The 57,671-nt window shown below is 44.6% G+C and carries 49 protein-coding genes (2 of these 49 running past the window's edge); 13 read left to right on the top strand and 36 right to left on the bottom strand.

Annotated features, from left to right (window positions below):
* A protein-coding gene (locus tag CS562_RS12745) for a beta-mannosidase (RefSeq protein ID WP_099856109.1) crosses the window boundary here: on the bottom strand, window positions 1-1,080 show its start. 1,386 nt of this gene lie to the left of the window's left edge; only the first 1,080 of its 2,466 coding nucleotides appear in the window; the start codon lies at window positions 1,078-1,080; the stop codon falls past the left edge of the window.
* A gap of 127 nt (window positions 1,081-1,207) precedes the next feature.
* Here CS562_RS12745 and CS562_RS12750 point away from each other — a divergent pair, with 127 nt between their 5' ends.
* Entirely contained in the window at window positions 1,208-2,068 is an 861-nt protein-coding gene (locus CS562_RS12750; protein WP_180287117.1) for an AraC family transcriptional regulator, read from the top strand.
* 237 nt (window positions 2,069-2,305) lie between these two features.
* Here the strand turns inward: CS562_RS12750 and CS562_RS12755 are convergent, their stop codons facing one another.
* Both CS562_RS12755 and CS562_RS12760 read right to left on the bottom strand, forming a co-directional pair.
* Window positions 2,306-3,769, bottom strand: coding sequence for a sensor histidine kinase (locus tag CS562_RS12755; RefSeq protein WP_099856113.1), 1,464 nt, complete (start codon window positions 3,767-3,769; stop codon window positions 2,306-2,308).
* 1 nt (window position 3,770) lies between these two features.
* Complete coding sequence (locus CS562_RS12760; RefSeq protein WP_076289243.1) at window positions 3,771-4,487, bottom strand: response regulator transcription factor; 717 nt, start codon at window positions 4,485-4,487, stop codon at window positions 3,771-3,773.
* Window positions 4,488-4,648: 161 nt separating this feature from the next.
* On the opposite strand from CS562_RS12760, the gene CS562_RS12765 reads away from it, so the two are divergent.
* On the top strand, window positions 4,649-5,413 hold the full coding sequence (locus CS562_RS12765) for a hypothetical protein (RefSeq protein ID WP_099856115.1): 765 nt from the start codon (window positions 4,649-4,651) through the stop codon (window positions 5,411-5,413).
* A gap of 156 nt (window positions 5,414-5,569) precedes the next feature.
* Here CS562_RS12765 and CS562_RS12770 read toward each other — a convergent pair whose 3' ends face one another.
* The 4 genes from CS562_RS12770 to CS562_RS12785 form a co-directional block, all read right to left on the bottom strand.
* Window positions 5,570-8,086: a glycoside hydrolase family 38 N-terminal domain-containing protein gene (locus CS562_RS12770; protein ID WP_099856117.1), complete on the bottom strand. Its 2,517-nt coding sequence runs from the start codon at window positions 8,084-8,086 to the stop codon at window positions 5,570-5,572.
* A gap of 24 nt (window positions 8,087-8,110) precedes the next feature.
* Window positions 8,111-9,079: an ROK family protein gene (locus CS562_RS12775; RefSeq protein WP_099856119.1), complete on the bottom strand. Its 969-nt coding sequence runs from the start codon at window positions 9,077-9,079 to the stop codon at window positions 8,111-8,113.
* Complete coding sequence (locus tag CS562_RS12780; RefSeq protein WP_099856121.1) at window positions 9,076-10,980, bottom strand: class I mannose-6-phosphate isomerase; 1,905 nt, start codon at window positions 10,978-10,980, stop codon at window positions 9,076-9,078. The genes CS562_RS12775 and CS562_RS12780 overlap by 4 nt, the downstream gene beginning before the upstream one ends.
* A 95-nt stretch (window positions 10,981-11,075) precedes the next feature.
* Entirely contained in the window at window positions 11,076-12,002 is a 927-nt protein-coding gene (locus CS562_RS12785; RefSeq protein WP_099856123.1) for an AraC family transcriptional regulator, read from the bottom strand.
* A 219-nt stretch (window positions 12,003-12,221) separates the two neighbouring features.
* On the opposite strand from CS562_RS12785, the gene CS562_RS12790 reads away from it, so the two are divergent.
* Entirely contained in the window at window positions 12,222-13,169 is a 948-nt protein-coding gene (locus CS562_RS12790) for an ABC transporter substrate-binding protein (RefSeq protein ID WP_099856125.1), read from the top strand.
* Window positions 13,170-13,347: 178 nt separating this feature from the next.
* Entirely contained in the window at window positions 13,348-15,027 is a 1,680-nt protein-coding gene (locus CS562_RS12795; RefSeq protein WP_099856127.1) for a helix-turn-helix domain-containing protein, read from the top strand.
* 72 nt (window positions 15,028-15,099) lie between these two features.
* On the opposite strand, the gene CS562_RS12800 is transcribed toward CS562_RS12795, so the two are convergent.
* From CS562_RS12800 to CS562_RS12810, 3 genes are all read right to left on the bottom strand, one after another.
* A complete protein-coding gene (locus CS562_RS12800; RefSeq protein ID WP_099856129.1) occupies window positions 15,100-16,047 on the bottom strand; it encodes an ABC transporter substrate-binding protein in 948 nt (315 codons plus the stop codon).
* Window positions 16,048-16,079: 32 nt separating this feature from the next.
* Window positions 16,080-17,387, bottom strand: a complete 1,308-nt coding sequence (locus CS562_RS12805) for an NtaA/DmoA family FMN-dependent monooxygenase (RefSeq protein WP_099856131.1) — start codon at window positions 17,385-17,387, stop codon at window positions 16,080-16,082.
* Between the two features lie 336 nt (window positions 17,388-17,723).
* A complete protein-coding gene (locus tag CS562_RS12810) occupies window positions 17,724-18,104 on the bottom strand; it encodes a DUF3888 domain-containing protein (RefSeq protein ID WP_099856133.1) in 381 nt (126 codons plus the stop codon).
* A 78-nt stretch (window positions 18,105-18,182) separates the two neighbouring features.
* Here CS562_RS12810 and CS562_RS32595 point away from each other — a divergent pair, with 78 nt between their 5' ends.
* Entirely contained in the window at window positions 18,183-18,338 is a 156-nt protein-coding gene (locus CS562_RS32595) for a helix-turn-helix domain-containing protein (RefSeq protein ID WP_125477272.1), read from the top strand.
* A gap of 177 nt (window positions 18,339-18,515) precedes the next feature.
* Window positions 18,516-18,815: an alpha/beta hydrolase family protein gene (locus CS562_RS12820; RefSeq protein ID WP_218966734.1), complete on the top strand. Its 300-nt coding sequence runs from the start codon at window positions 18,516-18,518 to the stop codon at window positions 18,813-18,815.
* 3 nt (window positions 18,816-18,818) lie between these two features.
* On the opposite strand, the gene CS562_RS12825 is transcribed toward CS562_RS12820, so the two are convergent.
* Both CS562_RS12825 and CS562_RS12830 read right to left on the bottom strand, forming a co-directional pair.
* Entirely contained in the window at window positions 18,819-19,700 is an 882-nt protein-coding gene (locus CS562_RS12825) for a phosphotransferase family protein (RefSeq protein ID WP_076289232.1), read from the bottom strand.
* Window positions 19,701-19,827: 127 nt separating this feature from the next.
* Window positions 19,828-20,700, bottom strand: a complete 873-nt coding sequence (locus tag CS562_RS12830; protein ID WP_076289231.1) for a LysR family transcriptional regulator — start codon at window positions 20,698-20,700, stop codon at window positions 19,828-19,830.
* Window positions 20,701-20,811: 111 nt separating this feature from the next.
* On the opposite strand from CS562_RS12830, the gene dapA reads away from it, so the two are divergent.
* A complete protein-coding gene (gene dapA, locus CS562_RS12835; protein ID WP_076289230.1) occupies window positions 20,812-21,708 on the top strand; it encodes a 4-hydroxy-tetrahydrodipicolinate synthase in 897 nt (298 codons plus the stop codon).
* 184 nt (window positions 21,709-21,892) lie between these two features.
* On the opposite strand, the gene CS562_RS12840 is transcribed toward dapA, so the two are convergent.
* The 5 genes from CS562_RS12840 to CS562_RS12865 all read right to left on the bottom strand — a co-directional run bounded on the left by CS562_RS12840 (window position 21,893) and on the right by CS562_RS12865 (window position 28,052).
* Complete coding sequence (locus CS562_RS12840; RefSeq protein ID WP_099856135.1) at window positions 21,893-23,107, bottom strand: GNAT family N-acetyltransferase; 1,215 nt, start codon at window positions 23,105-23,107, stop codon at window positions 21,893-21,895.
* A 558-nt stretch (window positions 23,108-23,665) separates the two neighbouring features.
* The gene (locus tag CS562_RS12850) at window positions 23,666-23,941 is read right to left on the bottom strand and encodes a barstar family protein (RefSeq protein WP_076289228.1); all 276 of its coding nucleotides are present in this window, start codon (window positions 23,939-23,941) and stop codon (window positions 23,666-23,668) included.
* Window positions 23,942-23,956: 15 nt separating this feature from the next.
* The gene (locus CS562_RS12855; protein WP_099856136.1) at window positions 23,957-24,394 is read right to left on the bottom strand and encodes a ribonuclease; all 438 of its coding nucleotides are present in this window, start codon (window positions 24,392-24,394) and stop codon (window positions 23,957-23,959) included.
* A 160-nt stretch (window positions 24,395-24,554) separates the two neighbouring features.
* The gene (locus CS562_RS12860; protein WP_099856138.1) at window positions 24,555-27,134 is read right to left on the bottom strand and encodes a glycosyl hydrolase; all 2,580 of its coding nucleotides are present in this window, start codon (window positions 27,132-27,134) and stop codon (window positions 24,555-24,557) included.
* 180 nt (window positions 27,135-27,314) lie between these two features.
* On the bottom strand, window positions 27,315-28,052 hold the full coding sequence (locus tag CS562_RS12865) for an SDR family NAD(P)-dependent oxidoreductase (RefSeq protein ID WP_072733222.1): 738 nt from the start codon (window positions 28,050-28,052) through the stop codon (window positions 27,315-27,317).
* A gap of 177 nt (window positions 28,053-28,229) precedes the next feature.
* Between CS562_RS12865 and CS562_RS12870 the strand changes: the two genes are divergently transcribed.
* The gene (locus CS562_RS12870; RefSeq protein WP_076289225.1) at window positions 28,230-28,841 is read left to right on the top strand and encodes a TetR/AcrR family transcriptional regulator; all 612 of its coding nucleotides are present in this window, start codon (window positions 28,230-28,232) and stop codon (window positions 28,839-28,841) included.
* Window positions 28,842-28,980: 139 nt separating this feature from the next.
* Here the strand turns inward: CS562_RS12870 and CS562_RS33420 are convergent, their stop codons facing one another.
* A complete protein-coding gene (locus CS562_RS33420) occupies window positions 28,981-29,109 on the bottom strand; it encodes a DUF6254 family protein (protein ID WP_246318097.1) in 129 nt (42 codons plus the stop codon).
* Window positions 29,110-29,485: 376 nt separating this feature from the next.
* Here CS562_RS33420 and CS562_RS12875 point away from each other — a divergent pair, with 376 nt between their 5' ends.
* Both CS562_RS12875 and CS562_RS12880 read left to right on the top strand, forming a co-directional pair.
* Entirely contained in the window at window positions 29,486-30,106 is a 621-nt protein-coding gene (locus CS562_RS12875; RefSeq protein ID WP_099856140.1) for a TetR/AcrR family transcriptional regulator, read from the top strand.
* 48 nt (window positions 30,107-30,154) lie between these two features.
* Complete coding sequence (locus tag CS562_RS12880; protein ID WP_099856142.1) at window positions 30,155-32,455, top strand: MMPL family transporter; 2,301 nt, start codon at window positions 30,155-30,157, stop codon at window positions 32,453-32,455.
* Window positions 32,456-32,549: 94 nt separating this feature from the next.
* Here CS562_RS12880 and CS562_RS12885 read toward each other — a convergent pair whose 3' ends face one another.
* The 8 genes from CS562_RS12885 to CS562_RS12920 form a co-directional block, all read right to left on the bottom strand.
* Complete coding sequence (locus CS562_RS12885; protein WP_099856144.1) at window positions 32,550-33,821, bottom strand: alpha-L-fucosidase; 1,272 nt, start codon at window positions 33,819-33,821, stop codon at window positions 32,550-32,552.
* 42 nt (window positions 33,822-33,863) lie between these two features.
* A complete protein-coding gene (locus CS562_RS12890) occupies window positions 33,864-35,597 on the bottom strand; it encodes a DUF4091 domain-containing protein (protein WP_099856725.1) in 1,734 nt (577 codons plus the stop codon).
* A 91-nt stretch (window positions 35,598-35,688) separates the two neighbouring features.
* Entirely contained in the window at window positions 35,689-37,380 is a 1,692-nt protein-coding gene (locus CS562_RS12895) for an ABC transporter substrate-binding protein (protein WP_099856145.1), read from the bottom strand.
* 108 nt (window positions 37,381-37,488) lie between these two features.
* A complete protein-coding gene (locus tag CS562_RS12900; protein WP_099856147.1) occupies window positions 37,489-38,388 on the bottom strand; it encodes a carbohydrate ABC transporter permease in 900 nt (299 codons plus the stop codon).
* A 29-nt stretch (window positions 38,389-38,417) separates the two neighbouring features.
* Window positions 38,418-39,404 carry an ABC transporter permease gene (locus tag CS562_RS12905; RefSeq protein ID WP_373561733.1) on the bottom strand — a complete coding sequence of 329 codons (987 nt, stop codon included), beginning with the start codon at window positions 39,402-39,404 and terminating at the stop codon, window positions 38,418-38,420.
* A gap of 236 nt (window positions 39,405-39,640) precedes the next feature.
* Window positions 39,641-41,863 (bottom strand): helix-turn-helix domain-containing protein, encoded by a 2,223-nt coding sequence (locus tag CS562_RS12910; RefSeq protein ID WP_099856149.1) that lies wholly within the window; start codon window positions 41,861-41,863, stop codon window positions 39,641-39,643.
* A 256-nt stretch (window positions 41,864-42,119) separates the two neighbouring features.
* Complete coding sequence (locus CS562_RS12915) at window positions 42,120-42,875, bottom strand: SDR family NAD(P)-dependent oxidoreductase (RefSeq protein WP_099856151.1); 756 nt, start codon at window positions 42,873-42,875, stop codon at window positions 42,120-42,122.
* A gap of 311 nt (window positions 42,876-43,186) precedes the next feature.
* Window positions 43,187-43,759 carry a TetR/AcrR family transcriptional regulator gene (locus tag CS562_RS12920; protein ID WP_099856153.1) on the bottom strand — a complete coding sequence of 191 codons (573 nt, stop codon included), beginning with the start codon at window positions 43,757-43,759 and terminating at the stop codon, window positions 43,187-43,189.
* Window positions 43,760-43,927: 168 nt separating this feature from the next.
* Here CS562_RS12920 and CS562_RS12925 point away from each other — a divergent pair, with 168 nt between their 5' ends.
* On the top strand, window positions 43,928-44,374 hold the full coding sequence (locus CS562_RS12925; RefSeq protein ID WP_076289215.1) for a hypothetical protein: 447 nt from the start codon (window positions 43,928-43,930) through the stop codon (window positions 44,372-44,374).
* A 46-nt stretch (window positions 44,375-44,420) separates the two neighbouring features.
* Window positions 44,421-44,873: a hypothetical protein gene (locus CS562_RS12930; RefSeq protein WP_076289214.1), complete on the top strand. Its 453-nt coding sequence runs from the start codon at window positions 44,421-44,423 to the stop codon at window positions 44,871-44,873.
* A gap of 150 nt (window positions 44,874-45,023) precedes the next feature.
* Here the strand turns inward: CS562_RS12930 and CS562_RS12935 are convergent, their stop codons facing one another.
* From CS562_RS12935 to CS562_RS12970, 8 genes are all read right to left on the bottom strand, one after another.
* The gene (locus CS562_RS12935; RefSeq protein WP_099856155.1) at window positions 45,024-45,389 is read right to left on the bottom strand and encodes a hypothetical protein; all 366 of its coding nucleotides are present in this window, start codon (window positions 45,387-45,389) and stop codon (window positions 45,024-45,026) included.
* Window positions 45,390-45,574: 185 nt separating this feature from the next.
* The gene (gene rbsB, locus CS562_RS12940; protein ID WP_099856157.1) at window positions 45,575-46,504 is read right to left on the bottom strand and encodes a ribose ABC transporter substrate-binding protein RbsB; all 930 of its coding nucleotides are present in this window, start codon (window positions 46,502-46,504) and stop codon (window positions 45,575-45,577) included.
* A gap of 14 nt (window positions 46,505-46,518) precedes the next feature.
* Entirely contained in the window at window positions 46,519-47,490 is a 972-nt protein-coding gene (locus tag CS562_RS12945; RefSeq protein ID WP_099856159.1) for an ABC transporter permease subunit, read from the bottom strand.
* A gap of 1 nt (window position 47,491) precedes the next feature.
* Window positions 47,492-48,973, bottom strand: coding sequence for a sugar ABC transporter ATP-binding protein (locus CS562_RS12950; RefSeq protein WP_099856161.1), 1,482 nt, complete (start codon window positions 48,971-48,973; stop codon window positions 47,492-47,494).
* 15 nt (window positions 48,974-48,988) lie between these two features.
* Window positions 48,989-49,390, bottom strand: coding sequence for a D-ribose pyranase (gene rbsD, locus CS562_RS12955; RefSeq protein WP_099856163.1), 402 nt, complete (start codon window positions 49,388-49,390; stop codon window positions 48,989-48,991).
* Window positions 49,387-50,268, bottom strand: coding sequence for a ribokinase (gene rbsK, locus CS562_RS12960; protein WP_099856165.1), 882 nt, complete (start codon window positions 50,266-50,268; stop codon window positions 49,387-49,389). Before rbsK ends, rbsD begins: the two co-directional genes overlap by 4 nt.
* On the bottom strand, window positions 50,261-51,250 hold the full coding sequence (locus CS562_RS12965) for a LacI family DNA-binding transcriptional regulator (protein WP_099856167.1): 990 nt from the start codon (window positions 51,248-51,250) through the stop codon (window positions 50,261-50,263). The genes rbsK and CS562_RS12965 overlap by 8 nt, the downstream gene beginning before the upstream one ends.
* Window positions 51,251-51,649: 399 nt before the next feature.
* Entirely contained in the window at window positions 51,650-53,113 is a 1,464-nt protein-coding gene (locus CS562_RS12970; protein WP_099856169.1) for a DHA2 family efflux MFS transporter permease subunit, read from the bottom strand.
* Between the two features lie 457 nt (window positions 53,114-53,570).
* Here CS562_RS12970 and CS562_RS12975 point away from each other — a divergent pair, with 457 nt between their 5' ends.
* Entirely contained in the window at window positions 53,571-53,996 is a 426-nt protein-coding gene (locus CS562_RS12975) for a MaoC family dehydratase (protein ID WP_099856171.1), read from the top strand.
* Between the two features lie 105 nt (window positions 53,997-54,101).
* Here CS562_RS12975 and ppsA read toward each other — a convergent pair whose 3' ends face one another.
* Window positions 54,102-56,717, bottom strand: coding sequence for a phosphoenolpyruvate synthase (ppsA, locus tag CS562_RS12980; protein WP_099856173.1), 2,616 nt, complete (start codon window positions 56,715-56,717; stop codon window positions 54,102-54,104).
* 358 nt (window positions 56,718-57,075) lie between these two features.
* Window positions 57,076-57,671, bottom strand: the 3' portion of a protein-coding gene (locus CS562_RS12985; RefSeq protein WP_099856175.1) for a HAMP domain-containing sensor histidine kinase. The gene runs 1,144 nt beyond the window's last position; only the last 596 of its 1,740 coding nucleotides appear in the window; the start codon falls outside the window, past its right edge — the gene reads right to left on this strand; the stop codon is at window positions 57,076-57,078.

The raw sequence follows: 57,671 nt of genomic DNA on the forward strand, positions 1-57,671 counted from the left end.
ATAATGTCCCCCACCCCAGACACGAATTGTATTGAAATGGGCTTGCGCACAGCTCTTGATCAATCGTTCTGTCCGATCTGGGTTACAGCGCGGCAAGATGTTATCTTCCGGAATATAGTCAGCACCCATCGAGAAAAAGGATACACCGTTCACTTCAAATTCGAAGGACTCACCCCATTGATCCTGCTCTTGCTTCACAGTTAATGTTCTCAGTCCAATGCGCTTAGCATCACGATCCAGCTCCACGCCTTGTTCCATAAGCGCAACGCTTAGCTGATACAATGGCTGTTTGCCCAGACCATTCGGCCACCATAACTCGGGATGGTCCACTTCAATCCAGATATGATGATTCGCATCATTCACGACGGACGTCCATCCTTTCAATGTTTCCCCGGAAGGACTATCTAATGTGACCGTGATCTCTCGCTCTTCTTCTACCCAACCTGATGCCTTTACTCGTACATCTAAGGTTACCTTGCCTTCGCTATGCATTTGTGTAACGTAGACATCTTCCAAACGGGCATGATCATAGCCTTGAATGGAGATATTTCGCCAGATTCCCAAATCAGGTAATTGTGGACCCCAATCCCAACCGAACATGGAGTGTGCTTTACGCAAATGGGAGATTCCTTCCACTGCATCACTGCAGTTAATCAACGGGCGCTCGGCTTGTTTACGCAGTACATACTCCACCGGGGAACGAAGAACAATGTGTATGGTATTTTCACCTTGTTTGATAAAGGAGGTAATATCGATTTCATAAGTACTGTGCATATTACTTACATTCGCGATATTCATTCCATTCAGAAACAATTCGCCAATTGTATCCACCCCTTCACATAACAGGATGATCCGGTCATGCTTGAGATCCGCTGCGCTTACTTCAAAAGAGTGTTTGTATTCATAATCATAATTACACAGTTCAAGTGCCGCCTGCTCTTGCTCGCGGTAGTAAGGGTCTTCCATTTGTCCAGCTTGAAGCAAATCGTTAAAGACCGAGCCTGGAACCGTAGCCGGAAGCCATTCGGCATGATCCACTCTCTTCATTTGCCACCTGCCATTGAGATCGATAAGCAACATTTGTGATACCTCCTGATGTCTTTGTAATCTATTTCATTCTATCAAGAGGTCTCCATACTTTCTTATGTTGTGTTCACGGAATTCGTGTGCTATTTTGACATTAACAATAAATGGAGAGGTTCGAGCCATGATCAAATACACAGCGTCTACTCACATCCATCCCGACCTGCTCGTAGATCCGTTCTGGGTCGATTCCTTATCGAAAGTATCACCCGAGCATACCCATGACTTTTACGAGTTCTTCATTCTAAGTGAAGGGCAGTGCCAACATATCGTCAATGAAACAACCCAGCATTTAAGGCCGGGCTGCCTTGTCTTTATTCGACCGCATGATATTCACCGTTATGAACCGGAAGGCACTCAGGACTGCCGTTTTCTGAATAGCCCGTGTCGATCCGCAGTAATAGAAGAAGCTTTGGCCTACTTGAATGAACAGAAGTATGCGCAAGGACTCTTGCAGGCTCCCGTTCCCCAGATTGCCATGTTATCTCAGTTAGAAATGACAGAGATGGTTCGAAGCTTTGAACGCATTATGATGCTCTCCACAGTGGATAAGAAGAAGGCTCGCGTATACGCAAAAGGGCTGATTATTCAGATTTTTACGCAGCATTTCTTTGAGTTGGATACCATTGAACAACCCATTCTCCCGCTGTGGCTTGAGCATGCGATCTCCAAAATGCAGCTGAAAGAAAACATGATTCGTGGTCTTCATGCGCTCTATGAATTGTCAGGTCGAAGCGTTGGTCATGTGAACCGCGCCTTTCGTCAATATCTGAATCAGACACCAACAGAGTATATTAATCAGCTTCGGCTGAATGTAGCCAAAAACTTGCTGCTCACGACTGAGCTTCGTGTGCTTGAGATTGCACTGGAAGCGGGATTTGAGAACGTCAGCCACTTCTACCATCAGTTCAAAAAATACTATAATCAAGCTCCGCTAGATTTCCGTAAAAATGCGACAATGAATAAGGAGTCGCTGCTACCATAAGGAATTCAAAGCATAGCATCCGTATGGTGATATCAGCAGCATGCCATCCATCATATCCGAATCCAAAATTTAAAAAAGCTCTCCCTATAGTGCAGGGAGAGCGGAGTAAACACAAAGCCACTTATGCGAAGTATTTATATTGGCGATTGGCGACACGAACCCACTCGAGCATTTCCTCTATATCTCTCACTTCGAGGTTTGGTGCAGCTAGAAGGATATTGTTGCCGTCCTTTCCTTTCAGACACGTTGAGCCGCAGGGAAGCCAAACGAGATTACAGCTCCTCCCTCCTTACGGTTGGTGGCCTGAATCAGCCCGCCGCAGCGTTCCACAATAGCCCGGGCAATCGCCAGACCCAGTCCGGACTCACCGTCTTTTCCTTTGACAAAACGGTGGAATAAGGTGGGAAGCAGCTCCTGCGGAAAGCCGGGACCGTCATCCGAAACGGATAGCGCGATCTTCCCTTTTTCCAAGTTCGCAGTGATGTGAATTTCTTCTCTGGCGTATCTTGCAGCATTCGTCACGACGTTGAGCAGTGCCTGTAGCAGTTTATCCTGATCAGCCATGACGAACAGCTCCTTATTGTCCGGACAAGCGATATGGAGTGTAAGTCCTTTCTTTACAAGCAGCGGATTGACACGTTCGGACGTTTCCGTCAACAATTCATTCAGACTGACCTTGGAAGGTTTGAAGATATCCTCTTCACTATCCAGCTTCGCGAGCAGCGTCATTTCGGTGATAATCTTTCCTAATCTGCCGCTCTCCCCCAGGATCACGTCCAGCCCTTTACGGACATTATCACCTTCAAAGATTCCATCTCGAATGCCCTCCGCATAGCCTGCAATGGACATCAGAGGGGTCTTCAGCTCATGAGAAGCATTCTGAAAAAACAGCTTCTGCACCTCATTGAACCTGTTCAGTTCACCAGCCATCTCGTATACCGTCTGTGCTACAGCTCCAATCTCACCGCCAGCCTTGACCAGCTGCACATCCGTGAAATGACGTTGTTTGACCTTCTTAAGTTCCTGCTTCAGATTCATCAATGGCTGAATCAGCCTTTTCGTAATAAACAAACTGAGCAGGAACATAATGGCTCCAACGATACAGATCACCAGGATGAGACGACCCAGTAACGCCTGTTCGATTGCTTTAATCTTGCTCATAGGAGTCAACAGAGTCAGGGTTCCTTGGGGGATGGGACTGACATCCATCACATAACGCCCATCCGTTCCCTCCCACAGGTCCTTGATGCTGGATGAAGTGACCGCTGTGTATTTCGACAAGTTTGCTGGTACGGCTTCAGTCAATGTGTTACTGCTCGCCATTCCGGTTGTACCACTCACAGACAAAGTCCCTGACAGCACATTTCCGTTAAAATCAGTGACAAAGGCTTCAACATCCGCAGGAATGAGTGTTGAAGGAGCACTCGTAGCCTCTCCCGTAACCAACTGGACGGACTGCATACCCGTAATATTCAAATTAGGCATCGTGACAGCAGTTCCAGTCGTAAGTACAGGACTCATTGTGAGATCCCCCGTTTTCGTTATAGAAGCAGACATCGCCGCACTTAACGTCTTGAGATCATTCTTCTCTGTTCCAATGAAATGATCCAGCAGCACATAATGAAGTAAAACGGCCGTGACGGAGAGGATCAGAACCAGTGACAATCCGAATGCAAGGTTAATTTGATGAACAAGTTTCATATTAAACTTCACTCCGATCTGTACGCATACGATACCCGTGCCCCCACACCGACTCGACGGGAAGTTCCTCAATCTTTTTGCGAATCCGCTTAATTAAATGATCCACGGCACGGTCACTGCCAAAATAATCTTCTCCCCAGACAAAACTGAGCAGCTCGTCCCTAGTAAACGCACGATTTGGATGTTCAGCCAGTACCTTGAGCATGGTGAACTCTTTGCTGGTCAGGTCCACTTCCTCCCCTCGCCATATGGCCCGCCTCTCTTCCAACATTAATTGAAGCTCTCCGGTATCGATTCGTGGCGCCGCAGCTTCGCTTACAACAGCTCTTTCTTCCGCACCGGTAAGTCTAATCCAACGTTCTAGCTGCCGCTTGATGCGGGCTACCAGCTCACGGGGGCTGAAAGGCTTCACCAAATAATCGTCACTGCCCAACTCAAGGCCAAGTATTTTGTCCACCTCATTATCCTTCGCCGAGATCATAATAATGGGTACCTCTCCTTCATTCCGGATGCGTTTGCACAATTCATAGCCATCCATCCCGGGCAGCATAATGTCCATCACCCACATGCTCGGCGGACTTATTCTATATAAAGACCAGGCATCCTCGGCATTAGCAAGGCCTATCGTTCGATAGTTCTCTTTGTGCAAATAAGCTTGAATCAGTGTGCGTATATTTTCGTCATCATCTACAACTGCGATGAGGTAATCGTTATTCATGAACGGGGCCTCCTGTACTTTTCTCTATAGTGAGTATACCAAAGGTATATATATGGGAAGAGCTTTGCCATTGTTTTTCCACAATTACACCAATATTGTGCCACACTCCTTCGGTAAATTGATAACTGTAAGACAAACCAAACCATAAGGAGTGTTACGAAATGAACTACAGTTTTAAATTCAGAAATGTTGCCCTGTCCGCCCTGCTGCTCACTGCGATCTCCGCACCGATTGTCGCGAATGCCGACAGCGCCACTAACGCAAATGCTGTTACAAATGGAACTGCTACCTTGAAAGAAGCTAAATCCGCCATTGCGACCTTTACATTGGCTAATCCAGTGGAGCAGGCCAAAAAGTACGCGCCAGAAACAGTAAGCGAATGGGAAAAAACGCTGGCCCGTTACAATAAACTGCTTTCACAAAACTATACATCCCGAGTAATGGCCACTTTGGTTGCTGTTGACGTAGACTCTGATGAATGGAAGAAAGTTTCCGAGAACGCCAAACCAGGTGAGATCAAAGAAATGCAGGCCTTGAAGGTAGAGGAAGGCAAACTTACCTCAGTTGAGGGAGTAAAAGCCGAAAAATTACCTGATTCCGAAAATCTGAACACCTTGTCTTTCTCCATTACCACAAACAGTTCGGATCTGAAAGGATTAGTTGAGAACGCAGAATCTGGAGTGGCAATTGCCCTCAGTCCACTGAATCTTGACGAAAAAACAACAGGAACAACAAGCGTGGTTATAGCGAATGCTGAAAGTCTTCAATTTAGCGGTACTACAGCTGCCAGTGCATTCTTCTCAGCACAAAGTAATTTGAATAAGGCCGTAACAGCTAAAGATGAAGCTGCAATCAAGACTTCCCTTGCCGACCTTCTGAAGCAATACAAAGCGCAAATTACTGAGCTAGAGGCAGCTCAAGAGTAGGCTTAAATACATTTCAGCTTAACAACATCATTAAGCAAAAATACCAAATCTTACACGAACTAAAAGATTGAACGCCAACAACCAGCAGGCCTCCATGTGGAAGCCTGCTGGTTGTTGTTTTATCGACTATAAGTTTATATCTGTTATGTGTTATCTTTATTTTTCATTAACCCGGGTAACCACAAATGGCTCGTTCAACGAATGCAGGGCTGCGGCCATATCTTCAACCGAAAGGCTGCCGCCAGCCGAAATATGATATTGAAACTCATAGAAGCCGCCCAAGGTCGCTTTGAAATTCGTTTCCCAATAATTCGTCATCAGCCAGGCATAAGCTTCCGGTTGAGCGTCAGGCGCTTGCTGCGTGTGGACCTTTCTGGTCCCGTAATCCAGCGTTCCCCATTGCACGAGAGGTGTGTCCGGGACAGCAAGCAGCAGACTGCGGTCATTATCCTGCCAGGCAATGCCCGACTGTACAGCAGAATAATCCAGGCAAGTTCCTGGAATCTGATCCTTCCAGGGGCGAACGAGGCCTCCTGGCTTGTCGGCTAACAGGGTAACTGGCCCAGTGCCTCCTGGGGTGAACGGCAGAGCCAGATAAACGTTCTCCGGATTCCAGATGCTCTCTTTATGGAACCGCGCCGAAATATCCATCCGGTTTTGACGGGTATAGATCCGCAAGTGTAGTGAAAAATAGGCGATGCCCTTGAGCTGATAACCAAGCTCAACGGTAGCATACAGCGGTCCATTATCCACCGCGCGCACTGAGATGAGCTGACCAACCGAACGTTCCACGTTAAGGCCTTTACGATTGCGTCCCATTTTGGAACGAACGCTCCATACCTGAGATGCATCTGCAGGGTTCGCTGGATTTGTCACCTCATAGATGGGTGTAAACGCCCCATACAGATCATCTGCTTTCAGCAGTTCGCGGCCTGTCTCCTTATCGATCCACGACACGATGCCGCGCTCTTTCGACCAAGTCAAGCGTACATAAGGTGACTCCAGCCCCGTTTGGCAAACGGAGACCGGCGCTTGCTGTCCGCCTGTCGTTAAGGAATGCATATCCTCCATATCGTACACCTGGTCAGCACCGATCAGCTTCGAATTGGAGGTTGACGTTAAGGAAGAAAGACTATTCTGCGCTGCCAGTATTGGGCGCAGGATCAATATGCAGCTCTCCATGCCTTGGAGCTTAAGTTCCGCAATAATCGTCTGTGGGTGGCTTGACTGCTGGATCAGCACCTGTCCCGTATCCTCCCGGATTACTTCTACTCCGTTCAATAGCTCATCCGGTTCCCATCCTTCGAGCTTCAACTGAACCAACTCGGTTACCTCCCGCTCCGAGAGATTCGTTACCTTGAAGCGATAAGGACGCCCCGGGTACAAGGTGGCGGCATTATCGGCAAGCAGCACCTGATCTAGCGCGCGGTAAGCAAGCCTGCTTGCCTCAGCAGCGTGAGCTGTCTTGCGAACCTCAAGCATCTGCACATTTTTGTGCCACGGTTCATAAACAGAGGAGTGATACCCCCAAGTGTGTTCGGCATAAAGTGTAAGCGCCTGCTCTACAGCTTCGATTTCCTGGAGACTAACACTTTTCTGTCCAGGGTCGAGCTTTTCCACCTTGCGAAGCGTCCGCTGTGCGTCACGGTAAATCTGAGTGTGCATCGGTGTGGAGCTTACACCATCCGACCACCAGTCTGGCCAATCCCCTTTATGCACAGGCAGACCATCCGTCCCTTCCTCCTTCAAGCGTGCAAAAAAGCCACTCAACGTACTCATCTCCACGGAAATCCCCTCGCCGTTTTGACGGTTCCATCCATCGATCCATTCCATGATTGAGCTATTGGGCGATCCGTTGTCTGTGGGCAATCCAGACAGCATCATCGGCACGAAATCGTATGGATACTGCTCCGCCTCAAGCTGGGCCAAGTACCGGTGGATGCGAATATTGGCGATTTGATTATGAATGTTCGCCGGTTCCACAAGTCTGTGGCCGAATTCATCACGAATCATGTATTTGCCAAGCGCACCAGGACAGAAACCAAGCTCGTTGCCAAGCATGTAGTGGTCTCCATTCCAGACCAGCAGGCGTTCCCCACTTGGAGCTTCCCACCAGAAAGGGGACTGCTTGCGGCCCAGCGCATACATGCCGTGATGAGTATGTATACAGCTGAATAAATGTCCGATTCCGTTATTTAGCAGGCTATCGGCATATCCCCAGCTGTAGCCATTGATATCCGCCGTCATCGCACTGTCTATTGGGTGACCGATAGATTTGGCATATGTCTGAGCTTTGCTGTGTATTTTGTTCAACAACTGTAGGTCGGGCAGCTCGGTCATATTCAAATACGTGCCGGATAGCTCGATATCGCCCCGTCGCACGGCTTCGGCAAAGGCACCTTTTTCTTCGTCTCCAGCTTGCTTCAGGAATTGCTCCACGGCCCAGAAGGTCTCGCAGGTCCAACGGAACCCTTTCCACTCGGGGTTTACACCGTTATGAGCATCATTAACAATACGCAGCGCCTGACGGATAAAATCGATATGATATTGTTCAATCTTCTCTTGCCGGTCCGTATAACCAATGTCAGTATGGGAATGGTGAATGACGTATATTTTCCATTTCCGTTTAAGCGTCGGGATGGCTGCCTGTTTGATTTGTTGTTCGAGTGTCATCTTTTTTTCTCCTTTGTTGATGGATTAGGTACCTTTTACGAGTTGGAAAATCCCATGGAACACATGCTCCTGCATTTGTTTCTCATTATGCAGAGCAATCTTCTCGGGCAAGAGCACTTCAGAAAGCGCGCTGCCAAATAGATCATGGGTTTCGGCAATTTGCCCCCCCAAGATCAGACGAGCGGGGCGAAACTCTGCCACGTACGGACGCAGCATTTCCCCAAGCCGCTGACCGTAAAGCTGCCATACACGGATGGCGGAGGAATTTCCCTGTCTGGCCGCTATGGCCAGATGGTACACGTCCTCTCCCTGGCTTCGAGCATCATGGCTATCTGCCAAGGCCAAAATGCCTCGGCTTCCGAACAGATCATCCACGGTTCCTCCGTTGTATTGCTCGGCATACAACATGCCTGAGTCGGGAATTCCCCATTTTCCGCTGACAATGGACCGGTTCTCAACAAAAGCTGAGCCAAGGCCCGTTCCCAATGTAAGGCAAAGCAATCTGTCCTGTGGAAAAAGCCTGCTGACTCCCAGAGCGAACAGAGTAGCATCATTGCCAAAACGAATATCTGCGTTGGCAAGCTGGGTCATCCATGTAGGAGCAGTGGGCTCCGCTGCAAGCGCCGTTAATTCACACCGCAGCAGTGTTTTTAGATTGAATTCATAAAGCTGCTCGTATTTATTCAATCCCTGGATACGGGAAACCCCTGTGTCGTATTCAAAAGGTCCGGGGAAAGCAAAGCCGATGTGAAAATTGGCAAAAGTGGCCCGGGTCCCTTTATCGGTACTTAGCCTCTCCATGTAGGCGACGTATGCCGCGGCAAGCTCCTGGATCACGCCAGCCAGATTGGAGGCGATTTCATACGCGCTACTGTCGGAGTGCGATGACCTTTTAACATAAAGTTGTGGTAGAAGATTCCCGTCACTCAGTACAACGGCACCCTTCAAAAAGGTCCCCCCGGCATCAATGGCAATCGTGACGTCAGGGTTCATAAAGGTTCACCAGATTTCCAGTGATGCGGAAGCAGAGGCGTGTTCCAGTCTGGGGAAACCTGTGCCCGGATCAGAGTGCACGATCGGTCACCCAGAGACTCCAGACGGAAACCTCCGACGGAGGCTGGAACGATATACGCTTCGGCGTACCCCCACTCCACAGCCGCTGTCTTATCATCCAGCGGAGTCAGCCGCACACGGTCACCTTCTACGAGGTTAAACATAACAAACTCGCCAGCCGTATCGTCGATCCACTCTCCGTCCAGTTTTAATCTTTTGATCTGAAAAAGCAGATCCTCCCGTTCGCCTAGCAGCTCTTCCCTGCTGTCTCCCTGTACCCGGCTTTCCTTTGGAACCGCTATCAAATGCTTCTGAACGTAATCCATGTCAAACTGTTCCTGCATGTTGGCACTGGCATGATCGCCGTTGATCGGACGCGGCCGCCCGTCTCTGTCCAGCCGCAAATGGTCGTATATTTTGAAGGTAAACCACCATGTTGTCGAAGAGATCTCCAGCACCAGATTGTTTTTGCCCGAAAAATGTACGGCGCCTGGCGGGATCAGAAACAGGTCACCCTTATTCGCATCCCAAATGTTCACATATTCTGGGATCTTCAGCGGTTGTCCCAAGGTGTGGGCAGATTCAACCGCCTGAAGCAGATCCTCCCCGGTTGTACCCTCCGTGAAACCCAGTCCCACAAAAGGTTTGGCGCCTTCCTTCTGTTCCATAATGTAATAGGATTCCTGCTGCGTCATCGTTTCGTTGAACGTCTGCTCGATGTATGCCTGCTGGGGGTGGACCTGCAAAGACAGATGATCCCCGTCGATCGTATCCAGATAATCAAACCGGATCGGAAAATAGTCGCCAAACAGTTGCACATTCCGCTCGCCCATAATTGCTTCTGGGTGAGCAGACAACAGCAGCGGGAAAGGAAGCTCCACTATAAAATCCCGATAACCGATTAATAGCGTGTTCTCCGGTGCGATAGGTTCAAACCCCCATGCGCAGTTATTCCAATCCTTAGGCAGGTCGCATAGTTCTTTTAAATACTGTCCGCCCCAAATCCCCGGAGCAAAAAACGGCTTTACTCGAAAAGGCTGCTGGGCTGCTGAAGCCAAAAGTCGGCGCAGCATAGGGACGGTGACCAAAACGGGTCGTTCCCGGTTGTTCGTATCCACATAGTAGTCAAAGTCATACAAGTGGCGTTTGCGATATTCCTCCCAGACGGGCCACTCCAGAAACAAGGCCTGTTTATAGGTTTCGACCGTATCCAGGCAAGGACCTAACCCCAGAGACCCCATCCCCTGCTGATGCAGTTTCTGCTGTGCCTCTCTGGATAAGTCGCAAAACAGAGAAACGTTCGTTAAACCTGATGCTGTAGAAAGGAAACCAGAGCCTGGCCCAAAGGTCACAACGATGGGGGCTAACTGATCTATGTTTGGCGACTGGACCTCTGCATGTTCAGCGGAGTGATAAAGCCGAAGTTGATCATCTACATCACTGAGCCAGACCGACTGTGCATGTGGCAGGAAATAATCCTTAACGCTGACGTCCGAGGCTACAACGCCAAAAGCACGGTTATCCGTCAGATAAGGGTGAAACTGCTGAAGCAAATCTGTAGAAGACTTTAAATAATCAGCGCTGTCTATTTCAATTAAAACCCTGCTCTCTAGGTGGCAGCGCGACCGCAGTATTGCCAGACATTCGTTGAATGCGGCACCATGTGTACCATCAATGACCATATAAAAAGGAAGCAAATCATTCTGTACACATTCAGGCCAAATTTGATCAAGCCATTCTTCATACGCATTCCAGATCCCCGGTTCTGTCTCTTGGTCGGGCTGAAGCTGAATGAAATTGACTGGGTTGGTTTGAAAGGCCAAAGGGGCTATTCGGGGCATGTTTAAAACCTCCAACTCTATATCGATTTATGTTCATCATTGTATAGGGAGTTGGAGGTGCTGTCTTTAAACGATCAAGCTGTGTTTTTGTACAATCAGGACATTCGGGGTGGGTAATGCATTTTGCCAGAGCGGCCTTCGGCAAACTGATTGCGTCGGAATTTGGCCGGGGAAACACCAAGCTCACGGGTGAATATCCGGGTAAAATAGTGCACGGATTGGAACCCGCACTTGATGGCAATATCTTTAATTGGTGTCTGTTCATTTAATAAGAGCCCAGCGGCTTGCTGCACACGTCGTTCCTGAATGTAGTGGACGAAGGACTGCCCCAGATTTTCCTGAAACAACCGGGTCAGGTGACGGGATGAAATGTGGAGGTGCCTTGACACCGTCATAAGTGTAAGCTCGTTGATCAAATTATCATCAATGTATCGTTTGGCCTGTCGGAACAACGTATTTTGTTCCATGGGCTGCTCTCCTGTATCGGCCGAGTCTGTTCGAGTCGGAACGTGCAAATCTGCTATCGATAACAGCAGAGAAGCGGAAATTTGCTTTACAGCAAGTGGAAGAGTTGCCCCAGGCTGGTCGAAAGAAGTAATGAGCGCTTGCCATAAATGGCCAGTTGGCGTAAGGTCCGCTTGCTGGGATACGCTTTGTCCAAGCTCGGCAAGTCGACGGAAAAATTCAGTATAATAAACATCTGTGTGGGCTTCATCCAGTTCGAAAGCCACATAAGAAAGTGTCAGTCCGGTCTGGCTGAGAATTTGATGCCATACGCCTGGAAGAGATAAAAATGCTGTTCCTTTATTTAAAGCATAATGCTGGTTTTGCTCTATGTAGCTTCCTTCACCGTCTACCACATAACAAGCCTCAAAAAAGGAATGCCGGTGGAAGGCATTGTCGAAATGATCAGGCATGAATCCCCAATACAAAATGGACAATGAAAGCCCTGTTTGCTCCACTTTTGTAATATAACGATTGCATATGTGATTGGCCCGGCGGAAGCTGGCTTCGATGGTCATGGCGTTCCTCTCCCTTCAAGCTCTCATTATACGTTTACATAACAAAAAGGCAATCCAGAGTTGATTGCTTTTATGGTAAATAGATCGGTCCATTGACATTTGTCCAAACAAATTCGTTGCTTTTTTTTCATTGTCTCCCCTCTTAATGATGCCTATAATAACATTTGTAATTGATAATCATTATCATTTATAAACCAAAAAAAGCAGGGGGCAACAGGAATGAACAGCACATTAATGAAACAAATAACAATATGGGGAGCAAGCTTCCTTCTTCTTGCTGTGTTGGCAGCGTGCAGTCGTTCGGAAAGCATTCCTTCTCAGGAGCTTGAGGAGAATCGTGAGCAAACCATAAGCTATACAACCCAATCAGGTGAACAGGTTGAGATTCCGGCGCAATCACAGCGGGTCATTTATCTTGGTTCTACACTAGAAGATCTGCTCGCAATGGACATTCCTGTCGTTGGAGCCAATCTGGTTCATGCCACGGGCAGCTATACGGAAGGCCGATTGGAAGGTATTGAGGATGTTGGGAATCCTGGAGACCTGGAGGCAATAGCTGCCTTGCAGCCTGATTTGATTTTAAATGGCTACACAGAAGATGCAGACCGAAATACGGCTTTTGCAAAGATTGCTCCTACCATCCCCTTTAATTCAGCATTGCCGTTCAAAGAACGCGTGCGAGAGCTCGGTACCATATTTGACAAAAAAGATGAGGCAGAAAAATGGATAACCAAATTTGATGCAAAATCGGAATTGATGTGGGACAAACTGCAATTGGAAGACGGTGAGACGGCAACGATTTTCTTGCAATTAGGCAAAAAACTCTACGTTATGGGCAATCGTTCGCTGGGCGTAGTCCTGTATCAAGAGCGCGGATTCGCAATCCCGCCGGCCATTCAGCAGAATATTATCGCCAAAGACCAAACCTTCATTGAAGTGTCGGAAGAACTGCTGCCGGAATACGCGGGGGATCATCTCTTTGTACTCGTTCTCGGCAACGACGAGAGCCAGGCAGAGTCAGATCGGATGATGCAAAGCCCATTGTGGCAAACGTTACCTGCAGTTCAGAATGGGAACGTCTATACCACCTCTGCTGAATGGAACACCGATAACCTGCTGGCTTTGGAGCAGTTGCTTGATGAACTGCCGAAGTGGATGAACCGGTAATAACTAACGTCGAATATTGTTGACCCCCATTTTGGCTCTGCGCCTGTGGGGGATTTTTTATGCAAAGATCGGCACCTTGTTTTGGTACCTGTTTCATAATTAACGGTCTGTGAAGCAAAAAAATATGATACACTATTGAAGTTGAGAATTATTATCATTTAGATGGGAGGGCTCTCGAATGCGAATGGCTTCCCTTTACATTCAACTGCAGCAGTATGAACTGCTTCAGCTTGCCCGGCTGTCGGAATCCAACAGCCCAAGTATACCAGCGGAGAACATCGGTGCCGATTGCTGCACGCTGCTCATCGCACTGGATCGGGGCGTTCGCCTGCATATCAACAATATCGCCCAAGATTTGCGGCAAGGCAGTTGTATACTGCTACTGCCGCAGCAAACCTTCTGCCTGGAAGGGACCTGTGAGCAAGCGAGGGTGATTCGGTTTACTTTTCAGGCTTTTGAAGTGGAAGGACTGGTCCTGCGTCATGTCGCAAGCCCACCCCTCATACCAAGCTATCCTTATAGTCTGCCTTTTTCCACATTAAAAAGCGTATTAGGGAACGAGGACTTGGCATCGTTCCAACCTGTGCAAAGCAGCCCTGTCCCCCCTCCACTGTTGGCTATTCTACAGGCAAGATTGCAACTGGTGCTCGGCATGATGGCCCAATTGGAGCAAACCTCCTCTTCCCCAGTCCATAATGAAAAAGCAGTACAACGTACGCTAAGCTACATAGAGCAGCACTACAACGAAGATTTGACTGTGGAGCAGTTGGCCGAAATGGCCGGAATGGTCCGCTGGAAATATAGCAAACTGTTCAAGGCTATCGCTGGCAAGAAGCCGACCGATTATATTACAGAACTGCGGGTCAAACACGCCAAGCGGATGCTGATCAGTTCCACTGAGCCCTTGCGCGAAATATCCCGTCAAGTCGGCTTTAAGGATGAATATTATTTCAGCCGTCGCTTTCAGCAACTGACTGGCTCTCCTCCACGCGAGTATGCCAATACCCAGCTGCGTTCCAGAAGGCGAACGGTAACCGACTCGCTTGGTAGGCAGATTCGTCTTCCGGAAGTGACGACGCGTGTAGTGGCAACTGGTACAAATACCCTCGGTGAATTGCTTGCCCTCGGCATTTGCCCCGTCGGAGCAGGAATTGCGACTATGAAATCACAAGTCATATACAGAAACAGGCTACAGAACATTTCTGATATTGGGCTGCGAGCGGCACCGGAGCATGTCTCACCGCTGAAGCCGGATCTTATGCTGCTAGGCAATTATTGCGAGCAGCAGCTCCCGGAGTTGGACGCCATTGCACCAACGATTGTATATTATGAAACAAACAGCACCTATGAGCGTCTTCGTTACATTGCCAGCCTTTTTGACCGTGACAAAGCAGCCGAGCAATGGATTAATCGATACGAGAACCGTATGAGGCAAATACGGCGACAGCTGGAAGACCAGTATGCCGCAGGTGAGTATGCAACCGTCTATCTGCTGCTTGGTACGAACGTTTATGTTATGGGAAAAACCGGATTTGCGGCTACTTTGTATGAAGCCCTCGGCTTCCGTCCTTCCCTGCCAGTCCATCGTCTCATTGAAGATAAAAAGCCCTGGATACAAATCAGGCACAACGAAATCAGACATTACACCGCCGGCCGTAACTTTGTACTGGTACCCAAAGAGGAGATGCAATTAAACGCTCCGAGCCCGCTGTTAACCTTAGTTTTAAACTTGGCACCCAGCAAAGTCCATGTGGTGGAGGCCAGCTGGAACTATGACGATCCTATAACTCGCGAAAGGCTGCTGACTGTTCTGCCTTCTATCTTGGCTAAGAAACAGCATGCTGTGGTGCAGGTTTAAATTATGCTTTTGCTCCTGACATACAAAAATCCGATTGCGTTCAGTATCAGCAATCGGATTTTTGTATAAATTTTATTGTTCAGCCATTTTCAGAAAATACTCTGATGCCAAACGGACAGCCAGGACACTCGCACTATTGAGGGAGTTATCAAATATAAGAACATGGTTATTTTTTACTGCCTCCAGTGAGTTCCATACCTTCGAAGATTCCTTTTCCTTCACGGCTGCCTTTGCAACGTCAATATCATGCTGGATAATAATATAATCGGGATTCATGTCGTATAGCCCCTCCAGCGTAAGCGCCTCGCCACCCTCAGGATATCCCTTCGGTGCCAACAATCCAAAGCCTGCAGTTTGATTGTAGTACATTGTATTTTTAGATCCTTGAGCATTAAAATTGGCTTTTCCATCAACCCGCAACAAGGCAAAGGTCTTATCCTCAAGAGTACCTAGCTGATCTTTCGTTTTTGTTATCATTTCTTGGGTTTCCTTAATCAATTGTTCTGCATGCTCTTCTTTTCCAACAACCTCAGCGAGAAGCATCGTTGTTTTTTCCCAGGTATCGGTGTAGTCGATTAAAATGACTGGAGCAATCTTGTTCAACTCATCATAAATGGTATCCACAGACCCCTTAAAGGTTACAATCACATCAGGCTGCGCCTCAATAATCTTTTCCAAATTCGCTGAGTCACTACCCAAATCAATAATATCAGCAGACCCGGCGTAAGGCTGTAAAGTAGCAAACTTCTCCATCGCCTCCACCGCGCTTATTGATGCGATTGGAGGCGTATCCAGAGCAAAAAAGTAATCTAAGTACAATGGATGCAGCACCGCTATACGCTCTGGGCGTTTCTCAAGCACCACCCCATTATCGCTGGCATCCTTAATTGTTCTTGGCCATGCTTCACCCTCGATCTTGCTCGCCTCAGGAGTAACTGCAACGGGCGTTTCGGAGCATCCAGCCAGTATCCCCCCTGCAAGTAAAATTACAGTTAAAATCAATCCAGTTAGTCTTTTCATATGTCCTCCCCAGTTACTGTGTATGCAATGTTTTATGAATTCCCTAAATGATCGCGCAATGTTTTCCCGGTATATTCACTTCTGAACAGTCCTCTTTCAACCAGTCTAGGAATCAGCTTATCAAAGAATATTTCCATCGATTTTTCTGAACCGCCTGGCAGGGCGATGAATCCATCAATAGCACCAGCCTCAACCCGCTCCATAATATCATTCATTACGGTCTCGACTGTTCCTACAGATACCCAATGGGCAGATCCAACAACCTCTGGCCGATTCAGAATATCTTTCACTGTAGGCTGGTATTTTGTAATATATCGGCGCAACAATTCAGCATGTGTACGACTGCGAACAGCCTGATCCGGACCAGGCAGCATATCCTCGGTTACGCGTTGATCCAAGGGGAAACTGCTTAAATCAAGACCCATCAACGATTTCAGAGAGGCATGTCTGCGCTCAAGACTTAAATGGGCATGAGCAGCCTTATGTAATTCAAGCGCTTCTTCGTGCGTATCAGCCAGGAAAAAATATAAACCCGGCAAAACTTTAATCGTGTTCGGATCACGCCCTTGTTCTACAGCTCGTTTTCTCAAATCACTTCGCAATTCCACGCCCGACTCAAGATCCGGCATCGCCGCAAAAATAGCATCCGCTACGGATGAGGCAAAATTTCGGCCAATATCCGAAGCACCGGCTTGAAACAGAGGAATGGTTCCCGCTGGATGAGAAGGTAAAGTAAGTGGCCCTTTTACATTGAAAAATTCACCGGTATGATGAATAGCAGTTACTTTTTCCTTATCAGAAAATATGCCTGACTCACGGTCGATAACAATAGCATCATTCGGAAAACTATCCCAAAGCTTGCATACCACATCGGTAAATTCGATTGCCTTCGCATACCGCTCTTCCGGTGATGGCATTGGTGAATTTCCGAAATTTTCGGCGCCTTCAATAGAAGTGACAATATTCCAGCCGGCACGACCATTGCTTAGCCAGTTCAAGGATTGAAGCTGACGGGCAACAACATAAGGCGGATTAAACGTGGTAGAAATGGTCGTAACGAGTCCGATCCGATTGGTTTCACGAGCTATTGCTGCAAAAAACAAAGTAGGATCTGGGCTACCGAAATTAGAAGAATCGCCTAACATCTGCGGGCTAATATACAGATAATCAGCTCTGAAAAGAAAATCGAGCTTAGCGTTCTCCGCCATTTTTGCCCAATGAATATAATAGTCAATGGTTCCTGTCTGCTCCACTCCGCTATCCGGGTGCCGCCAACCGTCACCTTTATTCCATGTTGCATTCAAGGACAATCCAATACATAGTTGTCTGTTTAAAGTCATTTCTACCAACCTTTCTTAGTTCTTATCATTGTTTAGCTCCAGAAAGCCCTCCCGCTCAAAATCGAGCCGCTCTAAGTAATAATGATTCTCATTATCAAAATAAAGTTTAGCAAGGATTCAAGCAAATTTAAATACACAAGTTACAAATCTGATATGCACAATTATCTAAACTATGGTTGGACAGCTAAAGGTTAGGTCCTTGCCTCACGACAAAACAAAAAAAGCCGCATCGATGCGACTTTTATCTTTCAACGCTATAACTTGTGTCATCTGTACTGTTTGCCACACTGCCGTCTCTGCACCGATGCCACTTCTAAATTAGACTTATAATCAAAGTTACTCGTTCCTATGGATATATTGAATTAACTTAACTTTACCGGGATCGATATCGAATGTCATAAATTCCTTCGCATTCGGAGGATTGTGTGGACCATAGTAGGTGCTGACTTCTACAACTATTCGAAAGGCATAAGACCCAGGCGATTTCCTTTGTAGTTCTAGCACCTTCATATCATATAAACCATAACTTGCCTGCGGCTTCTGAATTTTTTGATAATACTGAGTAATCGCCAGCTGTATGGACGGATTAAGTAACGTCAAAGATAAAGGTTTAAACTCCTCCTCATTCACTGTGTTAGGCTCTGCATAGGTTAAAGTGTTTAGATTTAGCGTTAGCGTTAGAATACAAATAACAAAGATGCATAATACGTTCCTCATGTTTTCCGCTCCTTCTCCTATCAAGTTTCCCAATAGTTGATTTTATAAACCGTATAATCATAAGCAGAGGTGACGTTGATGAACGAAATTAATTTAGCATCTATCCTTGTTGCAAAACGCAGAGAAAAAGGATTAACACAGGATGCATTGGCTGCATTTATCGGTGTTTCCAAAGCGTCAGTTTCCAAGGGGAAAATATGTGGAAACCTGCGTGGATGGATTCTTTCCTTTTAAGCTTCATGGGGATTCCTTTTTGAACTGATTGAACCGTGGCTGAAAGATTTCTACATCGCCGCTCCCCGCAGCGAGCAGGTTATAAAGAATAGCATAATGAGGGGTGTTGGGATGAATCCAGCGTTTGATTCGTTACGTGAATTTCCCGAATAAACATGCTGATTGGAGGTTAGGGGAATGAATGAAAAAATAATTATTGGCAAAGGAACGAAATATCATCTTAATGGATTTTTGACACTGCCAGAGGATGGCTCATCGAAAGTTCCGGCTTTGGTACTAGTACATGGCTCTGGCCCTGCGGATATGGATGAAAAAGTGGGTAATCACTTCCCTTTCAAAGACCTTGCCGAAGGATTGTCAGACAAAGGAATCGCCGTGCTGCGATATGACAAAAGAACACTCGTTTATGAAAAAGAAATGAAAAACGATACCAGCTTATCCGTTAAAGAAGAAACGATTGAAGATGCTATCCATTAGTAATCAGTAACTGACTGATTTCTTCAATACTTCTATACTTTCCTGAAGGAACGATTGATTTCTTTCAACTCCTCTGTTTTTACACCAAACAACGGCCCCGAAAGCATCATAGAAATTATAGAACGGCAATACAATTTCGAGATTTAACATGTTCCGAATGGTTTGGTAACCTTCGAAATACGGGGACTTCGTTCTCGGGTTTACTTCCCAAATATATCTATTGATTTTAGTAAAGTCTATTTCAGAGGAGCCACCCCGGGCACTCTCAAAATCAATAATGCCAGTAACCCTGTTACCATTCACCAATATATTGCCAGGTCGAAAATCCATATGTACAAAACAGGGTCCGTCAGGATCTGGTAAAGCAGAGAACACGCCATCAAAATGAAGAATACATCGTTCATACAATGCTGGTTCGAGGAGCTCTTTGCAGGGCTCTTTCCACTTTTCGAAATTGTTTTTGATATGTAGTCGCCAATTATTTTGGTCAAGAAATTTAAATCCGTCGGTTGAATGGTAACCGTATCCTTGTGTTTTTACCTCATGGAGCATCGCATGATACACACCCATTTGAAAAGATAGCTTCTCATCCATATTTTCTGTACAAGGAACCCCTTGAATTGCAGAGAGAAGTAATGCTCCAGTATTACTTTCATCCCCACACCAAATGTCCAATACCTTAGGAACAGGTATGACGTCCTTCAATATTTCAAGCACCTGAAATTCGCGAAACAGCTTATCCTTGTTAAATGGAATCTTCACATATACATCTTCTCCACTAACAAGAGTAAGTTTAAATACATCAGAACTATATGATTCCGGAACATCTTCAATATTCAAGACATTCAACTTCAGCTTTTCTATAACGTTTAGAATGGAACTCATATGGCACCTCCTTTATTGGGCGTTCAAATATAAATCAGCGAGCCCGTTTGATGTGGCTCGCTGATTTTATGGGATCTTATATTAACATATTTATCCTGTATTTGGCTAATGAGATAACTGCAACTTTTTACTTTTTCAAGCTTTCCATAAAATCATGCAGTGCGTTGGATACCCACTTCTTCGGATGAAGGACGAGCTGTATTTCGAGTTGGAGCTCTGCATGTTCAAGGGGTAAGGCTTTCAACTCTCCCCGCTCGATTTCTTCCATTACAGCCATTTGCGGCAAAATCGAAATGCCCTCCCCTGACTTAATGCTTCTTTTGATCGCTTCCGGATTGCCAAGTTCCAGACCGATCCGATAAGGGATTGAATTCGCGCGAAGGACTCTTTCAAGCAGCTGCCTGTAATTGCAGGTATCTTCAGGCATTATCCATTCCATATCCTTTAGATCCTTCAATTCAATCTGCGTTTTGGCGATCAGCGGATGCTGTGGATGGACGATCAGCAAAAGCGGTTCTTGGCGAATGGTAATCCACTGCAAAGCCGGATCGCTCGAATCATCTGCGAGAATAAGTCCGATATCGGCTTCACCTTCCCTGACCTGATGCAAAATTAACCCCTCACGGTTCGTATGCAGTCGTATGTTCAGATCCGGGTATTCCTTACGGGTGGCTTGCATATATGGAGGTAAAAAGTAAGAAGCGATAGAATCCATCGTACCGATCGTTAAGGAGCCACCACCCTGCTTCGCCATTTTTTCCTTGGATTGCTCAAACAGTTCCAACATCTGTCCCGCAAGCTTGAATAGCTCTTCCCCGGCAGAAGTCAGACGAATCTTGTTATTGCTATAACGTTCAAACAGTTTGACTTGGTATGCTTTTTCCAGCTTCTGAATTTGCGTAGTAACACTGGATTGTGCATAACCCAGCACCTCTGCGGCTCGGGTGAAGCTCTCACGAATTGCGACCTCTCTGAACGTCTGAAGATAGATTAAATCCAACTTGCTCACCTCATCGAAAATATTGATGACAACTATCATTTGTTATAGGTAACTGTGATGCTGATTCCTATGTTACATTAGTTTCAATATAACGGGAAGAGGTAGTTGATTATGATGAATGAACAACATGTTCAAGGAATTTATATACCGGTAATTGCCCCTTTTTCGGATGACAACAAGCTCGACATTGAATCGTATCGCAAATATGTTACCCATCTTGCCAAACACGACATTCAGGGATTGGTTGTAAACGGCACGACCGGAGAATCTCCGACTGTTTCCTGGGATGAAGTAAAGCAGATGGTGGAAGTAACGAAAGAGATTTTGATCAGTCTGAACAAAACCATCCCCCTCGTTGTGGGAACAGGAACCAATGATACCTATTCGACGGTTCATCGGACCGAAATGGCCGCTGAATTGGGAGCAGATGCTGCTCTGGTGGTCACTCCTTATTACAACAGACCGACGCAAGAAGGAATTCTAGAGCATTTCTCCAACGCGTCCCGGACAGGATTGCCAATCCTAGTTTATGAGATTCCGGCTCGAACCGGTAGTCGCATGACCTTGGATACGATGAGAAAAGTCATGGATCTGGACGGGGTTATTGGCCTGAAGGACAGCACTGGCGGTTTGGATCTGCTGCTGGCGCTAACCCAACATGAGACGAAGCCTGTACTTTGCGGCGAGGATGCATATTTCCATGCGATGCTATGTCAAGGTGCTGCAGGCGGGATGGTAGCATCTGCTAATATTCATACCCAACGGTATGTGGACGTGTATCAACGCTTTGTATCTGGTGACGTGAATGCGTCAAGAGACAGCTTTAAGCAGCTGCAGCCACTGATTAGTGACGTGTTTGCAGAGCCTGCTCCAGCCTCGATCAAATGGTGGCTTGCTCAGCAACAGCTGATTGCCTCTGCAAAACTGCGTCTGCCGCTGACTGCCGCATCGGAAAAAGCAAAACAAAGGTTGGCGGATACACTCGCAGAGATGGTCGTACCTTCTTAAACTTGCTACAATTTATGAGTATATCCAGTCAGATTTAATGAAACATCATGGAATGGAAATAAAAAACAACCAGTATTGATACATCAATACTGGTTGTTTTAACTTTAAACACAGATCTTCAGACGAAGAACTAGATATTGCTAATTCACCATTCATCAAGGAATGCTGAGCACAACTTTGAATATTAAAAGTAATCCGAAAAGTAAGGTGCCTGCTGCTCAATAGCATCTTCTAACAAATCAAGCGTTTCTGGATCACATTTAATCCGGCCAATCTTATGCAGATACTCAGGACGCTTATAACCTAACAACATGGTCGTCATGGTTTGGATACTTATGCTGTCTTCACTACGTCGATTTTGACTCCGAATTACTCTTCCGCTTCCATTCGGTTCAATTTGTAGAGTAAATGTGCCTTGATTCCATGAAAGCAACGGATCTTGCAAAGTAAAGGTCCATTCTCTATCCATCGCTGCGGGTTTGAACGGATATTTCGAGATAAATTGCTCAATGTCCACGATCCGTGCCATAAAGTAAGGCGAAATGGTTTCCTTAATATCAGCATCTTCCAGCAAAAAGGCAAGCTGTTCATCGGTATGAATATTACCTACCACTTTAGATATCATTGAAAAATGCGCACTAATGAAATTCCACAGCCCACTTCGTGCCTCTTCATGAATGAAGATCATATCTTTGACGTGGAACACTTCTTCTTCAATCCAATATAAAATATATCCATCCGGTTGACCGTCTTCTCCATAATAGACAGCTGCAGTTAAATCATCTGAATCCCACCGCCAATACTCACTCCACGCCAGTTCTTTCCGCAGCATCGCTCCATGGGTTTGCATCGAAAAGCGTTCATAAGCCACCTTCACATCTTCGCTGTCGGGTTCTACACGTGCCACATCGCCAGGAACAGGTTTGTTTTTGGGTAATTGGAAGTCTTGAACCTCAAACACGATTTTATCAGATATAATCTCCCATCCTTTACGGCGATAATACGGTATGGAGTAAGGATACAAGTAAGAAATGGATTGTTCCTGTTCACGCATATTGGTGAGAGCTTGCAGCAGAAGTTTATTCATTAAACCTTGACCCGAATATTCAGGGAAGGTTCCCACACCAGTAACGCCACCCATAGCATAAGTTTGGTTAAAAATCCGAACCTCAAATGGATATATGGATACCTGAGAAATCAGTTTTTCTCCATCGAACCATCCAAGTACATCTGCTTGTTGTAAGACAGGTGATTTTTCATGGAGAATTTCGCTTTCTTTCCAGCCATGTTTGTGAAGATCATTATGAGTAACCTGAAATACATAGCGTAACAGCTGACTATATTGTTCTAAATGTGACAAATCTACTTTTTTCATTTTTAAATTTTGCTTACGATGCATGCCAGTTATTCTCCCTTGGTTTTAAATTATATTATTTACCAATTGCTTCAGAATCATGCTGGCGCTGATCTAGGTTAGCAGATCGAAGTGCGACGGAAGGGATAGCGGCTGTCGGGCCAGCAACAGAACCAATTTGAATCCAAAACAATTTTCGAAGCCGATCTGATCGTTAGTGGTCGGTTTTGAGATTGAGCCCCAGATTGAGGCATTATTAGCAGGTCTTAGCGAGACGGAGCGGTCACAGCTTATAGCTATTTCATCTAAAATCTTGAGTACTCCAATCGTTAAATGACGGGACTTTCGCTTCCCTCTTTTATTTATCCTTTAACTTCAATTGAACAAAACAGGTACGAGGCGCAGTAAAAAAAGCCAGCCGAAAGCGGCTCGCTCCAATATTCTATATAGGTTTTTCCCTGAATTGAATGAATTGAAATGAATTGCATCCAACTCATCTATTGATTTCATATTCTTGTATCACTTCAGCCTCATTCGATAAAACAAAAAGCCGCTAAAATAGCGACTATTGATTGGTCCATCTTCTTGCCCTGCAGAAGGAAATTATTTAATTAACTCCAGTGTAAATCCTTCCATTTCTTCTTCCGCTTCATGCATCAGGTCCAGCAATTGATCTGCATACTCTCCAAGAGACTTTCGGCTTGCATCGAAATCAATCCACTGAATGGTAAGTGGCATAGGGAGAAATCCAGTCAGGCAATCCCATAACGCGTCCAAATTCCGCCCATAGGTTTGACCTAATCCAAGACTGGATTGAAGGACGTCATGTAATCCTTCTTTTCCATGAATGTCCTTTCCATTGATGACTACTGTATTCATATGATCACCTTTTCCCTATTCGATTTGCTCAAACGTACGGTAATGATCCGTTGTTTTATAGATTAATCCATCATTGGAGTATAAAATCCGATCACTCCCCCGCGTTCCTCCCGAATAGTTAATATCTGCTTCGTACCAAGTTCTTCCCTTTTTCTTGGGCAACAGCCCTTCTCGATTTTGAAAAACGTCACCGCCGATGCTTTTGCCTGGAGCCACTTTTTCCAAATTACCTTTACTAGGCTCCCATCCTAATTCTCTAGCTTCTTTCTTGGTTATATAATTTTCCGGAAGTTCATTATGCTCCGAAATATACTTGGCTACTTCATCAAATTGCGTTAGAGCTGCATTCTCTTGAGATGAGCCATTTAATGAAACCGTTTCGAGTGAGCAGCCTGTAAACAGGATGGTCGCCAGAATAAAAAGTAAAACACCTAACCATTTTTTTACAACCATTGATTTTGATCTCCTTCTGAAAAATTAGCATCATCCCTATCATAACATGTTCCTTTCGTATACTCCTCTTTATATTCGTTTCTCGCGGCAATCATCCATCCCAACAGAAAAAGGCTGGAACAGGGATATCCCCGCTCCAACCTTTATTATGATTGCATTCTTACGGCTCAATCCCCCACGCCAGTTGACCATTGATATACCCGGTAACCTGTTCATGGTTTGCGAACTGCGTACTGGACGCCTTAAACGAGTAATCGTTAGCCTGGTTGTAATTGGACCAGTTATTTTTGGAGAACCGTGCTTGAATTTCAGCGCTTTGTCCGGCATTAAGCGTTCCGGCAGAATTCGTAAAACCAACTTCCAAAACATAATCCGCTCCCGCAACCGGCGATGCCAATTTAACGAATTTGCTGGTTACATTTGCACTCCCGATACTGGCCCAGTCAGACCAGAAACTCTGCGCTTCTTCACCGTCAATTGTATAGTAATACCGGACCTTTACATCACTTAATTGAATCGCCGAATTACCGGTATTGACCACTTTGAATTTAGGTGAGATTCCGTTGGTGGACGCACTTGTATTACCGTTAAAAGCTTGGATTGTCAAAGCCCCAGAGGGTGCAGTAACACTGCTGTCCACCACGTTGATTGTAAGAACAGCGTTATCTCCTCCGTTAAAATGAAACGTTATCGTATTTTGGCTTAGCGGCAGCGTGGAAAGGTAAGATTTGCGCAGAACGATGGCAGCGCTTGATGCCGTATAATCCTGACCCGATACAAGTGTATAATTTCCATTCGTTATGCTTGTAAGCTGTTTTCCGTTTAAGGTAAGGGTCAAGGAAACATCCTGCGCTAGATTCGCTGCTTTATCAAAAGCTGTATTCACGGGCGAAATTACAGCACTTGTGCTAGGTGTTGAATCAACAATTTTAACTTTTAATACAGGATCTTGCCCTTGATTAAAATCAAAAACGATGGAATGTTCGCCAACTGACAGTCCGGCCAAAAATTCTTTTTTCAGCAGCAACGTACTTCCGCTTAACGTGTAATCCTGATTTGCAGTCAATGCAGAGGTACCTATCCGTAGACCGGTTAACGTATTACCGTTAAAGTTCACGGTAATGGCCTTGTCGCTTGGATTGGGCGTGTGTTTGTCAAACTCAACGGTTGTAGGTGTGAGAGACGCGTTTGATGTTGGATTGTTAACCTTCAAATTAGGCAGTTCATCCAGCGTAATGACATAATCACTTTGATAAAGCGTTTTCAGAGTTGCCGGATAATTAAAGGCTGAACTCATGAGATGCTCTCCATACCACGGGCAGAAGTAGAGCCATCCCGATTTTTCCTCTGTCAGATTCTGTACACTTGGGACGGTATCGTTCTCCGTCATGGCCACCATTTTCTTGCCGTCCGTTAGATCAACCAGTTGATAAAAGATCGAGGTAATGGCATCCTCATTTGGTACGCCGGACAAACCGTCATTCCGGTTGTAGATTGTATTGTATTTATCATAACCGACAATATCTACCTGATCGTCACCAGGGTACCATGCAGGAGAAGTGTTATACACGTAACTATTGTAAGTCCAAATCAAGTTGTGCAAACCGTATGTTTCTGTAAGTTCAGTGTAGAGCATATCCCACAGTTGTTTGTACACATCTGCACCTGCGGAAGCCCACCAGAACCAGGCGCCTTCCCCATTCAACCCACCATTGCCCTCCGCCTCATGATAAGGACGGAAAAGAACGGGCACATTGTTATCTTGCAGAATCAGCAGTTGTTCCGCCAGATCATCAATCGTACTCATTACGTATTGATATTCCTTCGTACCAGGAATTACGGCGTTGGCTGTATTAAAATTGGTTTCTGTTGGTTTGTAAGTAGCCTCTTTCCAATCCACATGATCCCCAAGCTGGTAGGTCGTGAAATTTCGGGGCACATTGATATGCCAGGAAGCTGTCGCAATTCCTTCCCGGTTATTCACCCAATCGATCATACGATCGGTTGTACCGTCTTCCCATCCGTAGAGCGGATTATAGTTCATAAAATCAAATCCACGGATAGCCGGATACTTTCCGGTTAAATTATGAATCCAATCAAACTCCAACTCCGTATCGCCATCGTTTCCACCACCGTATATCTCCTGTTGACCTGAGATAATATGATTGCCATAAACCTCCGTTAAATAATTCATCAGAAGTTGTGTTTCCGGTGTGGCTTGAGAATCAGTAAGGACAGGCTGAACATCCAGGGGATCAAGATTGGCATAGTCCACAGTGAAGGTGTCGAAATAAGCGAAGCCCCAACCAGCCTTCAATTGAATCGTGTTGCTTCCCTGATTCAGCTTCTGATAACCAAAATTGAAATCAGACCATGTTGTTGTGTATGGCAGCATATATGAGCCCTTGGTAACACCATTAACGGATAGATATTGAAGTCGGCCGTCAGCACTTAGCTCCTGCATGTATCGAGTGGAAATTGCATACATGCCTGTTTCGGGGACAGTTACAGTGAAGGTTATCGTGCCGGAATTTTGCATCCAGACAAATCCACTTCCAGAAAATCCAGGCTTGGGTTGTCCGTAAATTTCTGTCGTCACTTGAAGATCGGAGGAAAGTAAAGCGTTTTCGCTTTCGATCGTGAAAAGTGGTGAATCTGCGTGAACGGGTACTGTCATCAATCCAAGAAGCAGAGTTAATGCCAGCATTAATACGCCTGTCTTTTTGAGCAAAATCTTCATCATCATCTTCCTTCCCATTTTAAAATATGATAAAGAATGATCCCTCTGTTTACTCATGATGGCGCTTTCATTGTAAACATAGCATATGTATCAATTTTTGCAAATATCTGGACGAAAAAAAGCCGCTATTTTGCGGCTTTCAATATGTTCATCCATTCATTTTCTGAAAATTTAATCCTCTTATTGGGCGGTGTATCCTCCATCAACGATCAAGCTATTTCCTGTCATATAGGATGAATCGTCGCTAGCTAGGAACAGTACGGCTTTGGCCATTTCATCCGCTTGACCGAGCCGCTTCATTGGTGTTGCCGAAGAAAGAGCCTGTTTGCTCTCTTCTGGAATAATCGGTGTATCGATGAAGCCTGGGCAAAGTGCGTTCACCCGAATATTTTTCTCAGCATACTCCAGCGCGAGCGAACGAGTCAGATTCACAACGCCACCTTTTGCTGCATTGTAGGCTGCAGAACCAGGTGAACCAACCCATCCGTACATGGAAGCCGTGTTGACGATAGTCCCACCGCCAATTTTGAGCATTTCTCGGATCGCTTCACGTGCGACCAAGAATACGCCATCCAGATCTACATTCACCGTATTGCGCCATTCAGCATATTCAAGCTCATGCGAAGGATGAACACGTCCGATTCCTGCATTGTTAAATACGATATCCACTTTACCGAAAACCTCTACGGTTTTTTTGAAAATCTCAGCAACCTCTTGTTCACTCGTAATGTTTGCTTTAAAAAACAGAGCATCAGCTTTAAGCGCTTTCAGTTCTTGCTCAAACGCCTGACCTTTTTCTTCATTCAGGTCCACCAAGACCACTTTGGCTCCTTCTGAAACGAATAAGCGTGCTGTCGCTGCGCCGATTCCGGATGCCCCTCCTGTAATAACTGCCACTTTGTCTTGAAGTTTGCCCATGATTAAATCCTCCAGTATACTATTTTGAATAGCACCTATTCGCATAAGTGCTATATGACGTTTACAAATATAATTGTATGCTTAAAATTGTAACAATCCAATCATTAAGATATGATGATATGTCTACTACATAGACACTTGGTGAAACAATGTCTATTTTTATAGGAGTTTTTATGTATGAATGATGAACAAATTTTGAAATCTCAACAGCGCAATCGAACAGAAGAACATCTTAAAAGCGCTCTGATCCAGCTCATTAAGAAAAAAGGTTATCATGCCATCTCTGTCAAAGACATCGTTGATCAGGCAGGTTATAATCGCAGTACTTTTTACTTACACTACCAAGATAAATTCGTGCTCGCCGAAGAATTGTTGAATACGAAGCTCGAAGGTCTGAGACTCGCCGTAGGCAAGCCATATTCGCATGGTCAAAAGGTCTACACCAACAAGCTTAATTTTGAATCCTTTCAAATCATCGATTATATCTATGAAAATCGAGACTTCTTCGAATTGATTCGATATGATGACACCTTACCAGGACTACATACAGGTTTTCCTCAGACAATCCTGAAAATCTATGAGGAGCAGTTTATCTTCGAGACGATCAACGATTCCCCTGTTAACATGGAGTATTTTAAGTACTATACGGCTTACGGCTTTTTTGGAATATTGAACAATTGGATATTAAGCAATTTTCGCGAATCACGTGATATGTTTATCAAGAACGTGATCGAACTATCCAAAACACATATTCATTCTTTTCATTATGTGGGGGACAATTTGGAATGATTATACCGATGAACTTTTAAATTTCAGGGGATCTGGAAAAAATAACACAAAAATAGCTGCTAAATTAGCGACTTTACAGGGTAATATGTGCGGCAGTTGTGGTGACGACTGCCCGCAAATTTCACAGGCAGTCATTCATTTAAATCGTAGTATGTTTCTCATCATATTCGCTTGATAATTGTTTAAGCGATTTGATTTTGCCATGAGGATGCTGTTCTTCCTTTCGTGACTTCCAAGCAGCTTCCTGCCTTTTCTTCTGGCGAGCCATAAAAGATCTCCTCCTATGGAAAATTAGAGTTATACTACTTCTTTATGATGTCATTTATGGATTATTTTCATTCAAGATCAGCAAATGATTTATTGTTAGTTATAACAACAGATTAGTTAAATTTCATTTAGAGACAAAGACGGGGAATCTTATCCTCCATTCTTTGTCTTTTTTCTCTTTTTCTTATGGAATTTATTAGGTGGTTAATTTCTCAATCAACCCTATCAATAAATTTGCCTCTTGAGTAAATTTGCACAATGGGCAAATTAAAGTTATGATAATTTCGAGTAAATGCTAAGGAGTTGAGTGAATACCAAATGAAATATCGAGAGAGTTATTTTCTCCAGAAGCATGCATGTGGAGGTGTAAGAATCTGATGGCCAAGCAAACCCTGCGACATCTAAAAAAAGAAGCCACTGAAAAAGCGCTAGCGACTACAGCATTTGAACTAGCACTTGAACATGGGTTAGACGGTTTTGTTGTCGAAGATATCGTGCAAAAAGCCGGTTATTCCAGAAGAACTTTCGCAAACTATTTCACTTGCAAGGAAGAAGCAGTAGCCATGGGAGCTACTTCAGTTAATAACACTAGTGAGTTTGAACAATTGCTCACCAGAATTCCATCAGATGCCTCCTTACTTGACGTTCTGTATCAACTTATCCAGATGCAACTTACAACAGATCTTATTGGAAGGTTGCGTGAACTTCTGTTGCTTTCCCAAAAATATCCTGTTCTCGAACCGCATTTCCTTGGAGTAGTACATCAAATGCAGACGACTGCTCAAGAGACATTATTAGACTTATCAAACGGGAAAAATGACGAGGTATATACTTATCTACTTATAAACGCAGTCTACGGAACCATTCTTCCATTAATTGACGGAAGACTTAATGTGCTGTTACCAGGACAAAACATAAGTGACCCCCAAAGAACAGGGGCTGTATCGTTCGATGAGTTTTTAGAAAACATGTTTGTTCATTTGCGCAAAGGATTCTAATACAGTAGCAATCCATATTCACCATAGAGGGAGTGTAAAAATAAAGATATGTCTACATTATTATATAGAGTGGGGAAAACCGCTTTTCGCAAACCGGGGTACTTTATACTCGGATGGATTTTAATTTTAGGAATTGTCGTCTCGATGATCAGTGTGAATGGTGTGCATATCAGTTCCGAAATGAAGATTGAAGGCACAGAATCTCAAAAAGTTCTGGACCAGTTAGCTAAAGAATTACCTGCGGCCTCAGGCGGTCAAGGGAGTGTTGTGTTTGAAGCACCTCCAAACGAGCGTCTAGATACGCCAGAACGATTGGCAGCGATCACAAAGGGTGTTAATGATGTTTACGGGATAAAAGATGTGATTAACCCAGCTGATTATGCTGCTGAAGCCAGCGGCGCAACTGCTGAGATGGCTCAGGCTGCCAGTACGGATCAGTCTGCAACAGTGGCTACTCCCTCCTATGGTCCTCTGATGGTGGATGGTGTTCCAGTGCCTGGTGTCCTTCTGTCTCCAGACGGCAGAATTGCTTTATTCCAATTCCAGTTTACCATTGAGCAGTCTGCTATCACGCAGGATGTTTTTGACTCCGTTATAGATTCCGTCATGACTGTTGAGAAAGGAACCCATATTACGGTCCTCCCAGGCGAAACACTAAAAACCGTATCCATCGGTGTAGGATCCGCCGAAATCGTTGGACTTGTTATTGCCGCGATTGTTTTGCTGGCCACACTTGGATCCGTTGTAGCGGCAGGACTGCCTCTTGTAACTGCACTTCTTGGTGTCGGCATCGGAGTGGGCGGAGCATTCTCCATTTCAAAATTCATTGAAATGCCTAGTGTCACTTCGGTTTTGGCTCTTATGGTTGGACTAGCAGTTGGAATCGATTACGCTCTATTCATTGTAAATCGTCAACGCAGAATGATTATTGATCAACGTCTGAGTGCACAAGAAGCTGCTGCCAGAGCTATTGGTACATCGGGCAGTGCTGTATTTTTTGCAGGTTTGACGGTTATCGTAGCACTATGCGGTATGCTAGTAATCGGTCTTACGTTTTTATCAACGATGGCATTGGTAGCTGCTGCAACCGTACTCATCAACGTATTTGTTGCCTTAACCCTTTTACCGGCGCTGCTCGGGTTGGTGGGTGAGCGTATCTGTTCGCCTAAAGCTCGTGAGAAAAGCGCTAAGTCTAACAAAGCGGGTGGTCGTGGCGTAGCTGACAAATGGGTTAAATTCGTTATCAAATATCGTTGGGCCACAATTGTCGCCATCATCGTACTTCTTGGTGTCGCAGCAATTCCGATTACGAAAATGGAGATGGGCATTCCTGGAGCTTCCTCAGCGAATCTGGACACGGCTGCAAGACAAAGTTATGATGCAATATCCGAAGGATTTGGAGAAGGCTTTAACGGACCACTTATTCTGGTCGCTGAGCCCAAGGATTCTTTAACGCCGGTCTCTCCAGAACTCTTAGGCAATCTTGTGAAAGAACTTCAAAGTCAAAAGAATGTTGCTCAGGTTTCACCTTTAGGCATGACTGAGGATATGGCTATTTTTAGTCTGATTCCTGAAACTGGCCCTAACGATAAAACAACCAAAAATCTGGTAAATGATTTACGTTCTTCTGAGTCGAGTATTGCACAGACGTATGACGTTAAACTTGGAGTTACCGGATTCACTGCCGTAAATATTGATATGTCGACTAAGCTGGCAGAGGTATTCCCTATATATGTAGGAATTATTATTCTGTTGTCCCTTATCATTCTACTCTTGGTATTCCGTTCAATTATCGTACCAATCAAAGCAACCATCGGCTTTCTTCTTAGTATTCTTGCTACGTTCGGGATCACGACAGCTGTGTTTCAGTGGGGCTGGCTCCACTCTCTCTTCGGCTTCGATACAGGTGGTCCGCTGCTAAGTTTTATGCCGATCATTGTCACGGGTATCCTTTATGGACTCGCAATGGATTATCAGGTTTTCCTTGTCAGCTCCATGCGGGAATCGTATGTTCATGGTCATCGTGGGACTGAATCTGTCGTTCACGGTTACAAACAGGTGAGTCGTGTCGTAGTAGGAGCCGCTGTAATTATGGTTTCTGTTTTTGCAGGGTTTATTTTCACGGATGATGTCATGATCAAACAAATTGGTTTTACATTAGCTGTAGGAATCTTGATCGATGCTTTCATTATTCGAATGGGATTGGTCCCAGCCATCATGGCTATTTTCGGTAATAAAGCGTGGGCGCTTCCGAAATGGCTCGACCGTATTCTGCCCAACCTTGATGTCGAAGGCGAGAAACTGATTGCTTCACTCAATGCAAAAGATAACGAACATCACAAGTCTTGATACAGCATAATATTTTGATTTGAATTCATTTGGATGGAAAATAAGAAACAGCGACCACGTCCGGTTGCTGTTTCTTATTTTTTGTCATATTGCTTTAGCTTAATGGACTTGGAGTCCCGCTCCCAACATGATGGAAGGTTAGTTCCTGAAGTGCTGCCTCTTGGTCACTTTCGGTGATTTCAACAATAACACCGCGGATTTTGATCGCAGGGATACGAATAATCGCCTTATGACCTATATGCTGCCCTTCATAAATGGTCACAGGTCGTCTTGACTTTTGAGTAATGATGTCAATCTTGAAGCTTCGTATATTTTCACCAGCTGTAAGATCCTCTTGGATGATAACGTGGTCGAGCAACTGGGGCACCTCTGTCTCGTAAACCCACGATTTTTCAATTCTTCTGCATTGCTCGATTGTTGCAAATGGATGTTCGAAACGGCGAATTTCCGATCCGAATTCCAACAGTCTCTCTACGTCTTTCTGTGGAAGCAGACCGTTGCGATCCGGTCCAATATTCAGGAGCAGGTTTGCACCACGGCCAACGGAATGATAATAAATGCCCATAAGTTCTTCCGTACTTTTCAGGGTAAGTTCATTGCTATCGCTATAAAACCAATCTCCCCTAATTTGGACGTCACATTCCGCTGGCAGCCATAGGTGTTCAACCAATTGCTCTTTCTTTTCTGTCAAAATTGAAAACTCCGTTGAGTCCACTTCATTCCAGCATGGAATAGGTGCAATACCATCCTCGTTCCCAACCCACCGAAAGTCGGGGTCACCCATATTAAAAATTAAAATATGAGGCTGCAAGCGGCGAATTTCATCAATAATACGTTCCCAATCATATGAGTGTCCCTCAGAGCCACAACCGTCAAACCATAGAATATCGATGTCACCATATTGCGTGAGCAACTCTGTGATTTGATTGACGAAATAATCGTCGTAGGCCTTCGCATCTTGGGTGTAATAATCAGCTGAACCATCATACGGTGAATAGTACAAGCCGGGTTTCATATCATATTTGCGGCAAGCATCAACAAATTCGCGTACGACATCCCCTTGCCCATACTTCCACTGAGAAGCCGCCACACTAAATCGACTATAGTCGGAAGGCCAATTGGAAAAGCCGTCATGGTGCTTCGCAGTTAACACAGCATAGTTCATTCCGGCTTCTTTGGCCGACCGGATCCACTGCTCACAGTCTAAGTCAACAGGATTGAAAGCAGCCGGATCCATCTGCCTTTCATCGAAATCGACATATCCTTCATAAAAAGTGCGAAGTCCGAAATGAAGAAACAATCCAAACTCCCATTTTTGAAAAGCAAGTTGTTTGGCTGATGGCGTTAATTTTTGAACAAGATTCATATGATCACACCTTTCTCATCCCATTGTTTAAAATACCGCTGTTCATTCTGTTTGTTCGTTCTCAATCTCATATAATCGATCGTAGTCCTCGATATTAAAACTGTATAACTGCATGGCCGTTTTGCCAGAGGAGGGTGCAAGGTCTCTCGGATGATCGAATCGAAATACTCGCTGGAGAATCTTTTCAACCTGCTCTTCCTGTCCATTCTGCTTTGCTATCTGCATATATTCGTAATCGCGGATGCCTCGCTGCAGCCACTTATAACGCAGTGAAAGCAGCGGTTTGCCCCTTTTTCCCGGGTAAACGAAATTCGTATCCCCAGCCTTCCATATCATAGGACGATAGGAAAGCCTCTCCAGTGGCTTGTCGGGCCACACGGTATAATTCCACCGTAGAAAGCCATCCAATTTCAGCTTTTCTGCGAGCCAAGGGATCACCCGAGACTCAATCGACGGCGAACTGAGGAACGTATTGGGTTTATCTGGCGAGCAGCAAACGTAAAACGTAAATGTCCCCTTCACGTCCTTTCTTAATTGCTCTAGCTGTTCAAATTCCTCTGCAGCACAGTCAAGGACAGGCACATAATCAACGATTCCTTCGATATGTTTACGAATAAACTCGGTATGATTGATTGCTGCTTTATAGCGGAATGATGGCGCCATCTCGCGTAAGCATGCTAAACTTTCCTCAAATAAGCTGATATCAGCCGGTTCATCCGCAACAACGCGAACGCGGTCCATCCACTTTTTCGAGATAAAATGCTGCTCTAATGCCACAATATAAGCACTAAGATCTGATTTATTTCGGATAAACATATAGCTCCCGGTTTCTTCATCATAATAGCGGACGCGAATGGCATCGGGATAATCATCCACAACTCCCCCAAACCCTTCATCCTCATGCTTCCAAATATTGATCAAGCCGAATACTTCTATTTCTTTGCATATTCCGTGCTTCTCTCCTATCTCAACATACCGATCCAAGTTCGTAAAATCATAGTCAAATCGACCGTCGCTCCGTCTCACGATTTGAACGATACTATATTCATTCAAGTCGGATGGCTCAGCATCGATAAATGATCGTTGTCCGCTCCATGGCTCCTCTGAAACAACAAGCGTCAAAGCCTTTTGTCCGAGCTGAGACAAGCTGTGAAGATACGAATCAAGAAGCATGAAATGTTCATCGGACCAATAGGAAACATCATATTTTCTTGCAATATTACAGTTATGCTGCCACAAGTCCAAAACGAACGTATAATTTTGAGGCTCTGGCAGCACTTGTTCACTGATCGTTAAACGAAACGTCAGTTCTTTCTCCAAAACCTCATCCTCGAACATCGTATGCGTGTAGAATTTCAGCTTGCCTTCATATTGACCGCTTACAACGGAATCATCGGCACGAAGCTCCACCCACAAAGGTTGGATCTGACGCTTCCTAAGCCATTGGTAGGGTTCATCCAGCAGAACATCTGAAGTCATAACACGATTATCGTCCTCTATCAACCCGATAAGCTGAAGATCGATCTTGCAGGGAGCATCCGTTTCCACCTCGCAGCGCACGATTTTGATCGGCCCGCCCTTCCATAACAATGCATCCCGGTTAATCGTAACGAGCATATCCTCTTGATCTGAGCTGACCAATGCCTGAAAGGCGGCGCTGTCATTTTTACAGCAACGAAGTTCCAAGTGTTTCACCTGCGTGTCTTCACGTCCCTGATTCCACCAATTGGACGACCATATATACTTATAGAACATGTTTTGCAAACCACAGTTCATTCCAATCTGCACCTCCGAGTCTAATCTGAAATCCTCCAGGTCCTCCTCCAGTTCAGACTTGAAGGTAGAATTATTTAGGGAAAATTTCGAATTATTTCGTATCAATTGCCTTCTGGTAAATTTCTATATACTGACCAAGCTGCAGACCATCCAGACCTTTTACATAAGAATCCCATTCTTTCTCGATGTCCTTGCTGCCCGTAATGAACTGAGCCATGTTCGACTTGACGTAATCTCGGATTGATGTTTTCAGTTGAGCCGCAACCTGAGTGTCTTCCAATGCTATGAATACGCTGGACGGATAATTCTCCTTCGATTGGAACGGCTCATATTTGGCTGATTCACGCTTCAGACGAACCTCGTACGCGCCTTCAGCAAGCGGATCCTGCAGAGCTGCCCATGAGTCACGATACTGGTATGTGCGGAGCGACGGTCCAAGCTGATCCCAGCGATCGTTATACGTAATTTTGGTTTCACCATCAGAAATAATTGCATAAGTTGCCGGTTTGCCGTCCATACCCAGCTCGCCTTCCTCCGCTTTGCGCCATCCTTCGCCTTCCGGACCGCGCTCTTGATTCACAATGGCTTCTTCTGTATATAAGTAGTCGGCCAAACGGATTGCGGCGATTTTCTGTTCATCGGTCGCTTTGTTCGTAATAGCCATCTGCGACACACTTACTCCCGCAAAGTATCCTGCTTGCTGCACACCGTTCGGTCCTTTGAGGGGAGGTACAGTGACATACTCTTTATGACGTGGGTGTTTGTCATCTGGGCTGTGGGCGTAACTGATTAAAGCAGTTGTAATGCTGCCAATCACATTTGCGTCTTGACGGTTGCCCAACTGCTGGATGGCATCGGAGTTTTGTGTGAATGATGCTGGATCGATCAGGCCTTCCGTATAGAGCTTTTTCAGGTACAATAACCCCTGCTTCCATTCTTCCTTATTGGCAACGAAATCCACTTTGCCGTCCTTTACCTGGAGAAAAGTCCCGTTGTCTTTGTCCACCTGATCGTCGATGATGAACGAATTCATCAAAAAGGAAGCGACGTTCCCTGCCCACATGTCGTCAGCGCCGGTAAGCGGGATTTCGTCTTTTATCCCATTACCGTTCGGATCATTTTCTTTAAAAGCTTTTAGCACTTCATAAAACTCGTCCGTTGTTGACGGCATTTTCAACCCAAGCTTATCCAGCCAAGACTGATTGATCCATAGCTTCTGTGCATAGTTGCAGTGATAGCACTCGTTCACTTGCGGAAGTGCATAAATGTTGCCGTCCGGTGAAGTGATAGAACTTTCAAGGTACGGCAGTTCAGCCATTGCTTTTTTGAAGTTAGGCGCATATTTATCAATCAAGTCGTTCAGTGGAATAAACACACCCTCTTTGCCATACTTCATCTGCTCTTCTTTGGTTAAGCTCCCATGCAAAATGACTTCAGGATAATCACCGCTTGCCAGCATCAATTGTTTGCGGTCGTTTAGCGCTTTTTCGGGTACGAGATCCCATTTTATATGAATATTCGTCTTGTCTTGGAGGTATTTCGTGAATGTATTGGTTTCCATATTCTCTATGACGGCGTACTGTGGAGCAAACATTTTGATCGTCATGGGCGTTTTGACAATCGGATATTCTCCAACGGGCGTAAACACGTCGCTTGCTTCCGGTGCACTAGCAGAAGATGTATTCGTAGTTGTGCTCGAATCCCCGCTACAGGCGCTCAAGACGAATGATAAACAGAGTGCAGCCCCGAGGACGCAAGAGAATGACTTTTTCCATGTTTTCATAGTTATGACCCCTCCCATTTATCGAACATAAATTTCAATTACAGAAGCATTCTATCTGGTCTTCAACCCCTCACCTCCTTAAATGCAAGTTAAGCTACCTGCCCGTCACTATCCTTTTAATGAACCGATCATGACACCTTTAACAAAGTGCTTCTGCACGAACGGATAAATGATCAGGACAGGTGCGCTTGCGACAACGATAAGCGAATATTTAAGCAAGTCTTTCAATCCTTGCTGCGCCAACATCTGATCAACATTGGTCACCATGGTCGGATCGATCGAGTTCAGAATAAGAATATTACGCAACACGATCTGTAACGGGAACAAATCAGGAGATTTTAGGAAAATCAATGCATCGAAGTAGGCATTCCAGTGGCCCACAGCATACATCAGCGTCAGCACAGCCAAAATGGGTTTGGAGAGCGGAATTACCATACTGGTAATGAACCGGATGTCACTACAGCCATCGAGTTCGGCAGCTTCCGCAATTTCCTCGGGAATCGTGGTCTGAAAAAAGGTCCGAGCAACAATCACTTGAAACACCGCCATGGCTCCTGGCAAAATCATCGCCCAACGTGTATCGAGGATATGAAGGTTTTTTACTACGAGATATAAGGGGATAAGCCCTCCTTCGAACATCATCGTTATGACTAGAATGACCATGATGAAATTACGGCCGTAGAACGTTTTTCTGGCGAGCGGATAAGCAAGCATAACAGTTAAAGCAACGTTAACTGCTGTACCTATGACAGTATAATAGAGCGAGTTCAAGTAACCGAAGATGATTTGTGGATTTCGAAACACCGCTTTATAACCTTCCAGCGTAAAGTCGACGGGCAACAGCCACACCTTGCCGGATACGACGGCTTGCGGTGAGCTAAACGATGATGAAATGATAAAGATGAGCGGAAAAAGGACGACAATCGTCACCACGATCAAAAAAGTATAGACACCGACTAGAAACAAACGGTCACCATACGATTCCCGAATCCTTGACGCTTTGAACATATTTGTTCCTCCTTTCTGCTGATTTGCTGTTACCATAAACTTGAATTGGATAACTTCTTGGCAATGTAGTTAACACTCACAAGAAGAATCAGATTGATGATCGAGTTGAAGAAACCGATTGCAGTCGAAAAGCTGAAGCTGGAGCTGAGCAGCCCTACCTTGTACACATAGGTAGAAATGACCTCTGAGGTGCTGATGTTTAGTGGATTTTGCATCAAATATACTTTTTCGAATCCAACCTTCATGAAATTCCCTAAATTCAATATGAGCAGAATGACGGATACTGGAATAAGGCTCGGTAAGTCAATATTGATTATTTTCTGCATCCGGGACGCACCATCCACTTTTGCCGATTCATACAGTTCAGGGTTGACTCCTGCCAAAGCTGCAATGTAGATAATGGCACCATAACCTGAAAATTGCCATACATCCGACCAGACATAAATCGATTTGAACAAGCTGGGAATTCCCATGAAATTTGTATTTTCAATCCCGAGTAGTTGTGTGAACTTGCTAATAATCCCTACACTTGGCGACAAAGTTACGATGAGAATGGAGACCATGATAACCGTTGAAATAAAGTAAGGCGCGTAGGTGATCATTTGTACACTGCTTTTGAAAAAACCGTTACGAATTTCATTTAATGCAAGTGCCAATAGAATCGGAGCAGGAAAACCAACAAGCAAACCGTACATATTAATGCCAAGCGTGTTCTTCAAATACAGCCAAAAGTTTGGTGATTCAAAAAATTGTTCGAAATATTTCAATCCGACCCATGGGCTACCCCAAATACCTTGGATGACGTTGTACTCTTTGAAAGCAATAACAACGCCAGTCATAGGTATATACTTGAAAATGACCAAATACAGCAACGGCAGAAATACGACCAAGTATAACTGCCAGTGACGCTTCATTTTTTTCCCAATGAAGCGTAATGATGATTTGCTGTCAGGCAATACAGGTCCATGTGGCTGGCCTTGCATTGAAGTTTCGGGTTTCCTGATTCTCTTTTGCATGCTTGACATATGCTCCTTCTCCTTTCGTTCGATCTAATTGTTTGCGCTTACATTCTACATAGTAAAGTAAGATAACGAGGTGCAGCAAGAAACAATAATCGTTAACTTAACCGTCTTCGCATGGCATGAAAATGCGCAGCAGCTCCGGTGTTTAGCCGGAGCTGCTGCATTGAAATACATTATGAAAATGCTGGGTAAGCAGGCGTAGCAAACCATTTTCAACCAGTTAACCAAATTCAACCGATCTGTCTGCGCGCTGCTTCTTCGCGGAATTCGCTTGGGGAGTAACCTACCACTTTCTTAAACACACGGCTGAATGAGATCGCGCTTGTATAACCTACCTTCTCAGCTACCTCCTGCATGGAAACTTGTGTTTCCGTGAGCAAGCGCTTTGCGGCCTGCAGGCGGATGTCAATCAAGAAGTCGACGAATTTCTGTCCGGTCTCTTCCCTGAACAGCTTGCTTACATATTTTCCATTAATGTTAAAGATTGAACTGAGATATTCAAGCGACATGTTCGGATTGGCATACTCCTCTTCGATCATTTTCCGCATATCTCGAATGGTAGCTGCATGCAGACGCCTGTTTTGCGCTCCCTTCAAATCTGTGTAAAAGCTGTTCAACACGGTCAAAGATTCTTCCCGCATTTGCTCGAGTGAATGGCACTCATCTATGATCTTACTGAGCCTCGGTAACCCGTCTCGCATCCATATTTCTTGGACCTCTTTTGTCATCCCGGAGATTTCCAGTCCCAAGTAGTAAATTAAATAATTCATCAGATTTGTAATTTCATCTTTCGTTAACAACCCTAGCTTCATTTCATTCATGAGCTTATCGTATTTCGTCTTCCATTCGTCCTCAAGAAGTCTGAACGACTGGATGATGGATCGAATTACATTTAATTGTGAGAACACCTCAACCTGACCGTGATTTGCGATGTGGTCGCTAGTAATGAGCCTGTTTTCTCCTAACACTATTTTATATTTAAGCGCCCTGAGTGCCTCTTTATAAGATTTTGCGACGCTTGAAAGCTCTGTAACCTGCTCACCGATACCTACCGTTACCGTAAACTTCAGATTTTCTTGCACCCACATACGAACGCTCTCGAAAAGTTTGTGTGTTATGGAAGTACCTGCTTCCTCTTCGCTGTCCACAAATACCATGACGCTTAGCTGAAATGGCGAAGTCCACTCGGACCAAAGCACGAGCCCATATTTTGGAGCAAGCTCCTGAATAACACTGCGTAGCGCGAATTTAAGAAGATTTTGGTCTCTACGGGAGTATTGGCAGCAAAAATCACTGTATTTATCCATTTCGATCACAAGTACGACTTGTTTATTAAACGAGTATGGAAGCTGAAGACTGTTTGTTTCTCCTATCCATTCCTCATGGGTTAAACCCATGTCACCTTCAATGAGTTGGTGGAACAAGTACCTTTTTCGCAGATGCCGATCTTCATCGTGCTTTTGCTGATACTGATTCGATTGCTCAATAATATTGGACAAGGCCGATTCGATAAAGGAAAACTCATCTCCCAATTCCTTGGACAAAGGGAGACGGTAACCGCGGATTCGCGCCACAATCTGTTCCAGCGGTCTTGAATTGCGTCTGGTAACATAGAGCAGCCATACAAAACCACCCCCAATCGTCACAATCCCGATGATAAACCAGACATTATATAATGAAGAGATTACATGGAACAACTTGCCATTTATAAGTCCGCTTTGGTAGGACCATCCGGTATAGCTCGATACATAATTGGAGAAAATCTTTGATTGTTCTTTAGAATGCAAGTCACTAAACAAATCATTTCCCGCGGCGTCCCGAATACCGATAAAGCTTGTTTTTGAATCGTATAGGTCAGCAATACTGTTCTGCAACGAATCAGTTGCCACATTGACGACGATCATGCCTTTCTTGCCTGTAATAAATGGCGCTCCCCGTACCAAACTAACGACAGGCTTACTCCCTTTTGTAGAAAACTGCTCGAAGCTTCTTATGCCCGACCATTGCTTTGGTGCGAGCGGATCCATGGCCTTTTTAATAAATGGCTCGTCCCTGTAGTTGCTAAGTTGATCACTTGTCGCATTACTGAGCACGAAATTGTCTTCGTAACGCACAAAATAGATCGAATCAATCATGGGGTAATAGGATATCATATCCTGCATTTTTTTAACTGCGCTTATGTTGATGAAAATGTTATTCTTCTCTTCATTATTGAAGAAATCAATCAACTGCTTATTATTTATGGTTTCCGACATTATCATATTGTCTATCGCCTTCAGGGAAGTATCGATCAGACGCATCGCCTGTAATGATAGCATTTTGTTGGCGTTAAGTGCCTCCTTACGGCTTTGTTCGCTTAATATCTGAAAAAAAACAAAAAACGTAAACGTGATCACGACAATAAAAATCGGCATATAAGAAAACAGCAATCGATTAAATAACGTTTTCCTCATATCCAGCCCCCAATTTTTTTTAAAACGGAATGATATATATTTACATAGTGTACACGCTTACATCTGAATACGTCCATACAAACGGTAAGTCCACCTCTCAACAATATGTAGACGAAAAGCCTCTTTTTTAGCCATACAAAAATGCACCCCCTAGAATTTCATCGGATAAACCCAGGGGTTTTTCCAATGTCCATTCTAAGGGGTGGTGCACTTCACTCAACAGTAGAGTCATTCTCTTAATTGTTTTATCAATATATTAATGCAATGCGCCTATGATTGGATAGATTGGGCTTCTCAGATTGAAATTGTAGTTCAGGTCTACAATCCCTACGACTTCGTTACTATCATATAGATCTAACATAAAGCCTGCCATTTCTTTGGCGGTGTGGTATTTAGACATGTTTGCTTTGTAATCAAAATCTTCTGTATCTAATGATTTATTCACGAATTCCGTTTCCGTTATAGCTGGAGCTAGCACTTTTGCTTTTAGTTTTGCATCTTTTATTTCAAGTTCTTTGGCAAGCCCTTCTGTGAAGGCACTAACATAAAACTTCGTTGCCGAATACGCAACACTTCCAACAGCAATGGCATATCCAAGTGCGGATGCAACGTTAATTAACTGAGTTCCCTCTATGTCTGCATAATCTCGCACATACAGTGTGGAAAGGATCGTCAGGGACTCAATGTTCACACGCAGCATGGTTTCAACTTTCTCCAGATTCTGTTCTGCTACAAAAGAACCTTCACCAAGCCCCGCATTGTTAATCCAAGTCTCGATTTGGTATTCCTTCAGCGTGTTATAAAATGTATATGCCTGAGCAGTATCCGATAGATCACTAGTTTGAACAATAACATGTACTGTAGCGTCAATATTCTGAATTGCTAATTTGAGTTCTTGTAATTTGTCCAATCTTCTTGCGACCAAAATTAAGTTTTTGCCTCGTGCAGCAAACGCCAATGCTGTCTCATATCCAATCCCTGAACTTGCACCTGTAATAACTGTATATTTCATCCTATTCTCTCCTTATCAACATGTATTTTAGTATAAGTAAGCTATTAAAATAATTTTAGAACGATCGTTCTTAATATTGCAAAAAAAACAGTTAGATCTAACTTGCTATTTAGAATAGCATTTCTAGAACGAACAGTAAAGAATTATTTTCTGACTGCTATATAATGATGTTGGGACAGGGAACTATGAGTTATGCCAGACATGCGATACAAGTTCTTTATAACATAAACAGGACAAGAACCTGTATCACTAAAACAAATCAGCCTTCATGGAGACACCCCCTCTTTGCCTGCCATGCCTTAACTCCATTTTCAATCTAAAACGGATAATGTCATATCCATAATATTTGTTAATTTTTGCGGATCCGTAGTGGTCTTAACCAACGTTCGTATCCCCACCCATGCATTCATCAAATAATGTGAAATAACTTCAGGGTCAACGTCAGCCTTGATTTCACCCTTTTGCTGGCCTTCCAGAACAAGGTTTCTCAAGAATTCCTCTGTTCGCAAGTAACTCTCATTAACCAAGGATGCAACTTCAGGATCCAATACGCCCAGTTCCACGCCTGAGTTTACAAGAAAACAGCCTATAGGTTGTCCTTCATTTCTTATAGTTGACTCAAACAATACCCTAATAATCTCTTTGATTGGTTTTTGGGTATCAATTAGAAAACTCATTTTGTTGGTCTGCTTCGTTTCATAACGTTCAAGAGCTTTCATAAACAGAGCATGCTTATCCCCAAAGGTATCATAGATACTTCTTCGATGAATGCCCATATATTCAACCAAATCCTGCATCGAAGTTTTCTCATATCCTTGGGCCCAGAACAGTTGTATTGCTTTATCTAATACTTCATTAACTTCAAATTCTTTGGATCTTGCCATCTTCATCACCTCGAATAATCATTATACATTGAAGCCCCCGATTGGGAAACTTACATGGTTCCAGAAGCTATAAGGTTAGTTCCACGAAAAAATCCTTACCAATTAGCTGATAACTCTTTGAAACTAGCTACATAAGATATAACAAAATAATAGATTGGAGGAATTGTTATGGTTCGTACGCTTGACGCTCGTACTTCACTTGGGTCTAACGGTGTTGCTCCGTTTAATGTTCCACTTACTCCAAATACGCCTACTTTGGTGGGTATCCTTGGTCTAAACATTGTCAATCCAGGAACAGTTATTCGCACTCAGTTTAACGGAACCTATCGGATTTCGGTAGCAAATTTGTCCTCACAACCATCTTCCGTTCGATTTGAAATTTTCAGAGGTTCGACCTATACAGGCACGCCGATTTATGTCGTTTCCCAGCCTATATTCCCTTCTGTGGGAAGCATACTGGCAAGCTTCGATGGTTCTGATTTCAATGTGCCTCCTCCTCCTACCGGGCAGCTTATCTATTCTTGTTTTGTGACATTTGTTCCGGCATCCCCATCAGAGCAAGCCAGCCGCGTTGGTCCAGAATGCTTCAATGCGGTTTCATACAGCGACGATTAACACATGGCTAACAGGATTCTATGAAAATATGAAAGGAGGAAATTTCATGGTTAAAACGTTAGATGCACGGACTTCCCAAGGCTCCAATGGCCAGCAAATTTTAACTCCCAGCTTCACGAATGGTGTCCCGCTATTGTTTGCCCAGGTTGGATTGCAAATCAGTAACCCGGGTATGTCGATTCGGACTTTTTTTTCGGGGATCGTCGAAATTACAGCAAGTCAGTTGCCAGTTAACGGAAATCTTATTATCGAAGTATACCGAGGATTAGGCGGTTCGCAACAGCTTGTATATCGGGCCAATACAACTGTATTGTCCAACCCATTTTTCAGTCCTTGCATTTTAAGCTTTAGCGGTTCGGAGTACAATGTCCCAGCCCCAGGCAATGGGCAGCTTGTCTACTCAGCGTACGCTACATTCTCCTATAACCCCATTTATAATGTGAATAACGTACGTTTGGGTCCTGAAAGTTTCAATACAACTGTTTATTCTGATGATTGAGTCAATATGTTTGAAGCATATGAACAAAAATTAAACCATCTCAATAATTGAGATGGTTTTTTTTGGATCTTACTAAACCTTATTTACACGAACTATTGATGTTTCTTGAAGAAGTGCAAGTATGGCAAACACGATTTTTGTTCCAGCAATTTATTTTTCCACAACGTCATCCATGGCCTGAACAGCCAGTTCAAATGCTTTAATTCTTCTTCTTAAAAGCGTTTTTTGAGGACTGCCCGTTTTTGACTTAGTATAACTGTTCTCAAGGGACGGGAATAAACCGATCAGAACATTGCGAGCTTCTGCCAACTCTTCCTTGGTGTACTGATGAGCTTTTTGATTCCAGACCGTTTCCAGCATAGCCAAACCGATGTATAAGGCGTTGAGTCGTTTCTTTAATAAAGTAGTGTTATTCCCTTTCTGAGTCAAATTAGTCAAAGCGTTTTCCGATTTGCGTATGGTCGAATGGAAAGCTTGGATGGATTGCAATTTGTCTTCCTCTGATACATTTTCCATGCAGCGCAACCTCTCCTTTTCTCATGCATAAAACTAATTTACATGCCCCGCGAGATGTGATCAATAATATAACGATTAAAAACTACCGCAGTCTTCAATGTCAACTATCGTCTCCAGTGTAGCAGTTGGATAAAATAAAAATCCCGCCCTGGACATTTTGTCCAGAACGGGACGTATTTGTTGAATTAATCGTTTGCGTTTTCCTTGGTCACCAGCTTCAATTCAGCCGGAATTGATTTCTCTACCTGCTTGCCGCCCAGCACATCCAGAGCAGCTTGCACCGCCAGCTGGCCAATCAGTACTGGCTGCTGAGCGACTGTTGCTGTCAACTTTCCATCCTTAATGGATTTGATTGCATCATCGTTTCCGTCAAATCCAATCACGGGAATGTCTTTACCAGAACTTTGAATTGCTTCAATCGCGCCAAGCGCCATCTCGTCGTTATGGGCAAATACCGCCTGTACGTCAGGATTACCCTGCAGCAGATTCTCCATTACATTCAAACCTTTGGAGCGATCGAAATCCGCTGACTGCTTCGCAACCACATTCAGTTTTTTGTCGGCAATCTCGTGGAAACCTTTCCCCCGCTCTCTTGTTGCGGAAGCTCCGGGTACACCCTCAAGTTCAATCACTTTTGCTCCCTCGCCTAGCTGTTTCACGAAATATTCCGCCGCCATTTGTCCACCTTTGACGTTATCGGATGCGACCAATGCTGCCACGTCGCCTTTGTCTGCGGAACGGTCCAATGTAATCACTGGAATACCCACGCTATTGGCCGATTGAACAGCCGTAGAGATTGCAGCGGAATCCGCAGGATTAATCAGAAGGGCATCCACGCCCTGTTGAATCAGGTCGTCCACATCATTGGTTTGTTTGGCTGAATCATTTTGAGCATCAACAACAATGACCTGAATTCCTTGTTTTTTGGCTTCTGCAACGACCCCATCTTTGAGGGAAACAAAGAAGGGATTGTTCAACGTGGAAACTGACAGTCCAATTTTTTTCTGTCCATTGCTACCGGCAGAGTCGGGCTTAGCCCAACCCGGAGGCTCCAGAGAGCATCCTGCCAGAACGATCATCATTACGCTTACAAGCAATATGGTTAGTTTTTTCATGTTCGCTTCTCTCCTTAAGCCGTTTTCTTGCGGTCCAACAGGACAGCGATGGCAATAACGACGCCTTTTACAACCATTTGATAAAACGAGTTCACTCCGAGCAGGTTCAAACCATTGTTCAGTACGCCGATAATCAGGACCCCAATCAGTGTGCCGACGATCCGTCCTCTACCACCTGATAGGCTTGTTCCACCCAGAACAACAGCTGCAATGGCGTCCAGTTCATATGAAGTACCTGCTGTTGGCTGCGCGGAATTCAGACGGGAGGTCAGAATCGCACCTGCCAGCGCTGACAGCATACCTACCAGAGAGTAAATCATGATTTTCACGCGATGCACTTTAATACCTGAGATAATGGACGCTTTCTCATTGCCTCCAAGCGCGTACGTTTTACGGCCAAAAGCCGTTTTATGCAAAATCGTCCACAGAATTACGAAAGTAATGAGCATTGTGATTGCTGGAACCGGTATTCCTAGCATATAACCACGACCGAACAGTTGGAACAGCAGGCTATCGCCCAATCCGGTAATCGGATTACCGTTTGTATATACCAGCGTCAATCCCCGGAACACCGTCATCGTTGCCAATGTAGCAATAAACGGAGCCATCTTACCCTTCGTAATCATCAACCCGTTCACCATACCCATGACACCGCCGAGTGCAACCCCAATAATGATCGACAAAATCGGATCCAGGCCAGACAGCATCATATTGGCTACAAAGGCACTAGACAAAGCCAGAATGGAGCCAACTGACAAGTCGATACCACCTGTCAGAATGACAAATGTCATGCCAAAAGCAATCAGCGCGTTAATCGAAACCTGACGCAATAGATTCAAGATGTTAAGCGGTTCCAAAAAGCTTGGATTCAACACCGATACGATGATAATTAAGATGATTAGTCCGAGCAATGGACCTAATTTCTGTGTCACATTTGTCAAACGGAAACCGCTCTTGGCGGATTGGTTTTCCTGCAAATTTGTCATATCATTGTCCCCCTGTAGCCAATGTCATAATGTTTTCCTGTGTTGCCTCTTCTTTTGCCAGTTCACCGCTAATACGTCCCTCATGCACAACCGCAATTCGATCGCTCATGCCGAGTACTTCAGGCAGCTCGGAAGATACCATAATGATGGCAACTCCGCGGTCAGTCAGCTCGTTCATCAACTGATAAATTTCTCGCTTGGCTCCAACGTCCACGCCGCGTGTTGGCTCATCCAGAATGAGTACACTCGGACCAATGCCGACCCATTTGGCAATAACCACCTTCTGCTGGTTGCCCCCTGACAGGTTTCGTGCTGCCGTCTCAGAAGATTGTGTCTTGATTTGCAAACGTTTGATGAGCGTATCGACGAATTCCTGTTCTTTCTGAGTCGAGATGAATCCCTTACTTGAGAAGCTGAACAAATTGGGTAAGGCCATATTCTCACGAATAGAAAAATCGAGCACCAAGCCTTCATCCTTGCGGTCTTCCGTAATAAATCCGATTCCATGTTTAACCGCATCCGCTGGCTTCCGAATATGAGCCTTTTTGCCTCGAATCATGATTTCGCCACCGTCCAAAGGTTCCAAACCGAAGATCGCTCGCATGATCTCTGTCCGTCCAGAGCCCATCAGCCCGGAGAACCCGAGGATCTCACCTGCTCTCACCGTAAAGCTGATATTCTGGAACAATCCTTTGCTGCTTGCGTCCCGTACTTCAAGGACCACTTCTCCATACGAAGGATTTCGTGCCGGATATCGTTCCGTGAGTTCCCGTCCGACCATCTTCCGCACCACTTCATCAAAACTGGTCTCCGGGATCGTCTTGGTGTCTACCGTTTTGCCGTCACGCATGATCGTGATCCGGTCGCAAATGGTGAAAATCTCCTCCATCCGGTGCGAGATATATACGATGGAAACACCATTTTTCTTAAGTGAAGTGATCACGCCGAACAACTTCTGAATCTCCCGCTCCGTAAGCGCCGCCGTGGGCTCATCCATAATGATTACTTTGGCGTCGGTCATTAGTGCTTTGGCAATTTCAATCATTTGCTGCTGACCCACAGAACATTCCCCGGCAGGACGATCCAGCGGAATCTGTACGGAAAGCTTGGCAAATTGCTCAGTGGCAAGCGCTTTCATTTGTCTTGTGTTCAGCAATCCAAAAGACGAAGTTATTTCCTTACCTATGAAGAGATTATCAAGCACTGTCATTTCCGGCCAAACGTTCAACTCTTGGTGGATAAAAGCAAGCCCCATCTTCTCAGCTTCCTTCGGATTGGCAAAATAGGTTTCTTTCCCGTCAATGGAGATGGTTCCTTGATCCCGCCCATGAAGACCGATCAAAATGTTCATTAGCGTGGATTTGCCGGCCCCGTTCTCCCCCATCAGAGCATGAACCTCGCCTTCCTTTAGTTCAAAATCCACCCCTCTTAGCACTTGGTTGGTGCCAAAAGCTTTATATATGTCTTGCATCTGAATATGCATGATACCGTCCCCCTTTTAACCGAAAATGACGCCCGATTGTAAAATGCAATTAGCATACGGCGTAGCTTCGCCCGTACGAATGACCACTTTGGCATTCCGGGTCAACACCTTGAATTGTTCATGACTAATGGAAACGTCAATGGCTTCATCGCCAAATTTCTCGGTAATAAACTGCATAGCTTCTGGATTCCCTGCCTTGATCTCTGTTGCCAAAATCACTTTCTCAATGACCATATCGTCCGCTATAAGCTCCACGACCTCTTGAAAACTTGGTGTCCCCAGTTTCAGGGACAAGTCGATTTTGGGTACCCCTTCTGGAACAGGGAGACCAGCATCCGCGATAACTATTGTGTCCGTATGACCCAGATCAGACAACACCTTGGAGATATGACTGTTCAATATACCCTGCTTCTTCATTTCAGGCTTTCCTCCACTTCATCCCGTGTCGGCATGCCTCCTTGTGCGCCGAATTTGGTCACGGATAGCGATGCAGCCCGGTTGGCAAATCTGATGCTCTCTTGTAGCGGTTTACCTTCCGCAAGGGCGACCGCAAATGCGGCGTTAAAGGTATCACCCGCTCCAGTCGTATCCACTGGTTCCACTTTGTAAGTAGGTACAACGATTTCCTGTTCGCCGTCAAAATATCGAACACCGTTACTGCCCTCCGTAATAAACAACTTGTTAGGATATTTGCGTAGCGCCTCAGCCGGAGTCATGCCCTGAAACAATATCTCGGCCTCATGCTCGTTAGGCGTGATATAAGCAGCTTTGTCAATGACCTCATCCGGTACTTTTCTTGCTGGTGCAGGATTCAACAACAGGGGCGTTCCGCTTTGGGCGCAAATCTCGCTGACACGAACAACGGTTTCTTCTGGAATTTCTTGCTGAATCAATACAATATCGGCACATTGGATCACTTCTATCGCTTCATCAACATAGGCTGGTGTAACTTCGCGATTTGCCGCTTCCACGACTACAATACTATTATCACCTTCAGCCAGCACGATATGAGCCGTACCGCTCTCCAGATGTGTAACCGGTTTCACATTCTGTGTATTTACACCATTTGCTTTAAAATTATTTAAAATGGCTGTACCAAAAGTGTCATCGCCCACCCGGCCGATCATGGAAACATCGGCCCCCAGCCTTGCGGCAGCGACTGCCTGATTTGCTCCTTTGCCGCCTGGAACTGTTTTGAAACTGTCGCCAAGGACGGTTTCACCCGCCCCCGGGCGCCTTGCAGAAGTAACAACCAAATCCATTGAGCTGCTGCCAATTACGCATATTTTAGCCATCTGAATTCACCTTTCTTGTTGTGCCCCGTTCAATGAAACTGACCGGAAGCTGTATGTGTTTGTTTTCGATTGGAGCTTGTTCCACCAGTTTGATAAGCAAGCCGGCAGCTTCTCTTCCCATCTCGTATGCCGGTTGGCGAATGGTCGACAATGCAGGAGATAGCAGGCTGCTCATCGGAATATCGTCGAAGCCGATAATTTGCATATCCTCCGGAACTTTTTTTCCGATGCGCAATGCCTCGTGCAATACCGCCATAGCTGCGATATCATTACTAGCAATGACTCCGTCGCTATCGCCATACTTGCTGAAAAGCTCATTCGCCCATAACCCAACATCGTTAAAGGAAAAGGATGTCGTTTGGATTACACGGTAATCCAGGCTGGCCTGACGTATGCTCTCGATTGCGCCTTCAAAACGATCCTGCGCAGGTTTGATATGTGCTGGTCCCTGCATAACCGTAATTCGGCGGCTTCCACGCTTAATAATCTCCCGTGCAGCCAGACGTCCACCCTCTCTTCCATCCGCAAATACGGAGGGACTGTCCAGAGGTGTTCTGTCAAGAAACACCACGGGAATTTTCAAGTTCTCATATATTGAAGAATGAGGGTAATTCGTTGAAGAGATTACGCCGACAACATTATTCTGGATAAAAGTCTGGATGTAATCCTTTTCCTTCTGTTCATCCTCATCACTATTTCCGAAAATCAGTCTGAAGTCCTGCTCTTGCATCCGGTCCTCTACGCCGCGTGCAAGCTGCGGAAAGTAAGGGTTTGCAATATCGGGTAACAGCAGGCCAATCAATTTGGACTTACGCTTGTATAAAGAGCGGGCCACCTCATTGGGAGAGAAGTTAAGCTGCTTGACCGCTTCCTCCACTTTCTTACGAGTGTCCGCATGAACATAACCTCTTTCATTAATGACCCTTGATACGGTGGCTACTGAAACGTTAGCCAAATTAGCTACATCTTTTATTGTTGTCATGAACGTTCACTCCTATGTGTGTAACCGGTTACAGATATGAAATTATCATATTTTTTTAAGTTTGACAATCCTTTTGTTACTGGAAATTTATCCTAGTCATCTGATAAAGACCTAATAAACGCAGTAACATTATGCCATAGCGTCATCTAGACCAATCCATATATTGAAGCAAAATAGATGACTCTTATCGTTGCAAATCAGGCTATTAGCCAGATTATCGCCTATTTCGAGGGGGACTCCGATTGTCTTAAGGTACTCCGTTACCTCGGGGAGAAGTTGCTGAACTCGAATAAGCAAACGGATTGTAGGGGATTCTCTTTTTAAGGGATCGTGGTTTTCGGAAAACAAAAAAGCCGCTAAATCAGCGACCTTTTAAAGGGGTCATTGTTTTGTCCGTTGCTAGTGCAAGCGATTGATCACTACTCTTTTGATGAAAAGGGAGAGCACAAACCCAACGAGGGAAATGATCATGCCGAATATGAACGCATCCTGTACACCGGCAGTCAAGGAAAGCGGGATAAGTGAAGGGTCATTTGGATTCGTGGCATGACTCATATATTTCGCTTGTCCATTACTCATCACGCTTACCGCAACAGCTGTACCAATCGCACCAAATACCTGCTGCATCGTGTTAATGATTGCCGTTCCGTGCGGATATAGCTGCGGTGGAAGCTGGTTGAGGCCATTCGTTTGGGCAGGCATCATGATCATTGAAACGCCGATCATCATAATAACATGAACCGTGATAATAAAGGCCACCGAGGAAGCAAGTGTAATTCCAGAGAACAACCAGAGTGCCACTGCTATTAAGACAATCCCAGGAAGGACGATCCATTTGGGTCCATGTTTATCGAACAGTCTGCCCATAATTGGAGCCAAAAGTCCGTTCAATGCACTCGCGGGCAGCAGGATCAGACCTGCGCTAAGCGTGGAGAATGCAAGGCCTACTTGCAGGTACATGGGCAGTACGAGCATCGAAGACAATATAACCATCATGCAAAGTGCGACCATGAGCGCCCCGATTGCAAACATCGGGTACTTAAAAGCGCGCAGATCTAGCAATGGATTGGATATTTTTAACTGGCGAATTGCGAAAAGAATAAGAGCAACAAGACCGATTGCAAGAGATATTACGACAGTAGAACTGGTCCATCCCCCATCTCCTTCACCAGCGCTACTAAAACCATAAACGATTCCTCCAAAGCCGAGGGTCGACAGTAGCATGGACAATAAATCAATACGTGGCTTGGTCGTTTCGGAAACGTTTTGCATCGTGAAAATTCCAATGATCAGAGCGATGACAAGAAAAACGAATGAAAGCCAAAAGATATAATGCCAGTTCAATGCTTCAATGAGCAAACCGGCAATTGTCGGCCCGACCGCAGGGGCGAACATGATAACGAGTCCAACCAGTCCCATGGCTGCACCACGCTTTTCGACCGGGAAAATGAGCAGTATCGTATTAAACATAAGTGGTAGTAACAGCGCAGTTCCTACTGCTTGAATAATGCGCGAAACCATTAACACACCGAAGCTTGTAGCAACGGCTCCTATCAAAGCACCGAGACATGAAAATAGAAGTGACGTTATGAACAGCTGTCTTGTTGTAAAACGCTGGATTAGCAGGCCTGATAGCGGAACGAGAATCCCCATGGTCAGCAAATAGCCTGTTGTCAGCCATTGAATGGTGGCCGACCCAATGTTGAAGATCTGCATCAAATCGGTAAGCGCTACGTTTAACGCCGTTTCGCCGAACAGACCGATGAACCCACTCATCAAAAAAGCGAGAACGATGGGAAATACTTTAATGTCTTTCTTGGCTGCTTTAAATTCAGCACCGGATGTGGCTGTAGAAGCTTGCATTATTTACACTCCTTTAGTTCTGTTATGTTGCGCTCAAACAACTAATAATGATTCTCATTATCAATATGCACAGTGTAGCAATTACTACAAAAAATGAAAATACACAAATTCCGAATACAATATGTATAATTATCTAATTCAATTTTGAAAAATGTTCTCATTAACGAAAAGTACGGGGGGATTTAGCACGGAGTATAAAAGTATATTCCCTTTACCTGCTATATCGATTTCTGACATAAATACTTAGAAATAAGCTTTGGGTTGTCCGTGGAAGTCCTGTTTTTTAGCAACGTGATATATGAATAATAATCAAATGTCTACCCAGTTGATCCATGTTAAAATACTTAATGTTCATTATCCACTAAAGAATTCATTAGTTTTGGTGCAACCCCTACATGGTTTTAATTGGACACTTTGAAGACTTATCCTTTAGAGTAGATATTGGAGGTGTACATCATTGAAATTTAACGAGTATGTTATAGGCGAGGCCTATAGAACAGAGTCTATTCAATTGTCAAAGAAGGATATTATTGATTTTGCAAAAATTTATGACCCTCAATATATGCATATAGATGAGGCAAAAGCCAAAGAAGGCCGCTTCGGCAGCCTCATTGCTTCGGGTATGCAGACGATGAGCACGTCTTTCAAGCTATGGGTGGAACTTGGTGTATATGGTGAAGAAGTTGTCGCAGGAACCGGTATGAATAACATAAAGTTTATCAAACCTGTGTTTCCAGATGATGAAATTAGTGTTCTATCAGAAGTGATTGAATTATCTCCAAGAAGGAGTAGTGGTGGAATAGTCACGGTGCGGCTCACTACGTTTAACCAAAATGATGAGAAGGTTTTTCAGGCAGAATTAAGTGCTTTGATTAGTAATTGATTTTTGTACAATTCGTTTCCGTTGTTGACTTTGAAAAAAAAACGATCGCACATCAGGTCTGATGCGCGATCATTGCTGTACACTCTCAATTCGTGTATCAATCATTTACAATATTTCGATATATCCTTCTGTCCCATGTACCCGAATTCGCTGCCCATCTTTTATTCGTTGTGTTGCCTTCTCTACTCCGACAATGGCCGGCAAACCATATTCACGCGCAATCACAGCTCCATGTGTCATCAGTCCACCTACTTCGGTAACTAGGCCTTTTATAGAAACAAATAATGGTGTCCAGCTCGGATCCGTATAGGGAGTCACCAGTATATCTCCATCTTCCAGATCAGCCTCTTCAATATTGAAGATGACACGTGCACGGCCCTCTATCACCCCGGAAGAGACAGGCAGACCAACAATAGCATCGGCTGGCAGATTTTCACGGTTATACTGACCTGTAATGATCTCACCATCAGACGTGAGCACGCGAGGTGGAGTTAGCTTTTCAAAGATTTTATAATCTTCTTTCCGTTGGGTAATGATCATCTCATCCAGTTTATTGGTGCGTACAACTTCACGAAGTTCTTCAAAAGTGAGGAGGTATATATCTTCTTTTTCGGCAATAATACCCGCTTGTGCAAGTCGCTCAGCTTCTTTCAATAAAGCCTGTTTATATACAAAGTAACGATTGATCATGCCGTATTTGGGATATTCCCGATAACCGATGAAGTTGCGAACCAGGTCAATCATTCGTTTCGTTTCCTTGGCTTTTTGATCACCATCCGGCAATAGCTTCAATCGATTCAATATTTCCTGTTCTTTCTTCAACGCTTCCTGTCGTCCCTGCTCAAATTTCCGTTTGCTTGCATTAGGCTCAAAGTTTTTGATGTTACCCAGAATCAATGGCACAAGTGTAATGGGTTTTTCAATCCAACGGGTTCTGGTCAGATCGATTTCTCCGGCACATCGCATGCCGTATTTGTCCAGATAATCATGGATAGCTTCCCTTGTTTCCTGTCCTCCCTCAACCTTAAGCAGTTCATCCATAAAGTCATCCTCTTTCACATGCTGTAAATAAGCAATGACTTCCGGATACGGACGAATCACATCTGCAACATCCAGTAATGCCAGACCCATTTCCGAGGTGATATTGTTCAGTACAGATTGAGAGAGCGTATCTGCTGCATTTTTCTCACCCAACCACTCTTTCATGTTTTCATTGATCCATGCTGAAGCATTCATGGCAGTCATAAATACATTTGAACTTCGTGGGTCAGATAGAAATCTCTTCAATTCTTGCAGATCTTCAAGGATAAAATCAAACAAATTCAATCCAGACTTGTTTTGGATGTTACGTTTTAGCTCTTCTACTGAGGCTTGATTACTCTTAATCAACTCAGAGACGATAGTCGATTCATTTTCAATATGTGCTTGAAAACCATCAGACACGCTCTGTTCATGGTTATTACGTGGAGTTGGTGATGGCTGTTCAATAGGTAACGATTTAATGAAATTTTCGCGCTCGATTACAGTTGTAAGTGCGTCCTTAAGAAGCGGATCGGATTGTCCCATGGTATTTATGAAGTTTTCTCTCATGACAGGCGAAGCCAGCCTAGGCGTAATATCAACAAACAATCTTCCACCAGCTATACGCATGGGTGCCGGAGTCGTTAATAGAAAGAAAGATAAGCCCAGCGGTTTCATGGGATCAGTCATCATTTGTTGATGACCTACAGACAGGTACACATGATTTTCCTGGTCACTCGCTTCAGGGATCGGGTATAACGTTGTGATTGGCCGACTTTGGACTATATAAAACATATCATCCACCAAACACCATTCGATATCTTGCGGGAAACCAAAATGAGTTTCGATCTGTCTTCCTACGCGTGCCAGTTCTAAAATTTGTTGATCGGTAAGTGTTTGCGTCTTTTGCAGCACGGGATCGATCTGATGTGTATACGTTCCACCATCTTCGCTTCCATAAATAGCCAACGTTTTGACGGCTATCCTCTTATCGACAATTTCACCTTCTCGTACTTTATAACAATCAGCAGATACCAAGCCGGACACCAGCGCCTCACCAAGTCCAAAACTTGCGTCGATGGAAAGCAGTTTCCGGTTGCATGTGATCGGATCAGCCGTAAATAAAATTCCTGAAACCTTTGGGAATATCATCTTTTGAATGATAACGGACAAATAAACCTGACCATGGTCAAATCCATTTTGCATACGGTAGATTACCGCGCAATCCGTAAACAGAGAAGCCCAACATTTGCTGATATGGTGCATGATTGATTCTTTCCCAATGATATTTAAGTAGGTGTCTTGTTGACCGGCAAATGAGGCATGTGGTAAATCTTCAGCGGTCGCACTTGAACGTACTGCATACGCATGGGTTTCTCCAAACGTGGAGAGATAATGAGCAACTTCTTTTTCAACATCGGCAGGAATATCTACGTCCATAATGAGTTCCCTGATCTTCCTACTGATTTCATTAATTTGCTCTCGTTCTTCTACTTTCAACAAGGTTAATTGATCCAGCAAAGCATGATATGTTTCATTTTGTTCAACGGCTTTTTGATATCCAACGGTTGTAACGCAAAATCCTTCGGGGACGTGAATTCCTTCCACCTTTGATAACTTCGCTAGATTTAATCCTTTTCCACCAACGAGCGCATGCTGCAATTTTTCCAATTCCTGAAATCCGATAACCAAAGAACTCATTCCGTATCTCCCCTAACCAATAAATTGAGAAAAAAACATTTGACAAAGAGTTTACCGCCATGATAAGATTTAAATATAGGATAAGATATTTATGTCTTCGTAAATCGAAGAAATGTAATCTGATTATATCATTGTGTTTGTTTATATACAATATCGAAGAACCTGGGATGATTGCCCAGGTTCTTTTTTGATTTCAAATACTATTAATTCTATAGAAGCATGGCTCTCCTCAACCAGATTTCTGTCGTGCAGCATGTTATGTATCACAGTTGTAGAAGCCAACAAAAAAGCAACCTGCCCTCAAATGAGGTTGGGCTGCTTTTTTCAGTAATGCATTTTTTTAAAGATGGTTAACAGTTCAACAGGGTAAAAAAATCTCAATTTTCGTACCTTTCCGTACTTTGGATTGTACATGAATTTCTCCGCCGTGTGCTTCCACGATCGTTTTGGCAATGCTCATTCCGAGTCCAGAGCCAGCCGTCGATTCCTCAGTATTTGTTCCCCGATAATAACGATTGAACAAATGCTGCAGCGTTTCCTCGTCCATCCCTTTGCCATTATCGAATACGCGAATACATGCCTTATTGTTCATTCTGCCGATGGAGACGGTGACGTTCACGCCTGGCGGGTTATGCTTCACGACATTGGACAGCAAGTTATCCATTAACCGCAGCAGCCAGGTTTCATCAGCCTGTACCCACAAGGCATGCTCCTCCCCAACATAGTGAAACTGGTATTCAGACAGCGTAGCGTCATTGACATACTTCAGCACGGAGCAGCGCACCAGCTCAACCAAATCGATTTTCCGAATCTCCATAATCGAATCGCCCTGCTTAAGCTGATGGATCATGGAAAAGTCAGAGATCAGCTCAAGCATATAATCCCCTTTTTCCCGGATTGTCGCCCCCATGGAACGCATCTCTTCTTGGCTCCATTGTTCCGGTAAACTCTCCA

It is taken from the genome of Paenibacillus sp. LK1 (assembly GCF_002750415.1).
Lineage (GTDB): Bacteria > Bacillota > Bacilli > Paenibacillales > Paenibacillaceae > Paenibacillus > Paenibacillus taichungensis.

Bases quoted from the DNA above. Each gene is read 5' to 3' on its own strand.
- CS562_RS12750 (WP_180287117.1), top strand. From the start codon at position 1,208: ATGATCAAATACACAGCGTCTACTCACATCCATCCCGACCTGCTCGTA.
- CS562_RS12755 (WP_099856113.1), bottom strand. From the start codon at position 3,769: ATGAAACTTGTTCATCAAATTAACCTTGCATTCGGATTGTCACTGGTT.
- CS562_RS12760 (WP_076289243.1), bottom strand. From the start codon at position 4,487: ATGAATAACGATTACCTCATCGCAGTTGTAGATGATGACGAAAATATA.
- CS562_RS12765 (WP_099856115.1), top strand. From the start codon at position 4,649: ATGAACTACAGTTTTAAATTCAGAAATGTTGCCCTGTCCGCCCTGCTG.
- CS562_RS12770 (WP_099856117.1), bottom strand. From the start codon at position 8,086: ATGACACTCGAACAACAAATCAAACAGGCAGCCATCCCGACGCTTAAA.
- CS562_RS12775 (WP_099856119.1), bottom strand. From the start codon at position 9,079: ATGAACCCTGACGTCACGATTGCCATTGATGCCGGGGGGACCTTTTTG.
- CS562_RS12780 (WP_099856121.1), bottom strand. From the start codon at position 10,980: ATGCCCCGAATAGCCCCTTTGGCCTTTCAAACCAACCCAGTCAATTTC.
- CS562_RS12785 (WP_099856123.1), bottom strand. From the start codon at position 12,002: ATGACCATCGAAGCCAGCTTCCGCCGGGCCAATCACATATGCAATCGT.
- CS562_RS12790 (WP_099856125.1), top strand. From the start codon at position 12,222: ATGAACAGCACATTAATGAAACAAATAACAATATGGGGAGCAAGCTTC.
- CS562_RS12795 (WP_099856127.1), top strand. From the start codon at position 13,348: ATGCGAATGGCTTCCCTTTACATTCAACTGCAGCAGTATGAACTGCTT.
- CS562_RS12800 (WP_099856129.1), bottom strand. From the start codon at position 16,047: ATGAAAAGACTAACTGGATTGATTTTAACTGTAATTTTACTTGCAGGG.
- CS562_RS12805 (WP_099856131.1), bottom strand. From the start codon at position 17,387: ATGACTTTAAACAGACAACTATGTATTGGATTGTCCTTGAATGCAACA.
- CS562_RS12810 (WP_099856133.1), bottom strand. From the start codon at position 18,104: ATGAGGAACGTATTATGCATCTTTGTTATTTGTATTCTAACGCTAACG.
- CS562_RS32595 (WP_125477272.1), top strand. From the start codon at position 18,183: ATGAACGAAATTAATTTAGCATCTATCCTTGTTGCAAAACGCAGAGAA.
- CS562_RS12820 (WP_218966734.1), top strand. From the start codon at position 18,516: ATGAATGAAAAAATAATTATTGGCAAAGGAACGAAATATCATCTTAAT.
- CS562_RS12825 (WP_076289232.1), bottom strand. From the start codon at position 19,700: ATGAGTTCCATTCTAAACGTTATAGAAAAGCTGAAGTTGAATGTCTTG.
- dapA (WP_076289230.1), top strand. From the start codon at position 20,812: ATGATGAATGAACAACATGTTCAAGGAATTTATATACCGGTAATTGCC.
- CS562_RS12840 (WP_099856135.1), bottom strand. From the start codon at position 23,107: ATGCATCGTAAGCAAAATTTAAAAATGAAAAAAGTAGATTTGTCACAT.
- CS562_RS12850 (WP_076289228.1), bottom strand. From the start codon at position 23,941: ATGAATACAGTAGTCATCAATGGAAAGGACATTCATGGAAAAGAAGGA.
- CS562_RS12855 (WP_099856136.1), bottom strand. From the start codon at position 24,394: ATGGTTGTAAAAAAATGGTTAGGTGTTTTACTTTTTATTCTGGCGACC.
- CS562_RS12860 (WP_099856138.1), bottom strand. From the start codon at position 27,134: ATGAAGATTTTGCTCAAAAAGACAGGCGTATTAATGCTGGCATTAACT.
- CS562_RS12865 (WP_072733222.1), bottom strand. From the start codon at position 28,052: ATGGGCAAACTTCAAGACAAAGTGGCAGTTATTACAGGAGGGGCATCC.
- CS562_RS12870 (WP_076289225.1), top strand. From the start codon at position 28,230: ATGAATGATGAACAAATTTTGAAATCTCAACAGCGCAATCGAACAGAA.
- CS562_RS33420 (WP_246318097.1), bottom strand. From the start codon at position 29,109: ATGGCTCGCCAGAAGAAAAGGCAGGAAGCTGCTTGGAAGTCACGAAAG.
- CS562_RS12875 (WP_099856140.1), top strand. From the start codon at position 29,486: ATGGCCAAGCAAACCCTGCGACATCTAAAAAAAGAAGCCACTGAAAAA.
- CS562_RS12880 (WP_099856142.1), top strand. From the start codon at position 30,155: ATGTCTACATTATTATATAGAGTGGGGAAAACCGCTTTTCGCAAACCG.
- CS562_RS12885 (WP_099856144.1), bottom strand. From the start codon at position 33,821: ATGAATCTTGTTCAAAAATTAACGCCATCAGCCAAACAACTTGCTTTT.
- CS562_RS12890 (WP_099856725.1), bottom strand. From the start codon at position 35,597: ATGAACTGTGGTTTGCAAAACATGTTCTATAAGTATATATGGTCGTCC.
- CS562_RS12895 (WP_099856145.1), bottom strand. From the start codon at position 37,380: ATGAAAACATGGAAAAAGTCATTCTCTTGCGTCCTCGGGGCTGCACTC.
- CS562_RS12900 (WP_099856147.1), bottom strand. From the start codon at position 38,388: ATGTTCAAAGCGTCAAGGATTCGGGAATCGTATGGTGACCGTTTGTTT.
- CS562_RS12905 (WP_373561733.1), bottom strand. From the start codon at position 39,404: ATGCAAAAGAGAATCAGGAAACCCGAAACTTCAATGCAAGGCCAGCCA.
- CS562_RS12910 (WP_099856149.1), bottom strand. From the start codon at position 41,863: ATGAGGAAAACGTTATTTAATCGATTGCTGTTTTCTTATATGCCGATT.
- CS562_RS12915 (WP_099856151.1), bottom strand. From the start codon at position 42,875: ATGAAATATACAGTTATTACAGGTGCAAGTTCAGGGATTGGATATGAG.
- CS562_RS12920 (WP_099856153.1), bottom strand. From the start codon at position 43,759: ATGGCAAGATCCAAAGAATTTGAAGTTAATGAAGTATTAGATAAAGCA.
- CS562_RS12925 (WP_076289215.1), top strand. From the start codon at position 43,928: ATGGTTCGTACGCTTGACGCTCGTACTTCACTTGGGTCTAACGGTGTT.
- CS562_RS12930 (WP_076289214.1), top strand. From the start codon at position 44,421: ATGGTTAAAACGTTAGATGCACGGACTTCCCAAGGCTCCAATGGCCAG.
- CS562_RS12935 (WP_099856155.1), bottom strand. From the start codon at position 45,389: ATGGAAAATGTATCAGAGGAAGACAAATTGCAATCCATCCAAGCTTTC.
- rbsB (WP_099856157.1), bottom strand. From the start codon at position 46,504: ATGAAAAAACTAACCATATTGCTTGTAAGCGTAATGATGATCGTTCTG.
- CS562_RS12945 (WP_099856159.1), bottom strand. From the start codon at position 47,490: ATGACAAATTTGCAGGAAAACCAATCCGCCAAGAGCGGTTTCCGTTTG.
- CS562_RS12950 (WP_099856161.1), bottom strand. From the start codon at position 48,973: ATGCATATTCAGATGCAAGACATATATAAAGCTTTTGGCACCAACCAA.
- rbsD (WP_099856163.1), bottom strand. From the start codon at position 49,390: ATGAAGAAGCAGGGTATATTGAACAGTCATATCTCCAAGGTGTTGTCT.
- rbsK (WP_099856165.1), bottom strand. From the start codon at position 50,268: ATGGCTAAAATATGCGTAATTGGCAGCAGCTCAATGGATTTGGTTGTT.
- CS562_RS12965 (WP_099856167.1), bottom strand. From the start codon at position 51,250: ATGACAACAATAAAAGATGTAGCTAATTTGGCTAACGTTTCAGTAGCC.
- CS562_RS12970 (WP_099856169.1), bottom strand. From the start codon at position 53,113: ATGCAAGCTTCTACAGCCACATCCGGTGCTGAATTTAAAGCAGCCAAG.
- ppsA (WP_099856173.1), bottom strand. From the start codon at position 56,717: ATGAGTTCTTTGGTTATCGGATTTCAGGAATTGGAAAAATTGCAGCAT.